The following is a 56,743-nucleotide window of genomic DNA, read 5'->3' as shown; positions in this document are numbered from 1 at the left end:
CCAAAGCGACGGCCGCCAGCAGGCAGCTGGCCATTCCTATTGCACGCAAGTTGCTCATGATTCACCCGAGCTTGAGATGGAAAAACGGCCCGAATGATATTATCGGAGATGAAATGAGTCAATTTTGTCTCATTTGATACTTTGTTAATAATTGTGAAGTGATCTGCCGTTAGCCGGCCGGTGTAGGAGCGGCCGTGTGTCGCGATCGGGCGCGCAGCGGCCGCAATTCAGGCGACGCGGTCTGCCAGGGATATTGGGGATGCAGGAATTGCGGCCGCTGCGCGCCCGATCGCGACACAAGGCCGCTCCTACACAGACAGCGTCGGGCTCTGCCAGAGGGGGTCAACGAATCTGGTGCTTGTGCAACAACCGGTAAAACGTCGGCCGCGAAATACCCAGCACCTTGGCCGCGACACTCAGGTTGTCACTGTGCCGGTTGAGCACATCGCACAGCGCCTGTCGCTCGGCGCGGTGTTTGTACTCTTCCAGCGTACCCAGTGGTTGTTGCTCCTGGTCGAGCAACTGCAAACCCAGGTCCTGCGCCTCGATCTGCCGCCCTTCGGCCAGCACCAGCCCACGCCGTACGCGGTTGGCCAGTTCGCGGACATTGCCGGGCCAGTCATGCCGGCCCATCGCCGCCAAGGCGTGGTCGCTGAATGAACGTGGCCGGCGGCCGGTTTCCAGGCTGTAGAAATGGGCAAAGTGGCTGGCCAGCATCGACAAGTCGCCATGCCGGTCGCGCAGCGGTGCAGTGACCACCTGCAACACGTTCAGGCGGTAATACAGGTCTTCACGAAAACGCCCTTGCTCGATGGCCCGCTCCAGGTCCACGTGGGTTGCCGCCAACACCCGCACATCCACCGGAATCGGCTGGCTGCCGCCCACCCGCTCGATATGCTTTTCCTGCAGGAAGCGCAGCAAGTTGGCCTGTAATTCCAGCGGCAGGTCGCCAATTTCATCAAGGAACAACGTGCCGCCATGCGCGGCTTCGATGCGCCCGGCCTTGCGTTGATGCGCCCCGGTGAAGGCGCCCTTCTCATGGCCAAACAGTTCGGACTGAATCAAATGTTCGGGGATTGCCCCACAGTTGATGGCGATGAACGGCTGCTCGCTGCGCTGCGACTGGCGGTGCAGGGTACGCGCCACCAGCTCCTTGCCGGTACCGCTTTCACCGCGGATCAGTACCGGTGACTCAGTCGGCGCCAGTTTGCCCAGCAACTTGCGCAACTCGCGGATCGGCCGGCTTTCGCCCAGCAACTCGTGGGTGGCCTCATCGACCTTGACCGCCCCTTTGCCGCGCAACCGCGCCATGCCGAACGCCCGGCCCAGCGTGACCTGCACCCGGGATACATCGAACGGCAAGGTGTGGAAGTCGAAAAACCATTCACAGACAAAATCGCCGAAAGCCGGCATGCGCAGCTGCTCGGCGCTGAGCACGGCGATCCATTCGGTGTTGCTGCGCTTGATCATGTCCTTGACCGCGTCCGGGTGGCGCAGGTGCGACGCCTGCAAGCGCAACAGGCCTACATCGCAAGGGTGATCCAGGGCAGAGGCGAGCATACAGCTGTCCACATCCCAGCCCGCGTTGTGCAGGCCAGGCAATAGACGATGGCAGTCGTCGCAGGGGTCGACGATAAGCAAACGACGTTGGGCGGCAGGCTGTTGCATGACCGATCCTTGGCGCCAGTTTTTGGTTTTTTGAAGTAAAACAGCAAGTTGTGGCGCCCGATTAACAGTAGCAATGAAGTTGACGGTTCCTAGTACCGTCTGTCTGCCGACGCATTTTTTTACAATCCTCCACGGGAATTTTCGCATTTTATCGACATCACATGGCGGCGCAGGGAACAACGGATTTGCCCCTGACAAAAAAATTTACAACCCCTGTGTGACTTACCCCTGGACAACGAGCATCAGTACACATAACCCCGCGCTGCACTTCGCGATGATTGAGGCGACTTTTAAGCAACGCGGACTTAACTTCGCTGTTTGGGACCATAGAGAGACCGAACCATGAATGCCCCGCTCCGTGTCAACGAAGCACTGCTGATTGCCGACCACGCCTTCGAACCTTTCCAGTGCGTAGCCTGGGATGCACCCAACGGTACTGGTGAACTAAGCCTGGCAGTGATCGACCGGACCAGCACCCGCATCGGCGCCAAGCAAGTGTCTTCGCGTATCTATTCCGACCCGGCCCAGTGGGCCAGTCTGATCGAAGAAGTGCGCGCCGAACTGTGCGAAAAAGGTTACGACCTGCAACCCTGGTCGATGCCAAAATAATTGCGACCGGTAAAACAAGTGCGTGCAGCGCCACGCACTTGTGCAACTTCCTTGGCGCAGCGTTGGCAACTTTTGTTATTGCGACATAATGCCGCGCAGGCACTGTTCATTCCACGACCTTGAACTGCTGCACATGCTGGTAATCCGCCCGCAATTGTTCAGCCAGCCGCTGTGCACGCCCCAGGCGCACCGGCGCCAGTTCCATATCCACCAATAACGTGGCACAGGGCATCGGCTGCACCGTGTTCCCGTTTTGCAGGCGACCGTCGGTAAATACAAGGCAGCGCACGGCTTCTTGCGGATGCGCCTGTTGCCGCGCCAGTAGCCACTGCCGGGCCTGCTCCAAGGCCGCGATCAATGGCGTCCCACCTCCAGCCCCTAAAGCCTGTAACCAGGGCTGCAACGCGGCCGAAGCCTTCAAGCCGTGGCGCTGCCATTGCGGCGTGCGCCCACTGGCGGTCAGCAAGGCCAGCCGGGCACGCTGGCGATAGGCTTGGTCGAACAGTGCCGCCAGCAACCCTTTGGTTTGAGACAGGGCCTGATGCCGACGCGTCGAGGCCGACGCATCGACAATCACCAGCCACAACTCTGCGGGTTTGCCTTGGCGCTGTTGCCAACACAAGTCCTGCCGCTGGCGTGGTCGCCCCTTCAGCAAGGTCGGCAGCCAGGCTACCCGGCCGGCCGCCGCATTACGCACGCGGCCACGGCTGACACCGTACTGCTTGCCTGCACCCGCTTTGGCATCCGCCCCTGTGGCAGGTGGCTGGGGGATGCTCAGGGCTTTTTTGCCCAGTTCGGCACCTCACGGCGGGCGCCGCTGACTACCGGCTGTGCCGGCAATGCCCCCCAGTCGCCCTGCCCGCCCTGTCCGCCAGCGTTTGCGCCCCCCTGCTGACCGGCCTGCTGTTCCGGCGGCGACGGCGGGTTGGCCTGGGGCCTGACACGGCGGCGATGGCGCAAGGCGAACTCGGCCACGGCCTCGACATCCGCTTCGGTGATGGCGGCAGCACCGCGCCAGGCGCAGTGGGCACGCGCTGCACGCAGCCACACCAGGTCGGCTCGCAGGCCATCGACGCCAGCGGCGTAGCAGCGCTCGGTAATCCAGGCCAGCGCCTGGTCGTCCAGGGCAATACCGGCCAGCGCGTGACGTGCCGCTTGGCAACGCTCACGCAGTTGCGCCTGGGCCGTAACCCATTGCGCGCAGAACGCTTGCGGGTCGCTGTCAAACGCCAGGCGCCGGCGAATGATCTGCTGCCGTGCCTCGGGCTCGGGCAACCCCTCCAGCACCACGTTCAGGCCGAAACGGTCGAGCAGTTGCGGGCGCAGCTCGCCTTCTTCCGGGTTCATGGTGCCGATCAGCACGAAACGGGCACTGTGCCGGTGTGAAATACCGTCGCGCTCGATGCGGTTAGTACCGCTGGCGGCCACGTCGAGCAACAGGTCGACCAGGGTATCGGGCAGCAGGTTGACTTCATCGACATACAGCACGCCACCGTCAGCCTGGGCCAACACGCCCGGCGAGAACTGTGCCTTGCCCTGCCCCAAGGCGGCATCCAGGTCGAGGGTGCCGACCAGCCGCTCTTCACTGGCGCCCAGCGGCAAGGTGACGAATGGGCCTTCGCCAAGCAGGTCGGCCAGGCCACGGGCCAAGGTGCTCTTGGCCATGCCGCGCGGCCCTTCAATCAGCACGCCGCCGATTTTCGGGTCGATGGCGGTCAGGCACAGCGCCAGCTTCAGGTCGTCGGCACCGACCACGGCGGCCAGTGGAAATTGCACGGGTTCACTCATTTCAAGCCTGTTCCTCGCCGTCGAGCAGTTGTTCCTCAAGGGCTTCGCGGTAGTCGCCCGGCGCTTGCCACAGGCCACGCTGCTGGGCCTCCAGCAAGCGCTCGGTGAGGTCGCGCAGGGCCTCGGGGTTGTGCTCGCGCATGAAATCGCGGGTTGCCGGGTCGAGCACATAGGCATCGGCCAGCCCCTGGTAATGATGGTCGTCGATCAGGTGGGTGGTGGCGTCGAAGGCAAACAGGTTGTCGACCGTCGCCGCCATCTCGAAGGCGCCCTTGTAGCCGTGGCGCTTGACCCCGTCGAGCCACTTAGGGTTGAGCGCACGGGCGCGGATCACCCGGTTCAGTTCTTCCTTCAAGGTACGGATGCGCGGCCGGTCGGCCTGGCTATGGTCACCGTGGTAGCTGGCCACGCCAGCCCCGCTCAAGGTTTCCGACGCGGCCAGCATGCCGCCCTGGAACTGGTAATAGTCATTGGAATCGAGCAGGTCGTGCTCGTGGTTGTCCTGGTTCTGCAGCACCGCCTGTACCTTGGCCAGGCGCTGGGCGAACTGGGCGCGGGCCGGGGTGCCGTCGTCGCTGGCGCCGTAGGCGTAGCCGCCGTGGTTGAGGTACACCTCGGCCAGGTCGTCGCGGCTGTGCCACAGCCGCCCGTCGATGGCGTTCTGCACCCCGGCACCGTAGGCCCCGGGTTTGGCACCGAACACCCGCCAGCCGGCCTGGCGCGCAGCTTGCTCGGCGTCCACGCCTTGTGCCTGCAACACGGCGCGCTCGCTGCGCACGCGGGCAGCCAAGGGGTTGAGGTCGTCGGGCTCGTCCAGTGCGGCCACCGCCTGCACCGCCGCGTCGAACAGGCGGATGAGGTTGCCGAAGGCATCACGAAAGAACCCGGAGACACGCAGGGTCACGTCCACCCGCGGGCGGTCAAGCAGGCTCAGCGGCAGGATTTCAAAGTCGTCAACGCGCTGGCTGCCCGTGGCCCATACCGGCCGCACGCCCATCAGCGCCATCGCCTGGGCGATATCGTCGCCACCGGTGCGCATGGTCGCCGTGCCCCACACCGACAAGCCCAGCTGACGCAGGTGATCGCCGTGGTCCTGCAGGTGGCGCTCAAGAATCAGGTTGGCCGAGGCAAAGCCCAGGCGCCAGGCCGTGGTGGTGGGCAGGTTGCGCACGTCCACGGTATAGAAGTTACGGCCAGTGGGCAGCACGTCGAGGCGGCCACGGCTGGGCGCCCCACTGGGGCCAGCGGGCACGAAGCGCCCGGCCAGCGCCGCCAGCAGGCCATTCATTTCGGCAGCGCCGCAGGCATCCAGGCCGGGTGCCACCGCTTCGCGCAGGGCCTGCACCACATCCTGTACCGGCTGCCATGGGGCAAGGGCCGGCAATACTGCCGTGTCGCCCAACGCCTGCTCGATCACCTGCAGCGCCAACAGTTCGAGGCGCTCGCGGGTATCGCCACAGGTTCGCCATGGCTCGCTGCTCACCGCCTGTAACTGCTCGGGGTGGGCGCCCCGCCACGGCTGGCCGAGTTCGCAATCGAGCGGGTCGAAGCCCGGTACCAACGCCTTGGCCAAGGCCCGCAGCAGGCTGGCATTGCCGCCGCGACCGTCGCCACGCTCGACCCTGAGCAACGCCAACAAGGTATCCAGGCGCAGCCGGCCCGTGGGCGACTCGCCGAACACATGCAGACCATCGCGTATCTGCGACTCCTTGAGGTCGCACAGGTAGGTGTCCAGCCGTGGCAGCCACACGGCGGCATCGTCCAGCTGGCCTTCCAGTTGCAGCTCACGGTCGATGTGGTTGGCCTTGACCAGCTCGAGGATGTCGCGTTGCAACTCGCGGGCACGCCGCGGGTCAAGCAGTTGCGCTTCGTAGAACTCGTCGGCCAGTTGCTCCAGGTGGCGCAACGGGCCGTAGGTTTCGGCGCGGGTCAGCGGCGGCATCAGGTGGTCGATGATTACTGCCTGGGTGCGGCGCTTGGCCTGGGCACCCTCGCCCGGGTCGTTGACGATGAACGGGTAGATGTTCGGCAGCGGGCCGAGCAAGGCGTCCGGCCAGCACTGCGCCGACAGCCCGACGCCCTTGCCGGGCAGCCACTCGAGGTTGCCGTGCTTGCCAACGTGAATCACCGCGTCGGCGGCAAAGGCATGGCGCAGCCAGAAATGGAACGCCAGGTAACCGTGCGGCGGCACCAGGTCGGGGTCGTGGTACACCGCGCTGGGGTCCACCTGGTAGCCGCGTGCCGGCTGGATACCGACGAAAGTCAGGCCAAAGCGCAGGCCGGCGACCATCAGCCGGCCACTGCGGTACATCGGGTCCTGTTCGGGCGCCCCCCAGCGTTCCAGTACTGCCTGGCGGTTAGCCTCGGGCAAGCGCTCGAACGCGGCATGGTAGTCGGCCAGGCTCAGGCTCTGGGCACAGGGGCGCTGGTCGAGGTGGTCGAGGTCGTTGGTCACGCCGCCCAGCAACTGATGAATCAGTTGTGTGCCGCTGCCCGGCAACTCGGCCAGCGGGTAGCCTGCGGCCTGCAACGCCTTGAGGATGTTCAGCGCGGCTGCCGGTGTGTCCAGGCCCACGCCATTGCCAATGCGGCCATCGCGGGTCGGGTAGTTGGCCAGCACCAGGGCCACGCGCTTCTGTGCATTGGGCAGGCGCGCCAATTCGACCCAGCGCCGCGCCAGTTCGGCAACGAAGTCCATGCGCTCGGGGTGGGCGCGGTAGCACACCACGTCGGACTGGCTGCGCTCGCTGCGCCAGGCCATGTCCTTGAAACTGACCGGGCGGGTGATGATGCGCCCGTCCAGCTCTGGCAAGGCAATGTGCATGGCCAGGTCACGCGCGCCAAGGCCCTGCTCGCTGGCTTCCCAGCCGGGCTGGTTGTCCTGCGCGCAAATGGCCTGCAACACCGGGATATCGCGGCGGAACGGGCGCAGGTTGGAGCGTTCGGGGCTGGACAGGGCGAAACCGGTGGTATTGACCAGCACCTCGGCCCCGACCTCGTCCAGCCAGGCTTCGACCTGCTCCAGGCAGGCGCTTTCCTTGAGGCTGGCCACAGCGATCGGCAGCGGATTCAACCCGGCCGCCTGCAAGCGCTGGCAGAACACGTCGATGAACGCGGTGTTGGCAGCTTGTAGGTGCGAACGGTAGAACAGCAGCGGCGCCACCGGCTGTTCGGGGTGCCACTGCGGGTACCAGTCCTCCAGCGCCGCGCTGCCCTTCTGCGGGTGGTACACCGCCGTGCGCGGCAACGGCTGGGGCTCGTCCCAGGCATAGTCGCGGCCCAGCCACTGGCTGGCCAGGCAGTTGAACAGGTTGATGGCGTTGGCCTTGCCGCCCTGGCGCAGGTAGTGCCAGAGGCGTTCGGCCTGCGCGCCGGTGACGCTGCCCAGGCGGGTAAGCTCCGGGTCCGGGCGGTCGTCGCCCGGCACCAGGATCAGCTGCACGCCACGGGCAGCCAGTTCGACCAGTTGCTCGACGCCATAGCGCCAGTAGCCGACGCCACCGTGCAGCGACACCAGGATGACCTTGGCATGGCGCAGCACCTCGTCGACATACAAGTCCACCGAGGCATGGTTCTGCACCTGCATCGGGTTGGCCAGGCGCAGGCTGGGGAAGTCTTCGGGCAATTGCTCGGCGGTGTCGGCGAGCAATGCCAGGTGTGAATCGCCGCTGCAGAGAATCACCAGTTCGGCGGGTGTCTGACCGAGGTCGGCAATGCTGTCATCCGGCACGAAGCCGCCGGGCTGGGTCCGCAGCAGGTGCATGGGTCAGGCGCCCAGGGCCTGGCGCAGGCGCGCTTCCAGCTGGGCTGCATCGAGGTCCTGGCCGATCAGCACCAAGCGGGTGATGCGCGGCTCGTCGGCGCGCCAGGCACGGTCGAAGTGCTTGTCGAAACGGGTGCCCACGCCTTGCACCAGCAGGCGCATGGGCTTGCCCGGGATGGCAGCGAAGCCTTTGGCACGCAAGATGCCGAACTCCACCACCAGCTGGGTCAGGGCGTCGAGCAGCAGGCTTTCGTCGGCTTCCGGCAGGTCGATGGAGATGGAATCAAAGGCGTCGTGGTCATGATCGTCATGGTCGTCACCGTCGTGGTGCGAGTCGTGGTGGGTACGGCGGCCATCGATGTGCGCCTCGGATTCGGCGCCCACGCCCAGCAGCACTTCCAATGGCAGCTTACCGCTGCTGGCCTCGACCACCTTCACCGCTGGCGGCAGTTCTTCGGCGACTTCGGCGCGGACCTTGGCCAGGCCTTCGGCGTCGATCAGGTCGGCCTTGTTCAATACCACCAGGTCGGCACTGGCCAGTTGGTCGGCGAACAGCTCGTGCAGTGGCGATTCGTGGTCCAGGTTCGGGTCGAGCTTGCGCTGCGCATCAACCTGGTCCGGGTAGGCGGCAAAGGTGCCGGCGGCCACGGCCGGGCTGTCGACGACGGTAATGACCGCGTCGACGGTGCAGGCGTTACGGATTTCCGGCCACTGGAAGGCTTGCACCAATGGCTTGGGCAGGGCCAGGCCGCTGGTTTCGATCAGAATGTGGTCGAGGTCGCCACGGCGTGCCACCAGTTCGCGCATCACCGGGAAGAATTCTTCCTGCACGGTGCAGCACAGGCAGCCGTTGGCCAGCTCGTAGACGCGGCCAGTGGCCTCTTCTTCCGTGCAACCGATGCTGCATTGCTTGAGGATTTCGCCATCGATACCCAGTTCGCCGAACTCGTTGACGATGACCGCAATGCGGCGGCCCTGGGCGTTGTCGAGCATGTGGCGCAGCAAGGTGGTCTTGCCCGAGCCGAGGAAGCCAGTAACGATGGTGACGGGGAGCTTGGCCAGTGTTTTCATGTCGCATTGCCCTTGGCAGTATGGCGCGGGCATGCAGGACGACAGCCACGGGCCAGGCCGGCCGGGCTTGTTCGCCACCGGATCACCCCGCCCGGTTGAAAGTCGAAAACGTCACGAGGCAGGTCTCCTGGCTCGCACCGTTCCAGTTGCCCATGCTGTTAAACAGTGGGCTGGCGGGATGACGCCTTCCCGCGCGCTGGCGCAGTGGCTGTGTCGATCCGTTGTCGGTGCTTACAGTTGCGGGGGCAGCCGCGGCTTGTACCGCGTTCCCGTCTTAGCTTCGGCCTGGCCGAAGAACCTCGAAGTGGCAAGGCTACGCAGTGGTTGGCGGGTGGTCAACCATTGCTGCCGGGCTGAGCGCCCCTGACAGGGCAACTGGGTTACAGTGGCGCCTTTCCCCACGGTCAAGGACGCCCTCATGCACCTCGCCCCCGCCATACCGGTACTGCGCATTTTCTCGGTCGACAAGGCCCGCGAGTTCTACCTCGACTTCCTGGGCTTCAGCGTCGACTGGGAGCACCGCTTCAGCCCGGACCTGCCGTTGTACCTGCAGATTCACCGCGACGGCCTGATCTTGCACCTGTCCGAGCACCATGGCGATGCTTGCCCAGGCTCTACCGTGTTCGCCCGCATCGACGATTTGCGCGCGCTGGAGCGTGAGCTGCAGGCCAAACAGTACGGCTATGCCCGGCCTGAGGCTGAGCGCCTGGACTGGGGCTTGCAGATGCAGGTGTATGACCCGTTCGGCAACCGCCTGCGCTTTTGCCAGCAAATAGATGACGAGACCAACCCGTGAAGGCTATGGGCAAACGCGAAATGGCCCGGCTGGAGCGGGAACTGGTGGTGTGCCTGACAGAGGCCTGCGAAACCGCCAAGGGGGAAATCGTCGGGTTCAGTTGGCTTACCCATCGCCTTGATCCCGACCATTTTCCGGCCAGCCTGCGTATTACCTGGGTGTTCGAGCACGAGGCCGACAAGGCCGTTGCCGTGGCGGGTGACGCGAAGGGGCGCATGCTGGCGCTGACCGGCCTGGCGCTGGAGCAGGCCGGCATTGCGCTGGACCATCCGGCCTGGCATGTAAGGTTTGACAGTGAAGAAGCCTGCAAGAAGAGCCACGGCGGCGATTGGGCCAAGCGCTTGATGGGGCGCTGAGCCCGGGGGCCTGGCGGCCGCCAGGTGTTCACCGCAACATTTTCAGCGCCTACGAGATCGAGCGCCGCCCGCGCGGCGCTTCGCGGCACAAGGCCGCTCCCACATCTGTTTCGGGCCAGTCACTCCTGTGAGGCCTCCTCTGTCCGCCTTGATTGTCCCGTTCAACATTGAAGGTGACGCCTCTGCTTTTCATCGATGTCCTGCCATGCACCAAGGGTGCGCGCGCCTGTGGCACAGGAGTAACTGGCCCGAAACAGATGTGGGAGCGGCCTTGTGCCGCGAAGCGCCGCGCGGGCGGCGCTCGATCTCACAGGCGCTGAAAATGTTGCGGCGAACCCCTTGCAGCCCTCACCCAACCACACAGCCGGCAAGACTTTACCCTCCCCGGTCAGTCCGCTACGCTCCTCACTCCCCCACAAAGAGGTATTCGTCCAATGCGCCATTAATGCCGCCGTCCCTTCGACGGCCAGTCTTCAGCCTCCGGTTCGCTCCGGAGATGTCGCGGCATTTGTGGAGTTGCACATGACGAACACGTCGATCCTGGCGCTGGACAGCGTCGCCCTGGCCCTGCCTGATGGCAGGCTGCTATTTACCGACCTCAACGAAACTTTCGACCACCGCCGCACCGGCCTGGTCGGGCGCAATGGCGTGGGCAAGAGCCTGCTCGGGCAGATACTCGCCGGCCAGCGCGAACCGAGCAGCGGCCAGTGCCGGCGGCTTGGGCCTGTCCACCTGCTGAACCAGCAAGTGATCGAGCAAAGCGCCACACTTGCCGACCTGGCTCAAGTAAGCAGCGTGATTGCGGCGCTTGAGCGCATCGAGCAAGGCAGCGTCGAACCGGGCGATTTCGACGCCGTTGGCGAACGCTGGGATATCCGCGAGCAACTGCAAGCGCAACTGCAACGCCATGGCCTGGGCCAACTCGACTGGCGCCAGCCCGCCCATAGCCTCAGCGGCGGCCAGGCCATGCGCGTGGCGCTGATCGGCGCCTGGCTCAGCGATGCCGACTACCTGATTCTCGACGAACCCAGCAATCACCTGGACAGCGACGCCCGCGCCCAGTTGCTGGGTACGATCCAGGCCTGGGACCGCGGCCTGCTGGTGATCAGCCACGACCGCAGCCTGCTGGCGCACATGGAGCGCATCGTCGAGTTGTCCAGCCTGGGTTTGCAGGCTTTCGGCGGCAACTACAGCTTTTATTCGGCACTGAAGGCCAGCCAGACGGAGCAGGCCCAACAGCACCTTGCCCGGCTGAAACAGGAGCAACAACGCCAGGCCCATGAACGCCAGCGTCAGCGCGAAGACCTGGAGCGGCATCAAGCGCGAGCCGGGCGCCAGGCCAGGCACGCCAATCAGGCCAGGATCCTGCTCGACCGCCAGCAGCAGCGCAGCCAGGCCACGGCAGGCAAGCAACGCCGCGACCACCGCGACGCCCAGCAGGCGCTGCAGGGCAAAGTGCGTGACGCCAGCCGCGAAGTGGAGCAGGACATTGCCATTACCCTGCATGCACCTACGCCGCAGCGCCATGCGGGGCGCGAAGTATTGGCCCTGCAGGCACTGCGCCTGCCCCATGGCACCCGCAAGCCACTTGACCTGCGCGTGTGCCTGGGCCAGCGGGTGGGCCTGGTCGGTGCCAATGGCAGTGGCAAGTCCACGTTGCTCAAACTGGTGAACGGCGAGTTGCCGGCACCCGCCGAGTGCCTGCGCCTGAGCGGCGAAACCGCCCTGCTCGACCAGCATTGCAGCAGCTTGCCGGGCGACACCAGCGTGCTCGAGCACCTGCGCCAGGCCAACCCGTCACTGGCCCAGGGCGAATTACGCAGCCGCCTGGCGCAATTGGGCCTGGATGCGGCGCGTATCGAGCTGCCCAGCAGCCTGCTCAGCGGCGGTGAGCGGATGAAAGCAGCGCTGGCCGCTGTTCTGTACCGCGAGCGGCCGCTCGACCTGTTGCTGCTGGACGAACCCGGCAACCACCTGGACTTGCCATCGCTGGCAGCACTGGAGCGCATGCTCGGGCAGTTTCGCGGGGCGCTGGTGGTGGCCTCGCACGACACGGTACTGCTGCAAAACCTTGCGCTTGACGCCTACCTGCAGCTGTAGGAAATGAAAAAAATGCATCGCAGGCTATCAATTCGTGACTGGCCGTTCCCGATCCGCCAAGGATGTATTAAGGTGGCATGGTGCGCATATAACAGCAGCCCGAGCGATCGGGCACTTGCAAGACAATGAGGGTGTCATGAGCAACGAAAGCATTAACTGGGACAAGCTGGGTTTCGACTACATCAAGACCGACAAACGCTACCTGTCCGTATGGCGCAATAGCGAGTGGGACAAGGGCACCCTGACCGAAGACAACGTGCTGCACATCAGTGAAGGCTCCACGGCCCTGCACTACGGCCAGCAGTGCTTCGAAGGCCTGAAGGCCTACCGTTGCAAGGACGGCTCGATCAACCTGTTCCGCCCAGACCAGAACGCCGCCCGCATGCAGCGCAGCTGCGCCCGCCTGCTGATGCCGCACGTGCCGACCGATGTGTTCATTGAGGCGTGCAAGCAAGTGGTCAAGGCCAACGAAAAGTTCGTGCCACCGCACGGCAAAGGCGCCCTGTACCTGCGCCCGTTCGTGATCGGCACCGGTGACAACATTGGCGTGCGCACCGCCCCCGAGTTCATCTTCTCGGTATTCGCCATCCCGGTTGGCTCGTACTTCAAGGGCGGCATGAAGCCGCACAACTTCCAGATTTCCAGCTTCGACCGCGCCGCCCCACAAGGCACCGGCGCGGCCAAGGTCGGTGGCAACTACGCCGCCAGCCTGCAGCCGGGCGCTGAAGCGAAGAAAGCCAACTTCGCCGACGCCATCTACCTCGACCCGCTGACCCACACCAAGATCGAAGAAGTCGGTTCGGCCAACTTCTTCGGCATCACCGCCAACCATGAATTCGTCACCCCGAAATCGGCGTCGGTGCTGCCAGGCATTACCCGCCTGTCGCTGATGGAACTGGCACAATCGCGCCTGGGCCTGACCGTGGTCGAAGGCGACGTGGAAATCAGCAAGCTGGACCGCTTCATCGAAGCCGGCGCTTGCGGTACCGCTGCGGTGATCACCCCGATCGGCGGCATCGAGTACAACGGCAAGCTGCACGTGTTCCACGACCTGGAAAAAGTCGGCCCGGTTACCCAGAAGCTCTACAACGAGCTGACCGGCATCCAGAGCGGTGATGTCGAAGCACCGGCAGGCTGGATCGTCAAAGTCGCCTGAGGCGCTTTGGCGGTATGAAAACGGGGCATGCCAGCGAAGGCATGCCCCGTTTTTCATGGGCCTACACGGTCCCTTGTAGGAGCGGGTTTACTCGCGAATGCGGTGGCGCCGACTCCGGTGAACCCTCAGGAGTTACTGGCTGGCAGGTCTGGCCTATTCGCGGGTAAACCCGCTCCTACAAGGGACCGCGTCGGACGGGAGGGTTACGCCAGGCGGCGCTGCATTAGCAGGCCCGGGCTTTGTCGAACGCCCAGTTGTACAACACGGTGTAGGGCAAAATGATCACGAAGAAGCCCAGTTCCACCATAAGCGCTTGCAGCAGTGAAATTTCCAGCATCCACGCCGCCACCGGCAAGCACCACACCACCAGCCCTGCCTCAAAGCCCAGACCGTGCACAAAACGCGCGCGGGCCTTCCAGTGGATACGCTCAGTCTGCACATACCGATCGACCAGCGCGTTGTAGACCATGTTCCAGAGCATGGCGATTACCGACAGGGTCACCGCCAGCGCCCCTGCCGTCGCTAGCGACTTGCCCATGATCCAGGACAACAGTGGCGCACACAGAAGCACGGCAGCACGGCAGCACGGCAGCACGGCAAACACTTTGGGTTTAAGAGATCCGCGACCACATCCCATGCTTCATCCGAAATGAAGTAGAGCTTTGCCATCACCAGATTCCTTTCTACAGATGGCTGCAAACCTTACAAAATGTTAGCGCTCGCGACACTGGAGTTAGGTTTTTCTATCACCTGCTTCTCCTAATACTTGCTAGCGAAGACCTCACGCCCCTCTGAATATCATCAATTTCTTTCATTTGAATGTCTGGACGGGCCTCTCGAAGCGCTGCGCTTACATCAAGCCCATTAGCATGACTAACGATTGTAATCAGGCGCAGTCTCTGAGTCTCATTTAGATCAAATCTTGAAAATGTGCGCGCATTGACGGCATTTTTCATTAGAAGTAGCTTATATTCGAAGTCTGTTATAGGGTTGTGTTTATTATTGCCCGACCTCACCAATATCGCTTCCAACACAGATGGCGTTACCTGACCAGCACCTTCACCAAGCAACCGCAGCGCTTCAGCAGGACTTAAAGCCTGGCCACTCTGCCGACCGGTTTGTGTAGGAGCGCCAAAGGCTATCCAGCCCGGCTGAGTATTTAAAGCATCCTGCACTATGCGATCCACAGTCGCTGGCGACATACTTCGCTTACTTCCACCAGCGGCGTCCCAACCAGGCTGGGAGTTCAATACGTCCAATACTATTTGGTCCTCAGTCGTCGACGACAGTCTTCTCCCTCTTGGACTGCGTGACCTCGCACGCATCATGTGCCCACTGGGATCACTGAAATTGACCGAATCCCCCTCACAGTAGACGTAACAGTTCAAACCACCTACGCTAAAGGGGGTGAGGCTGTCGGGACTTTGGAAACGCATCAAAACAGGATTATAGCCGCGATAGCCATTACCCAGTAGATACAGAAAGCCCGCCAGCAAATGCCCATTGAATGCTGGCCGCTGCGCAGGAATATCATTAGGATTATGAAAGCCATAAACATTGTAAGTAACCGACTCAGCCTGCGCCTGAGACTTGACGCCTACCACCGAATCACCGCCGTCTGTGGCCAATAATGCTGTACGACTTGATGCTTGCTCCAGCCTGGTTTCTGCCAGTACGCCTGACTGCGCCCTAACGCATACCACGGTAGAAGTAACGCTCAAGGCTATATGAAATCTATCCTGCTGCATGAAAAAGCGCGTGGTAGTCATGGATCTGCTCGCACTCTGGTTCAAGTCTGTGGGGAGCTAATCCTTTCGCGCTGCAGCGGGTTAAGCAACTGTCAAAAATGATGGGGGCTGCTATGAAGCCCACCCGACCGGTCCGGCGCCCCGGCAAGGCCGCGCCTACAGGGACCACGCTGCCTGCGGAGTCACGCGGTCCTGTGGGGTTTACCCGCGAACACGGGCGAAGCCCGTGCCATCCACCGCGGTGCCTGCTTCGCGGGTGAACCCGCTCCCACAGGGACCGCACAATGCTTGAGGTCATCGCGACATTTCAGCACTGCGGCGCTGCATCAGCAGGTGCCGGGCTTTGTCGAACGCCCAGTTGTACAGCACGGTGTAGGGCAAAATGATCACGAAGAAGCCCAGTTCCACCATAAACGCTTGCAGCAGCGAAATATCCAGCATCCACGCCGCCACCGGCAAGCACCACACCACCAGCCCTGCCTCAAAGCCCAGACCGTGCACAAAACGCGCGCGGGCCTTCCAGTGGATACGCTCAGTCTGCACATACCGGTCGATCAGCGCGTTGTAGACCATGTTCCACAGCATGGCGATCACCGACAGGGTCACCGCCAGCGCGCCGGCCGTCGCCAGCGACTTGCCCATGATCCAGGACAACAGCGGTGCACACAGCAGCACGGCGAACACTTCGTAACCGACGGCGTGTACCAGGCGTTCGGTGAAAGACACGTTTTTCATTGCAAATTCCATCCATTGCGGGAGTCGTGCTTCCTATTTTCTTTGACAGAACTGATACTCGCGACATAGCTACCATCGGTTTTATCAATACCATGCGCTACTCCCCTGAAGCTCTGGTTGCCTTTGTCGAAGCCGCATCGCTGGGTTCGTTCTCTGCCGCGGCGCGCAAACTGCGCAAAAGCCAGTCCACCATCAGCATCGCGATCGCCAATTTCGAAGCCGATATCGGCTGCCCGCTGTTCGACCGTGGCGGCCGCCACCCCACGCTGAATGAGGCTGGGCGGCAAGTGCTGAGCCATGTCGAGGCGATACTCGACGCCAGCGCCCAGCTCGATGCGCTAGCGGTGCGGCTGGCGGAGAATGTCGAGGCGCTGGTGTCGGTAGTGATGTCCGACAGCTACAGCGTCACCTTTCAGGGCGCGGTCATGGCCCGCTTTGCCGAGCATTACCCGCATACCGAGCTGCGCTGCGGCCCGTCGGAAGATGCCGATGTGATCGAGCTGATCCAGCAGGGTCTGGTGCATATCGGCATTCTGGCCACTCAGCCCAGCTACCCCGCCGATGTGGCCGTGGCGCGCCTGCCCGAGCAGGCGGAGTTTGCTGTGTACGTGGCCAGCGGGCATCCGTTGGCGGGCCTTGAACACGTGCAGGCGCAGCATCTGGAAAGCTCCCGGCAGCTGTATATCAAGACCTACGCCCCCAGCCTGCACCACGGCCGCGGCCAGGCCTGGTCGGCACCGGATTACCTCACCCTGCTGGAGTTTGCCGTGCGCGGATTTGGCTGGGCCGAACTGCCCAGGGCGCTGGTGGCGCGGTTTGGCAGTGGGTTGGCTGAGCTGCAGGTGGCGGGTTATCCGCGCCGGGTAGATATGGATGTGGTCTGGTCCAGCCGGCGCGCGCTGGGGCCGGCGGGGCAGTGGTTGGTGCGGCAGATGTTGGGGCAGTAGGCCAATCTCATCTGCCAGATCCGGGGGCTGCTTTGCAGCGCATCGCGACACAAGGCCGCTCCTACAGGGACCGCGCTGCCTGCTGAATCACGCGGTCCTGTAGGAGCGGCCTTGTGTCGCGAAAGGGGCGCAACGCGCCCCCGGACTCTCCAGCCGAGCGCAGCAGTGCGCCCAGACGCAACAATCAGTACACCCAGCGACAAGCCTTGCCCCCGCCCTGCCCCGTAGCCTGTCACCACGCGCCGCCCTGTCGCGGCACGCAGCCAAAGCACAAGAACAAACCTTGGTGACCTATGCAGACAGTAGATCCGATCACACTTGCGGTGGTGCGGGGTGCGCTGGAGACAGCGCAACGCGAAATGACCCTGACCCTGGAAAAAACCGGGCGCTCCAGTGTGTTCAACCTGGCCCACGACTATTCCAACTCGCTGTTCGACCACTTGCCGGAGATGATCCTGCAAGGCCAGGACATCCCCATCCACCTGGGCTCGCTGATCCCGGCCATGAAGTGCGTGGCCGAATTCTTCGGCGACGACATCGCCGAAGGTGATGTGATCTACCACAACGACCCGGCCTACAAGGGCAGCCATATTCTCGACTGCTGCATGTACAAGCCGGTGTACTACCAGGGCGAGCTGGTGTTCTGGACCGTGTGCAAGGGCCACCTGACCGACATAGGCGGCCCGGTGCCAGCCGGTTACAACCCCGATGCCAAGGAGATCTACGCCGAGGGCCTGCGCATCCCGCCGGTCAAGCTGTGGGAAAAGGGCAAGCGCCGCGAAGACGTAATCAACTTCATGCTCACCAACATGCGCGCCCGACCCTATCAGGAGGGCGACCTCAACGCCCAGTACGGCGCGTGCAAGGTCGGTGAGCGGCACTTGCTGGAGCTGCTGGACAAATACGGCGTGGCGCAGGTGCGGGCCTGCATCGCCGAGCTGAAGAACATGGCCGACCGCCACATGCGTGCACTACTGCGAGATGTGCCGGATGGTGACTACAGCGGCACCGCCGTGCTGGAGGATTCCGGCCATGGCCTGGGCGAGCTGGCCATTACCGCGCATGTGCGGATCCGTGGCGACCAGGCCCACGTGTGCATCGACAGCCCGCCGCAGGTGCCCTATTTCATCAACTCCTACGAGGGCAATTCGGTGTCTGGCGTGTACCTGGGGTTGATGATGTTCGCCCAGGTGGCGCCGCCCTATAACGAAGGGCTGTACCGCTGCGTCACGGTCGATGTCGGGCCCAAAGGCACGTTGTGCAACGCCGAGGAACCGGCGCCCCACGTCAACTGCACCACCACACCGATGGAAACCCTGGCCGATGCCGTGCGCACGGCACTGGAGCAGGCCTCGCCACAGCGGGTAACGGCCTCGTGGGGGCACACCAGCGGGATCAATATCGCCGGCCACGACCCGCGCAACGGTAACAGCGAATACGTGACCATGGTATTGGCTTCGATCATTTCCGGTGCCGGCGCCAACAAGGTGATGGACGGTTGGCACGCCTGCGGCCCGCTGTGCTGTTTCGGCGCACTGATGAGCGGCGACATCGAACTGCTGGAGCACGCCTACCCCGTGCTGATCCACCGCTACAGCCTGATGGCCGATAGCGGCGGTGCTGGCGAGTTTCGCGGTGGCTCGGGCACCCGCCTGGAAATCGAACCGCTGGCGCACGCCATGACCGTGGTCGGCTTCGGCGAAGGTCGCCAGTTACCCACGGCCGGGGCCGCCGGGGCGCGCAATGCCTTGCTCGAACCCAAGCTGGGCCGGCTGATCCACCGCCACGCCGACGGCAGCGAAGACCATTACACGCAAAACCCGATGCTGACCCTGCAGCCCGGCGAGCGGATCATCAACATCAACCCCGGTGGCGGTGGCTACGGCGACCCGCTGCGGCGGCCGATTGCCGCCGTGCTGCAAGACCTGCGCAACGGCCTGGTATCGCCCCAGGGCGCGGCCCTGGAGTACGGTGTGGTCGTCGATGCCGACGGCCAGCTGGATGAACCCGCCACCCGCCTTGCCCGCGCCCCGCGCTGACCGGAGAACCATCATGCGTAACCAATATCGCCTGGGCATCGATGCCGGCGGCACCTTCACCGACTTTATCCTGGCCGACCGCGACGGCGGCGTGCAGCTGTTCAAGGCGCCTTCCACCCCACAGGATGGTACCCTGGCCATTCGCGCCGGCCTGGCACAGATCGCCGACGCCACCGGGCGCAGCCCGGCCGAGCTGATCGCCAACTGCGACTTGTGCATCAACGGCACCACCGTAGCCCTTAATGCGCTGATCGAGCGCACCGGGGTCAAGGTGGGCCTGCTGTGTACCGAGGGCCACGAGGACAGCCTGGAGATCCGCCTGGGCCACAAGGAAGAAGGCCACCGCTACGACGCCCATTACCCGCCAGCACACATGCTCGCCCCACGCCACCTGCGCCGCCCGATCGCTGGGCGTATCCTCGGCGATGGCCGTGAGCACAGCCCGCTGGATGAGCGCGCCATCCATGCGGCCATCGACTACTTCCGGGCCGAAGGCGTGCAAGCCGTGGCCATTTCCTTCCTGTGGTCGGTGCGCAACCCCCGCCACGAGCAGCGTGCCGCCGAACTGGTACGGGCGGCCCTGCCCGGGGTGTTCGTCTGCACCGGCTGTGAGGTGTTCCCGCAGATTCGCGAATACACCCGCACCTCCACCACGGTGGTCAACGCCTACCTCAGCCCGGTGATGGCGCGCTATGTAGCGCGCATCGACAGCCTGTTCCAGGAGCTGGGCGCGCAACAGCCGGTGCGTTACTTCCAGTCCAACGGCGGCCTGGCCCCCGGGCACCTGATGCGCGAGCGTGCGGTCAACGCGATCAACTCCGGCCCGGCCTCGGCACCGCAGGCCGGGTTGGCGGTGGCGCGGCCGTTCGGTATCGACAACGTGATCACCGTGGACATGGGCGGCACCTCGTTCGACATCACCTTGACCAACGCCGGGCGCACCAATTTCAGCAAGGACGTGGACTTCCTGCGCCAGCGCATCGGCGTGCCGATGATCCAGGTGGAAACCCTCGGTGCCGGCGGCGGCTCCATTGCCCACCTGGACGAGTTCGGCATGCTCCAGGTTGGCCCGCGCAGCGCCGGAGCCATGCCAGGGCCGGTGTGCTACGGCAAAGGCGGCAGCGAGCCCACCGTGACCGACGCCAACCTGGCCTTGGGCTACCTGCCCGACGGTGCGCTGCTGGGGGGCAGCATCCGCCTGAACCGCCAGGCGGCGCTGGACGCTATTCGCAGCAATATCGCCGAACCGCTGGGCATCAGCGTGGAGCGCGCCGCCTTCGGCATCACCACCCTGGTCAACCTGAACATGGTCAACGGCATCCGCCGGGTGTCGATCGAGCGCGGCCATGACCCGCGCGACTTCGCGCTGATCGGCGCGGGCGGAGCCGCAGGCATGCACGTGGTGCGCCTGGCCGAGGAAATCGGCATGCACACGGTGCTGATCCCCAAGGTGGCCTCGGGCTTGTGCGCCTTCGGCCAGATTCTCTCCGACGTGCGCTACGACCAGCTCACCAGCCTGTCGATGCGGTTGGACAGCGGCCACGTGGACCTGGCGCAACTCAACCAGGCCCTCGCCGAAGTGCGTCAGCAAGGCTTGGCCAACCTGCGCGAAGACGGCTTTGGCGACCAGGCCAGCAGTTGCCACTACACCCTGGAAATGCGCTACCTGGGGCAAATTCACGAGTGCAGCGTGGAACTGCAGCAGCACACCCTGGATGACGCCGGCCTGGCCGCACTGATCAGCCGCTTCCACAGCCGCCACCAGACCCTGTACTCGTACAGCGAGCCCGGTAGCCCGATCGAGCTGGTGAACCTGGAATGCTCGGTAATCGGCCACCTGCCGCGCCCGCCGCAACCCGAACTGCAAGGCCCGGCAGAGCCGCAGGCGCCCACCCCGCAAAGCGTGCGACCGATGCTGTTCAGCGCCGACGGTGCGTGGCAGCCCACGCCTGTGTTCAAGGGCAACCGCCTGCTGCCCAGGCAAGTCGTGCACGGCCCATGCGTGATCGAAGAAGACACCACCAACATCGTCCTGCCGCCCGGCTGGCAGGCATGCCTTGAGCCCTCGGCCACGTACAGGGTGACACGCGGGGCTTGATCAAAAGGTCGGCGTGCGCCGATCATGGGCCTGACAACCGCCTGGTAGTTTGTGCTACCGGGCGGTTTGCACAATAACAAGAGCTGCTTGAGTAGCTTGCCTGCAGTTCCTTTTTTCAATGCTGCCCTCTTTGAAAAAGGACACCCCATGCCCACAGAACTCTCGACCCACGGCTGGCCACAGCCGGAGCGCCAGGCGCGCTGGGCCGAAGCCATCAGTGATACCTATTTCCCGCTCAGCCTGGAATTTGCCAGCGGCCAGCCATTCGATGGCCACCTGCAACGCTGGAGCACGCCCAGCACCCCGCTTAGCCTGTCACGCCTGCGCTCCAGCCAGCTGGGTTATTCGCGCAGCAAGGCGCACATTGGCCAGGACCATGAAGCGTTCTACCTGGTGACCGTGCCGCGCAGCAGCGAGGTGCACTTCGAGCAGGACGGCCACCCGCTCAATTGCAGCCCAGGCGGTTTCATTGTCGAACGCGGCGATGCGCCGTACCGCTTCCATTACGGCGCGCAGAACGACTTGTGGGTGCTCAAATTGCCCGAGCGCGCGCTCAAGGCCAACCTGCTGGGGCACAAGCGCTACACCCGGCATTGCTTCGATGCCAGCCAGGGCCTGGGGCGAATCTTCGTCGAGCAGCTAGACCTGTGTGCCCGCCACTTCGACGCCAGCCCTGCGGCCGCCCGCCATTTGCTGCTGGAACAAGCGTCAGCCACCCTGCTGCTGGCCCTGCAGCAGGACGAACGGGTGCTGGGCAGCGAAGGCAGCAACCTCAGTACCCTGCACCTGACACGGGTCGAGCAGTATGTGCAGCAACACCTGGGTGACCCCGAGCTGTCGCCCCAGGCCATTGCCAACGCCTGTGGGCTGTCGTTGCGCTACTTGCACAAGTTGTTTGCGATCACCTCCTATACCCTGAATGAGTGGGTACGCCAGCAGCGCCTGGAGGCCGTGCACCGGCAATTGCGCGACCCGCATTGCCACCAGGCGATTGGCGAACTCGCGTTCCGCTGGGGTTTTGCCGACCAGGCGCAATTTGCCCGGGCTTTTCGTCAGCACTATGGATGCACGGCGCGGGAAGTGCGGGCGGCGCGTATCCACTGAGGGTGTGGATGGCACCGGCTGCGCCGGTGTTCGCGGCTAAAGCCGCTCCCACAGAAACATGCACAGCCAATGTAGGAGCGGGTTTACCCGCGAAGCAGGCGACGCGTTGGATGGCACGGGCGTCGCCCGTGTTCGCGGGTGAACCCGCTCCTACAAGGATCGCGGGAGCCCTTCACAGGTGATTGCAATTCAATCTCCCGCCGTCACGTCCACCACCTTCCAACTGTCATCCGGGTCGAAGCGTTTCATTTCCTTGGCCAGCCTGTCGCCGTGCGGGCCGAGGTCTTTCTCGAATATCTGGCCGTCATGGCTGATCATGAAGCTCATCACCCCGGTGTCGTCGTACCTGGCCGGCCAGGCGACCATGGCGAAGCCGCGGCTCATCTGGTTGCCGATCAGGTAGCTGTAGGCACCGCCAGGGGCGGAGGGGCCTTGGGCGTCGAGGATGCGGAAGTGGTAGCCGTACCAGGCATCGCCGAGCTGTTCCTGGCCGAACAGCGGGCCGAGTGGGCTGATCGCTTTGTCGCCGTCGCCGTCGCCGTCATCGTCCCAGTACAACCCGTCATGCTTGCCGGGTTCGCTGAAGATTTTCTGTGCATATTCCAGCGCGCCATTGCCGTTGTGGTCCTGGGTGGCGTAGTCCATTTGCGCATCGTGATAGGCCAACAACGACTGCAGCACGCCCAGCTCGTTGCGGCCGATGCGCCTGGCACGGATTTCGGCACTGCCGGCCTTGAGGTCGAAGCGCCAGCCCTGGCTGCTTTTGGTCAGCGGTATGGGCAACGTCCAGTGATCACTGCCGACCGCCAGAATGGCCTTGCCCTCGCTTGCCATGTCGATGCTGTGCTGCGCAGCATAGGCCTGCAGGAAAGCGTCCACATCGCTGCGTTGCACACCACCGCGCGGTATGTAGGTACGCCAGTCATCGCCCAGTAACTGTGCCAGGCGGGCTTCATCTGGTTTGTCCTGGCCCAGTGCCGCTACCAATGCTTCCACTGCCTTGTCCGGCGCCGGGAAGGCTTCCTGCGCAGCGGCCAGGGAGGGCCAGGCCAGGCCAGCAGCCAGTAGCAATGCCGCTATTGTTGAACGGTTCATCGACGGCCACCTCCGCCGCGACGTGCCGGTGCACTGGGCCGGGAAATCTGGTGACCGGTGGCACGTGATGCATTGGGCCGCTGGGCAAACGACTGGCTGGTGCGGCCGCGGGAGGCCTGAGCGCTGGTACGCGACGGCGAGCGCACGCCATCGAACGCATTATTGCGAGCCCGGCCTGCGGTATTCGCCGGGCGGTTCTGCGCCACCTGGCGCGCCTGGCCTTCGCCTTGCCGACGTTGGTTCAACTGGCTGTTCTGCTGCCGCTCCTGGCCGTGGCGTGCTGGCTGTTGGCGGTCCGCAACCCTTGGGTTGTCGCCACGGGGCTGCGTGCGGTTGCCCACCGTGCTGTCTGCCCTCGCTTCGCGCATTTGCTGGCGTGCCTGATTGTTGCTGGTCGCCGGCCGCTCGATACCGGCGCGGTCCATCGACGCCCGCGCCTTGTCCCGCGCCTGGGCACGTTGAGCGTCATCGCCACGGAACGCGGTGCGCTGCGAGGCACCGTCCAGCTGGCGGCCATATTGCTGGCGGCTGCGGGCGTCACGATAAGGCACGCCGTCGCGGTTTGCGGCGTTGTGCTGCCATTTGTTGTTGGTGATACGGTTGTTACCGTTGATATTGTTGTAGCGGTTGACGTCGATGTCGATGTCATTGTTGCCCCAGTCACAGTCCCCCCATAGCGAGGCAACGATTGCCACACCGGTGCCGAAGGCCAAGCCGGCTACCAGCGCGGAACCGGGGTAATACATCGGCGGTGGCGGGTAATAGGCCGGCGGCGAGGCCGGGTAAGCCCAGGTGCCATAAGTGGTGGTCGGATTGTAGGTGGGCACGTACACCACTTGCGGGTTGGCCGGCTCGATGACAATGGTGGTGGGTGGCGCGCTGGCGGTGATCACCTGAGTGCTACCGCCGCTGGGTGCCGGTGCAGGTGCCGTGGCAGGGGCGATGGAGTTCTGCACGGTCACGTTCTGGTACTGGTTGCTTTGCAGGTTTCCGGCGGCCTGGGCCTGGTGGCGCAAGCGCTGCACGCTGCCCATGACATCGTCGGGCTGGGCGAGGAAGGCATCACCCAGGCGCTGTACCCAGACCGGGTCCTGGCCAAGGGTTGCCAGCACCTGCGGAAAGGCCACCAGTGCCTGCACACTTGGGTCCCAAGGCTGCTTGGCCACCAGCTTGACCGCGTCGTCACCGGTGGCCTTGGGGTTGGCCTTGGACCAGGTCACGGCTTCGCTCACCTGCCCCGGATAGGTCGATGCCATCAACACCTGGGCCAGCAACGGGTCTGGATACAGGGCGATGGGCGCAGTCATCTGGTCCAGTTGTTCCTGGGTGAAGACCGGGTCCTTGCTGGCGGCCGGTGGCGCCGGATCTGGCGCGGGTACGTCTTCGGCCAGCGCCAGGCCAGGCGCAGCGCTCAGGCACAGGAGTGCTGACAGGACAGCAAACAATGGCATGCGCATCGCTTATCCCCATGAGGTCAGACGGCGTGGAATAAGGGTAGCAACGGCGGTAGGTTTGGCCACCTGCGGGGGCGCAATCTTTTCGCGCTCCAAGGGGGCAAGGGTTCTAGCGCCTTGAAACCGAATAGAAGACTGGCAGGCCAACTCATTTCATGTGGGAGCGGTAATGGCCCTGCAGGAACCATCGATAGTCACTATCGAGAATGGCAATTTCTACCGAATGACGCAGCCTAATAACCTAGCTCCATCGACTCGCCGCCTACGACCCCGGCCCCTGGAGCTACCTGATGAATACCCTGGCCCGCTTGCTGTCCGCCACCCTCGCCGTACTTGCCATCACCATCAGCAGCGGCTGTGCCAGCCACCCGGAGCTGCGCCCGTACAGCGCCGACGAAACCCGCCAGCTGCAGCTGGAAGCCTTGCAGCGCCGTGGCCTGTCGCTGGACGACTACGAACTGCAACGGCGGGTGATCCAGCGTGCCGGCAACCTGCCGGTGGTAACCGAAGCCGCTGACACCGACCGTTCGACCAAAGGCTGAACGGGCTGATCCAAGGTTCCCTCGCGCCACCTGCACAGGTATCCTTTAGCGCTCTACCGCAAGCCTTCCAGGACGGAGACCATGATCAGGCCCCTTCTGTTGCTGAGTGCTGCCCTGCTGTTCAGCCCCATGTTGCTGGCCCAGCAAATGAAACGCCAACTGGGCGATTTCGACTTCACACTTGGCACCACACCCTCGCGCAGCATGGCCCAAGGGCTGATATCACCCACTGCAGTGGGTGCGTTCCATGGTGGACTGGACCTTAGTCACTCCAGCGGCTGGTACCTCGGCCAGTACGCCCCGAGCATGGGCGTGACCCACAATTCGACCCTGCGCCTGGACAGCTACCTGGGCTACAAGCAGCATTTCGACAGCAGCTTGGGCTATGAGGTGGGGTTGATCCACTATAGCCAGCCCAACATCGCAGGCCCCGACAGTTTTGCCCTGTACGGTGGTATCTCTGTGCTCGGCAGCCGCTTCGGCGGGGCGCTGCGTGACAACCCCGATAACCGCACCGGTACGCTGTTCGCCGACTTCGGCCAACTTCCGCTGTTCGACGTCGACTTCACCGTCAAGCTCGCCCACCACCGCCTGGGCACGCCGTTCACCATTGGCGATGGCAGCCAGGTCAGTGGCTTTTCAGATTGGTCGCTGGAACTGTCGCGGCCTTGGCTGGGCATCGACCTGAACCTGATCTACAGCAACTCCAGCCTCAGTGGCGGTGGCTGCGATGCGTACTCGGGCATCAACACCTATTGCGACAGCGTCGTCACGCTCAAGGCGCAGCGCAGTTTCTTTTAACGACGCGGTAGCAGCGCCAGGGCGATACCGCGATGTTCGCGGCTTAAACCGCACACAACGGCTGCAATTGCGTTATTGCACGGCGGCTATGGCGTCGATTTCCACCAGCATGCCGTCCAGCGCCAGCCGTGGAACCGGAATCAGCGTGCAGGCCGGTTTCATGTGTGGGCCCCAGGCCCTGTCGGCTTCCGCTACCCACTGGCGTAGGCGCATTTCGCTATGGTCGACAATCAGCAGGGTCAGCTTGAACACCTGGGCCAGGCTGGCGCCTTTCGATGCCAGTGCCAGCTCAAGGTTGGCCAGCGCCTGGCGGGCCTGTTCGGCGAACAACGGCGACAACGCCCCGTTGCTGTCCTCGCCGCCTTGGCCGGCAACGTACAGCAGGCGGCTGCCGGCGCGTACTTCGGCGACATGGGAATAAGCGTTACCACTGGGGTCGTACAAGCCTTCGGGGTTGCTTAGCTGAAATGCGCTTGGTTGGGTCACGACAAGCCCTCGTTCTGATGGAAGAGCGGCGCAGTATCGGACCTGAAGTTAACTCGAGGTCAAGCGCAATGTAGGGCACTTCCCACAAGACCCCGTCATGCTTGAACCAAGCGTCTGTTTGCGCGGCCGCCGTGAACCAGTAGATTGCAAGGCCCGGCATGGAGGCCTGTTCGCAACAAGGAAAAACCCATGAGCAACTTTGAATTTCAGCTGGCCTACACCGTCAAGCCGCACAAACCGGAACGCGATGAAACGGATGCGGCACTAACGCGCCAGCACCTGCGTGAAAAGCTTGGCCTGGACACCGTCGAGCATATAGAAACTACCCTGCTTGGCAGCATCACGCTCAACAACAGCACCCTTGCAGACCGCAAGCGGGAGGCTGAAAAGCTGGTTCACGATTACATTCATGACGCGCTCAAGGAGCTGCGCGTACTGTCTACCGTGAAGTTCTACGGCTGCCTGATGGTGGATGGCCTGGGCCCGGCCATACGCTTCGACATCCTGCCCAAATGATCTTCGACAGCCTCAGGTGCCCCCGCACCTGAGGCTGTACACCGTCATTTTTCCTGTAGAACCGCCCTGCCCTTCACCGCCCGCGGCCCACGCCATGCCCAAAACAGCAAGCCGGGAATTGGCGCGTAGACCACGAAGACGATCCACAGCATCTTGCGCTCTGCGCGCCGCTCGCTGCCGATGATGTGCCAGATGGCCCAGATTTCCATGAGGATGACCAAGGCCGCGATGATGATCCAGATCGTACCGATTTCCATGAACGCTCTCCCATTGGCATGTAATGGCTTGGGTTGCAGCGGGCGCTGAGGGTTCAGATTGATTTGGCAAGCAGCACCCGGTTGCCTGAACACGACCTGCTATACGACACGGCCACCCGGGAGATTGTCTTTCCCACTGCCACCGGCCACACTCTGCAGGCCAGCCAGGAAGCGGAGTCCAGAGTGCCCACGCCACGCCAGTTCAGCAAGAAGACTAGCACCAGCAACATGCTGCGGCTCAAAACCAGCAGCGCCACTGCCCAGGCCCCTTACCGGGTCGATTTCGTTTTGCTGGAACATTTCTCGATGGCCAGTTTCACCGTGGCCATGGACGTGCTGGTCACGGCCAACCTGCTGCGTGCCGACAGTTTCCAGTTCACCCCGTTGTCGCTGGATGGCGATCGGGTGCTCAGTGACCTGGGGCTGGAGCTGGTGGCCACCGAGCTGTCGGCCGAAGCCTTGAAGGAACTGGACCTGCTGGTGGTCTGCGGTGGTTTGCGTACCCCCCTGAAGTACCCGGAACTCGACCGCCTGCTGGGCGACTGCAGCGCCCACGGCATGGCCTTGGGTGGCCTGTGGAACGGTGCCTGGTTCCTGGGCCGCGCCGGGGTGCTGGACGACTACGGCTGCAGCATCCACCCCGAGCAACGCGCCAGCTTGTCCGAGCGTAGCCCGCAAACCCGCATTACCCCGGCCAGTTTCACCCTCGACCGCGACCGGCTCAGCGCGGCCAGCCCCAACGGTGCGATGGAGCTGATGCTGGGCCTGGTGCGCCGGCTGTATGGCGATGGCCTGGCCGAGGGCGTGGAAGAAATCCTGTCGTTCTCCGGCGCGCGTTATCGCCAGGTAGGCCCCGGGGCGAAGAAGTCCATGAGCCTGCACCTGCGCACCATTGTCGAACTGATGGAGAACAACCTTGAGGAAACCCTTAGCCTCGACCAGCTGGCAGCCTACAGCGGGCGCTCGCGACGGCAGATAGACCGGTTGTTCCAGGCCCAGCTGGGTACTTCGCCACGGCGTTACTACATGGAACTGCGCATCACCAAAAGCCGCAGGCTGCTGCAGTATTCCGACCTGTCAGTGATGGAAGTGGCGGTGGCCTGCGGGTTTGTTTCGGTGTCGCACTTCAGCAAGTGCTATGCGGCGTACTTTGGTTACCCGCCGTCGCGAGAGCAGCGGTTGGGGGAGTAGTTTGGTTTTGCATTGATGTTGTCTGGGCGGGCCTCTTCGCGGGTAAACCCGCTCCTACATGGGACTGCGTCTGTTGTAGGAGCGGGTTTACCCGCGAAGAGGCCGGCCCAAGCGCCAGAGATTGGTCAGGTGCGACGCTCAACCTGGATATACCGCAACACCGCATCACAGATCATCGCCTTATGCCGCAGCTTGACCTCGTCATCCGACAGGTCGATCTGGAAAATCTCGCCAAACGTGTGCCGGTTGGATACCCGATAGAAGCAGAACGCACTCATCAGCATGTGCAGGTCGATAACCTCGATCCCGGCTCGGAACACCCCTTCCTCGACACCGCGGCGCAGGGTGTTGCCCAAGGCCTCAAGCACCAGGCTGCTCATTTCACGAATGGCCGGCGACTGCTTGACGTACTCGCCATAGTGGATGTTCTCAGTGCAGATGATCCGTACAAAATCGACGTTGCGGTCGTGGTGGTCGAAGGTGAACTCCACCAGCCGGCGAATCGCCTGCTCGGCCGGCAGCGACTCCAGATCCAGGCTCTGCTCGGTCTTGCGGATGTCGCCGTACAGCTTGATCAGGCACTCGCAGTAGAGCTGCTCCTTGCTGCCGAAGTAGTAGTAGATCATGCGCTTGGAGGTGGCGGTACGTTCGGCAATGGCGTCGACGCGGGCGCCGGCCAGCCCTTGCTGGACGAACTCGTTGATGGCGGCCTGGAGGATGTCCTCGCGGGTTTTCTCGGGGTTGTTCTTGCGCGTTCTGCGCACCCCTTCGGTTTCAGGCTGGCCAAGGCCGACTACGGAATCACTCATACCCACTCACAGGCTGTTTATTGGAATGCGGGGATTATCCGTTAGCACGGCTGTGCAGGGAAGCACGCTGTTGGTCGGGTAGCCATGTTGCCGTGCGGCCTCAGTCACGCTGGGCGGTAACCGGCTCCGGCGGTGGCGTCAGGTGCAGTACACGGTTGCGCCCGCCTTCGGCCAGCAGGTAGCCGCCTTTGCCATCGGCGATGATCGACTGGGGCGCCTTGAGGAAGGTCAGCACGGTGTGCTGGCTGCCATCGGCAGCGATGCGTAGCAGGCGCGCGCGGTGTGTGTTGTCCTCGCTGATCCACAGGCCACGCTGGTCGCAGTACAGGAAAGTGGGGTTGCGCAGGCCGTCGACGACCACCGGGTCGCTGCCATCGTCAGCCAGTGCGCGGACCTTGCCGTTGGCCTTTTCGGTGTACAGCAAACGGCCTTCGCAACGGGTGAGACCTTCGGTTTCGGTCAGGCCGGAACGCAGCACCTCGAGCTGACCGCTGTTCCAGTCATAGCGCATCAGGCGGCCATTGCCCTTGCGGTCTTCGATGGCATACAGGTGGTCGCCCTCGTTCCACAGGCCTTGCACGCTTTCACCGTCGAACAGCCGGGTCACCTGGCCATCGCGGGACAGGCTGACCGGGGCCGAACCGCCTTCCTGGCTGAACACCCAGCCACCTTGCGCCGCGACCATGCCGTCGGGCTTGGACAGGTTGTCGATGACCACCACGCGGTCGCCGCTGGCAGTGATCTTGAGGATGCTGCCTCGGCCATCGTCCAGCTCGCGGCTGACCAGCAGGCTGCCATCGGCTTGGGGCAACAGCGAAGCGGCCTTGGCCACGTCGCGGTGCAGCACCTCAACGTCCCAACCGGAGGCTGCCTGGACCGGGTAGAAACTTTGCCAGGCAAAGAAGCTCAAGGCAGCTGCAAGCAGGCCGGTGGTGGCAGTCAACGCGAGGCGGGTGCGGCGCTGGCGCAGGATGTGCGGCATGTAGGGGCTCCTGAGGAATGCCGGGGATCCTAACAAGCGAATGTGAAAAAAATGTCGAAACGGACAGCATCGTTACAAAACAAAAGGATATAAAAATAACAAAACAATCTAACAAACAGGAATATAAAAATTGAAAGCCATACGCCATCTCATTAGGCTGGGTGCATCGTCTCTTACCCGGTTCAAGGAACAATACCCATGCCCGCCAGTGCCTTTTCCCCCTTGCGTCGCCTACTGATCGGCGGCCTGCTGGCCAGTCTCGCCAGTGCCCTGCTGCCCGGGTCCGCAGCGCTTGCCGATGACGGCAAAACCCTGCGTATCGGTTACCAGAAATTCAACAGCATCAACATCCTCAAAGGCAGCGGCGCGCTGGAAAAGGCATTGGCGCCACAAGGTGTGAAAGTCAGCTGGCATGAGTTCGCTGCCGGCCCGCAGCTGCTCGAGGCGCTGAGCACGGGCGCCATCGACCTGGGGCATGCCGCCGATGCCCCGTCGGTGTTCGCCCAGGCCGCTGGCAAACCGGTGGTATACCTGGCCGCCGAACAACCCTACCCGCGTGGTATCGGCCTGGTAGTCCGTGAACAGGACCACCTGGCCAACGTGCAGGACCTCAAAGGCAAGCGCGTGGCGACCGGCCGCGGCTGGAATGCCCAGTACCTGCTGGCCGTCGCCTTGGAGCAGGCTGGCCTGAGCTATCAGGACATTACCCCCGCCTACGTCAACAATGCCGCCGATGCCGTGGCCGCGCTGCAATCAGGCAGCGTCCAGGCCGTGACCTTGTGGGACCCGTTCCTTGCCGCCGCGGAAAGCCAGCCAGGGCTGAAGAACCTGCGTGACGGCAGCGGCCTGTCCAACAACCGCACCTTCTACCTGTCCACTGCCAGCTATGCCGACCAGCACCGTGCACTGCTGAAAACCTTCTTCACCGAACTGGGCAAGGTCAGCCAGTGGGCCAACGCTCAGCCGGCCGAAGTGGCCGCATTGCTGGCCCCGCAGCTGGGGATCAGCGCCAACGTGCTGGAGGTGGCCAGCGAGCGGCGCAACTACAACGCCGTGGCCATCACCCCACAAATCGTTGCCGAGCAACAGAAGCTGGCCGACACCTTCCAGGGCCTGGGCCTGATTCCACACAAGCTGCAGGTGGCCGACGCGGTCTACCCGGCTTCCGTGTTGCCTTGAGCGGAGCGTGACGACCATGCCACGCCCGATCCGCTTCAACGCCTTCAGCATGAACGCCGCCAGCCACCAGTCCCCTGGGCTGTGGCGCCACCCGCGCAACACCAGCGTGGCGTTCAACCGCCTGGACTACTGGACCGACCTGGCCCGCCTGCTTGAGCGTGGCCTGTTCGACGCCCTGTTCATCGCCGATGTGCTGGGTATCTACGATGTCTACCAGGGCGGCCCCGAAGCCGCCTTGCGTGGCGGTGTGCAGGTGCCGGTGAACGACCCGCTGCTGCTGGTGCCGGCGATGGCCGGGGTCACCCGGCACCTGGGCTTCGGCGTGACCTTCTCGCTGACCTACGAACACCCCTACCCCTTTGCCCGGCGCATGTCCACGCTCGACCACCTGAGCAATGGCCGGGTCGGCTGGAACATCGTCACCGGTTACCTCGACAGCGCGGCGCGCAACCTGGGCCTGGCGCGTCAGCTGGGCCACGACCAACGCTACGACCTGGCCGAGGAATACCTGCAGGTGCTGTACAAGCTGTGGGAAAAAAGCTGGGAAGACGATGCCGTGCTGCTGGAGCGTAACAGCGGGCGCTACATCGAGCCTTCGCGGGTGCACCCGATCAACCATGTGGGTGAGCACTTCCAGGTGCCCGGCATGCACCTGTGCCAACCCTCGCCGCAACGCACCCCGGTGCTGTTCCAGGCCGGCGCTTCGGCACGCGGCCAGCAGTTTGCCGCGCGACACGCCGAATGTGTGTTCATCAGTGGGCCAACGCCAACGGTGCTGCGCCGCTACGCCGACGGTATCCGCCAGGCCAGCGAAGCCGCCGGGCGCGGCCGTGACGAAGTGCTGATCTATGCCCAGGCGCTGCTGATCGTCGCACCCACGCAGGCAGAGGCCGAAGCGCGCTTTGCCGAATACCGCCGCTATGTCGACCTGGATGCCGCACTGGCACTGCTGTCGGGCTGGACCGGCATCGACTTTGCCGGCCTCGACCCCGATGCGCCCATTGAATACGTCGAAAACGATGCTGGCCGCGCTGCCCTGGCGGCCTTTACCGCCGCCGACCCAAACCGTCGCTGGACCGTGCGTGAGGCCGCCGAGTTTGTTGGTCTGGGCGGCCGCGGCCCGGTGCTGGTGGGTGATGCCAGCACCATCGCCGACCAGCTGGAACGCTGGCTGGACCAGACCGGCATCGACGGTTTCAACCTGACCTACGCGGTGCAACCGGACGACCTGACCCATGTGGTCGAGCTGCTGGTCCCCGAGTTGCAACGCCGTGGCCGCTATCCATCGAGCTACGCCGAGGGCAGCTTGCGCCACAAGCTGTTCGGCCAAGGTGACCGGCTGCCGGAACAACATGCTGGACGCCTGGTCGACATTCAGCAGGCAAATACCGGGTATTCCAACATTTAATTTGTGGATGGCACGCACTCGACCCTATTCTGTCGCCACATCCCCTGCGCCGCACCGGCCGGTGCGGTTCACGGCATGGGGAGAGAACAACAAGTCGAGATTGTCCATGTCGAACCCTTCGTACTTCGCCCCCCACGGTGGGCACCCGGCTCAAACCGAGCTGCTGACTGACCGTGCCATGTTCACCGAAGCCTATGCCGTCATCCCGAAAGGCGTGATGCGTGACATCGTCACCAGCCACCTGCCGTTCTGGGACAAGATGCGCATGTGGGTCATTGCCCGCCCGCTGACCGGCTTTGCCGAAACCTTCTCCCAGTACATCGTCGAGCTGGCCCCGGAAGGCGGCAGCGAGCGCCCTGAACTGGACCCTAACGCCGAAGCCGTGGTGTTCATCGTCGAAGGCGAGCTGGACATCACCGTCGAAGGCAAGCACCACACCCTGGTACCGGGCGGCTATGCCTTCCTGGCCCCGGGCGCCGAGTGGAGCCTGCGCAACAATAGCAAGTCCAACGTCACCTTCCACTGGCTGCGCAAGCACTACCAGAAGGTTGAAGGCCTGGACATCCCTGAGTCCTTCGTTACCCACCGCGACAACGCCACCGTTATCGAAATGCCGGGCACCGAAGGCCGCTGGAAAACCACCCGCTTCGTCGACATGGCCGACATGCGCCACGACATGCATGTGAATATCGTCACCTTCCAGCCAGGCGGCGTCATCCCGTTCGCCGAAACCCACGTCATGGAGCACGGCCTGTACGTGCTGGAAGGCAAGGCTGTCTATCGCCTGAACCAGGACTGGGTCGAAGTGGAAGCCGGCGACTTCATGTGGCTGCGCGCCTTCTGCCCGCAAGCCTGCTACGCGGGCGGCCCAGGCAACTTCAGCTACCTGCTGTACAAGGACGTGAACCGTCACGTGCACCTGACGCTGAACCCTCAGCGCTAAGCGCTGGCAATACCCGCAAGCCCGCCAACCTGGCGGGCTTTCTGTTTGCGGCACATACTGAAACACTCCTCCCCCGCGCGGTACCAGCCATGAACCGCTGCCTGCTGCTCGCCGCCCTGCTGCTGTGCACTCCTGCCCCGGCCGCCGATGACTGGAACCTGGCCTATGACCGCGAGGGCATCCGCGTGTACCTGAGCGCTTCAACCGGCTCACCCTACCAGCAGTTCCGTGGTGTCAGCACCATGAAAGCCAGCGTGCGCACGCTCACCGACCTGCAGGAAAACCTGCGGGTGGCCTGCAAGTGGCTGTATGCCTGCGAACAGATGCGTTTGCTGGAAGTAGACGGTGACAGCACCTGGGTTTACCTGACCACCAACCTGCCGTGGCCGACCCTGCCGCGGGACATCGTGCTGAAGGTGACCAGTGAGCGGCTGGAGGATGGCACCCTGCTGCGGCACTTGAGCGCCGCACCGGACAGGATCCCCAAGGTGGACGGGCTGATCCGCGTGCAGCACCTGAATGGTGAGTGGCGGATGAAGCCGCTGGGTGAGCGTAAAACCGAGGTGACGTATCAGTTGCAAGCCGACCCGGCCGGGGATGTGCCGGGCTGGCTTGCCAATCGTTTTGTGGTAGATGCGCCGGTGGTGACCCTCAGAACCTTAAGGGCCGTAGCCGAGCGTCAGCCCTGAGGGGGTATCCATCAGAGCGCCTTGGTATCACCCAAAATCAAAGTCCGGCTGGCAGTCGCCGATTGGAGTCGGGACGTAACCGTCCTCGCAATCGACGGGAGGTACGCCAATGCCAGTGATTATCCCGCGATCAGCGTGTTGCAGTTTATTGAAGACGGCACCGTCACCATGAGCGACCTGAGCCAGACCTGCGGCGGCCAGCAGCGTAATAAAGGCAATCTTTTTCATATCGGTTTCCTGAAGCTAAGTTAATGGACTTGCACGACAGATCCTATGCCCCGCCCTACCAAGTGGCTTTAGCCAATAGCTCGCGGGCTGGTCGGAAACCCATGTCTGCCTTGTGGGAAACATCAAGGCAGCAGAGCCTCGGCTGATCGAGCGCTGGCCCTATCCCCTTGGGCAGTTTTCTGCCACTGTGCCCCCGCGGCGCGGACCTGCGCGCCTTGCCAGGACAGCGCATGAAAAAACAAGAAAACAGCAACACGCACAAAGGCTATCGACGCATCATCCCGTCGATGACTGCCCTGCTCGAATTCGAAGCGGTAGCCCGTCACAACAGTTTCACCTTGGCGGCCCAGGAACTGGGCGTGACTCAGGCAGCCGTCAGCAAACAGATCCGACAGCTTGAAGAAAACCTCGCTTGCCAGCTGTTTCAGCGCCTGCATCGCGGCGTGCGCCTGACCAGCGAGGGCCAGGCGCTGTACGCGGTGCTATCCGACTCCATGCAAAAAATTGCCTCGGTGTTCGATCGCCTCAGCGAAGGCGACAGCGAGCAGGAACTGGTGCTCAGCAGCACCGCCACCTTTTCCCAGTTACGGGTGATGCCGCGCCTGGGCAGCCTGCGCAGCGCCCTGCCCCAGGTACGCCTGCGCCTGGCCACGCAGATGTTCACCGGCGACTTGCGCAACCACGACGTCGACTTGCTGGTGCGTTATGGCAATGGTCGTTGGGAAGACGGCATCGCCTTGCACCTTTTCGATGAAGAGATTTTCCCGGTCTGCTCACCAGCGTGGCTGGCCCGCAACCCGCTGCCGGAGTCACTGGAGGCGCTGTACCGCGCCGACCTGCTGGATGCCGACGCCACCACCGAAGGCTGGATGACCTGGCCCACCTGGTTCCGCGAACTGGGGGGCAACCCGCCGAAACTGAGTTACAACCTGCGGTGCCAGCTGTACACCGACACCATTCAGGGCGCATTGCATGGGCATGGGGTGGCATTGGGTTGGGGGCGCATGCTCGACCACCTGCTGGCTTCCGGCGAGCTGGTGCGCCTGACCGACCTGGTGGTGCGCCCGCGTGAGGCGTATTACCTGGTGGTGCCCCATGGGCGGACTACCACCCCGACCATTCTGGGACTGGTGGACTGGTTGCGCGACACTTTTCCCGCCACATGATCGGTTAGCGCGATCAATTGTGGGAGCGGCCTTGTGTCGCGATAGGGCAGTGCAGGCCAAACGATTCAGGCAGCGGTAACTATCTGTGGCTGGACACAGGCCTTGGCCCTGCGCCGATAGGCCAGCAGCAGGCCCGCATACCACAACGGCATCACGTACAACGCGGTACGGGTGTCCGGCTCCAGCGCCAGCAGGCACAACACGAAGACCAGGAACAACTGCGCCAGCGCCGCAGTGACCTTGCCACCCGGCAGCTTGAACTTGGACTGTTGATGCGCCAGCGGATTCTGCCGTCGGTAAGCGAAGTACGACAGCAGGATCAGCGACCAGGTCACGATGATCATCACTGCCGAAATGGTCGATACCAAGGTGAACACGGTCATCACCTCGGGGATCACGAACAGCAGCGTCAGTGCAATCGCCATGCACACCCCCGAGAACACCAGCGCCCGCACCGGTGTACCTGAACCGGACAGCCGCCCGAACGCCACCGGCGCCTGCTGCTGGTGCGACAGGCCATAGAGCATGCGCGAACCCGAGTACACGCCACTGTTGGCCGACGACGCCGCCGAGGTCAGTACCACGAAGTTGATGATGCCCGCGGCAGCCGGTAGCCCGCCCAGCAGGAACAGCTCGACGAACGGGCTGCGGTTGGCGGGCACATTGGCCCAGGAAGTGACGCTGATGATGCACACCAGCGAACAGATATAGAACAACAGGATGCGCACCGGAATGGTGTTGATGGCCTTGGGCAAGGTCTTCTCCGGGTCTTTGGCTTCAGCCGCAGCGGTACCGATCAGTTCGGTGCCGACAAAAGAGAAGATGGCGATCTGGAACCCGGCCAGGAAGCCGAGGATGCCATGCGGCATCACCACCCCAGGCGCTACCAGATGACTGAACGAAGCAGTTACCCCGCCTGGTGATGTATACGAAGTGGCAACCATCACCAGGCCGGTCACCACCAGCAGCACGATGGCGACGATCTTGATCAGGCCAAACCAGAACTCCACTTCACCAAACGCCTTCACCGCCAGCATGTTCAGCCCCAGCAGCAGGAACGTGGTGGCAAACGCCGGTAGCCAGGTGGGCACATCGGGGTACCAGTACTGCACGAACCCTGCCACCACCACTACGTCACCCACCGCCGCCACCACCCAGCTGAGCCAGTATGACCAACTGAGAATATAGCCGGCCCGTGGCCCCAGGTAGTTGTGGACCAGCTCGGCGAACGACTCCATCTGCAAGTTGGCTAGCAGCATCTCACCCATGGCGCGCATGATGCAGAACACGAAAAAGCCGATGATGGCGTAGACCAGAATGATCGAGGTGCCGGACAGCGCAATGATCTTGCCCGAGCCCATGAACAGCCCGGTACCGATCGCGCCACTGATCGAAATAAGCTGAATGTGCCGGTTTTCCAACCGTCGCTTGAGCACGCGGCCTTCTTCCGGAACTGCGCTTTGCGCATTGCACGTTTGCTGCATAGTTGACCTCTTATTCTTTTTTGGTAAAACCCCGGCGCCCCGCGCCGCACCATTAAGTTGGTACTGAAGTGCAGGTTGCAGTCAGGCATGACCGTCGAAGCGTGGGTATTAACACAGATGAAAAAACAGTGCCCGGCGCAACTTCGCAGCGGGCTTGGTTATTCTTTTGATACGCACCCGAATGGCGCGCCCGATACAGTCCCGCGAAAGCCGTTTCATTCTGACAGCGGCCCGGCTCAAGCGGAACGCTACAGAATGCACAGGGCCAAACGGATTTTGTGCAGTGTGAAAAGCCCAAGTGGCAGTTTGCGCAATGCACCTGACAGAAGGCTTGACCCAGCGGTCACATCTTGTAGGTCGAGAGCAGGATACTGGTCTCGGTGTTTTCGATGTGCGGTATCGAGCGAATGGCGTTCAACGCCCGGTCGAAGGCCTCGAGGGTGTCGGCGCGCAGCTCGGCCATGAGGTCCCAGCGGCCGTTGGTGGTATGGATGGCCACCACGTTGGGGTGCCCGCGTAGCGCGTGCTTGACCTCGGCGGCGTGGTGGCCGCTGATGCCGATGCTGGTGATGGCGCGCACGCCCTGGTCCAGTGCATCGGAGCGCAGGCGCACCGTGTAGCCGATGATCACGCCCTGCTCTTCTAACCGGGTAATGCGGTTTTGCACGGTGGCGCGGGCCACCTTGAGCTTCTTCGCCAGGGTCAGCACGGGAGTACGCGCATTGTCCCGCAACAGCGCAATCAGTTCCCGATCGATAGTATCCATGGATGCCTGCCAAATAATCAGATTGCTATTTTGGGGTGGCAGATTGTCTAGAAAGTTGATGAAACTGGCAACCTGCTCTCTTCATCTTGACGCAACCTTTAAGCAAACTGTTCACGCCACTTCAACAATCACGAGCGTGCAGCCTGCAGTAGCGGGGGCGACAACGCAATAACAAGGTGCAAGAGCATGACGTATTTCATTGATGTTCCAACCATGTCGGACTTGGTGCATGACATTGGCGTAGCGCCGTTCATTGGCGAACTGGCAGCGGCCATTCGCGAAGACTTCACGCGCTGGCAGGAGTTTGATAAATCTGCACGCGTGGCCAGCCATTCGGAAGTCGGCGTGATTGAACTGATGCCGGTCGCCGACAACAGCCGCTATGCCTTCAAATACGTCAACGGCCACCCGGCCAACACCGCCCGCGACTTGCACACGGTCATGGCCTTCGGCGTGCTGGCCGATGTCGACACCGGTTACCCGGTGCTGCTGTCTGAACTGACCATTGCCACTGCCCTGCGCACTGCCGCCACCTCGCTGATGGCGGCCCAGGCACTGGCCCGGCCAAATGCGCGCAAGATGGCGCTGATCGGCAACGGCGCGCAAAGCGAATTCCAGGCACTCGCCTTCCACAAGCACCTGGGTATCGAAGAGATCGTCGCCTACGACACCGACCCGCTGGCCACCGCCAAGCTGATCGCCAACCTCAAGGAATACAGCGGCCTGACCATCCGCCGGGCCGGCTCGGTGGCCGAAGCGGTGAAAGGCGTGGACATCATCACCACGGTAACCGCCGACAAGGCCTACGCCACCATCATCACCCCCGACATGCTCGAACCCGGCATGCATTTGAACGCCGTGGGCGGTGACTGCCCAGGCAAGACCGAGTTGCATGCCGATGTACTGCGCAACGCCCGGGTATTTGTCGAGTACGAGCCGCAAACCCGCATTGAGGGTGACATCCAGCAACTGCCGGCGGACTTCCCGGTGGTCGACCTGTGGCGTGTGCTGCGCGGCGAAAGCGAAGGCCGTCAGAGCGACAGCCAGGTCACCGTGTTCGACTCGGTGGGCTTCGCCCTGGAAGACTACACCGTACTACGGTATGTACTACAGCAAGCAGAGAAACGCGGCTTGGGCAGCAAGATCGACCTGGTTCCCTGGGTGGAAGACGACCCGAAAGACCTGTTCAGCCACACCCGCGGCCGCGCTGCCAAAAACCGCATCCGACGTGTTGCCTGACCCGCTGCCAACCCGAGTATTTGCACATGGCATTTCCAACGCGTTCGATTCAAGCACCGGCAGCCGTGGTCATGGTCCGGCCACACGCCTTCACCCCCAACCCGGAAACCGCAGCCGACAACTCGTTCCAGCGCAGCCACCCGGCGCTTGCCGCCCAGACCGTGGCCGAGGTGGCCCGGGATGAGGTCACCCAGGCCGCCGGCAGGCTGGAAGCCGAAGGTGTACGCGTGCACCTGTTCGACGACTTCGGCGAGCACAACACCCCGGATTCGGTATTCCCCAACAACTGGTTCTCCACCCACCCCGGCGGGCATATCGCGATCTACTCGATGTACTCGCGCAACCGCCGCCGCGAACGCCGCGCCGATGTGATCGAGATGCTCAAGCATGAGTACCGCGTGCAGGATGTGATCGACTATTCGGGGCTGGAGCAGGACGAACTGTTCCTTGAAGGCACCGGCGCCATGGTCTTCGACCACCTGTCGCGGGTGGCCTATACCGCACGCTCCAACCGCGCCGACCCGATTGCCCTGGAGCGCTTCAGCACGCACTTCAACTTCGAGCCGATGGTGTTTGACACTGCCGATGAGCAAGGCACGCCGATCTACCACACCAACGTGCTGATGTGCGTGGCGACCGAGTTTGCCCTGGTGGGTTTCGACACCTTCACCAACCGGGCGCGGGCCGAGGAAGTGCGCATGCGCCTGATGGAGTCGGGGCGCGATGTGATCGACCTGAGCAACCAGCAGATCAGCCAGTTTGCCGGCAATGCGATCGAACTGTCGGGGCGTGACGGGCGCATCCTGGCGTTGTCACGCAAGGCTTTCGACAGCCTGAGTGCGGAGCAGCGCCAGCGTATCGAACGCTCGGCGCGGCTGGTGCCGCTGGATGTGCCGACCATCGAGATGGCCGGGGGCTCGGTGCGCTGCATGATTGCCGGGATTCACCTGTCGCCGCGCATGGCTGCGGCCTGACTGGCTAGCGCGGTTGATGTAGGAGCGGCCTTGTGTCGCGATCGGGCCGCAAGGCGGCCCCGGCATTTTTTGCTGCGAAGCTGAAAATCTGGGTCCGTTGCGCGACCCGATCGCGACGCAAGGCCGCTCCTACATCGACCGCGTCAAGTCTTAAGGCGCACTATATCCCGCCACCCGCCAGCAATTGCGTCATCACCTCGGCCAACGCCTTGACCATCACATCCGCCGTGGGCCGATGGACGATGACAATTTCATAGCTGTCGACCTCCGGCAGCCCTTGCCCTCCCCCCAACACCCGGTGCTCGCCCGTTGCCGCCCTTGGCGGCAGCAGGCTGATGCCCATGCCATCGGCCACCGCGGCCTGGATACCGCTGAGGCTGGAACTGGTGAAGCTGATGCGCCAGCGCCGGCCCATACCTTCGATGGCGTTGATCATGTCTTCACGGTACAACCCGCGCGGCGGGAAGGTTACCAGCGGGATCGGGTCGAGTTCGAAGGCGGGCGTGCGCGCGCTGTCGATCCACTGCAGGCGTTCTGGCCAGCACGCCACGCCTTCGCGGGTATTGCGCCGCTGCTTGAGCAGCACCAGGTCGAGTTCGCCATTGTCGTAGGCCTGGCTGAGGTCTCGGCACAGGCCGCTGGTTACTTCCAGTTTCACCTGCGGGTGCAGCCGGCTGAATGCCGACAGCGCATTGGTGGTACGCCCGCCAACAAAGTCTTCGGGCACACCAAGGCGCACGGTGGTGCCCACCATGGCCCCAGCCAGGGCTTCGAGCATCTGGTCGTTCAGCGCCAGCATGTGCCGGGCATAGCCGAGCAGGGTCTGCCCGGCATCGGTCGGTAGCACGTCGCGGTTACCGCGTACCAGCAAGCGGTGGCCGACCATGTCCTCCAGGCGGCGCACCTTCTGGCTGATGGTCGACTGAGTGGAATGCAGGCGCGCGGCAGCGGTGGTGAAGCTGCCGCAATCGGCCACCACGACAATGGCGCGCAACAGGTCAAGGTCGAACAGAGCTCTATTCGATTTCACGCTGACAGTCATCTTGGTATTCAACTACTGAATGGCAAGATAGGTTTCTATCACGCCACCCCCTGCAGCGCTAGTCGCCGAGGGCGACGCCTTCGCGTCGGGGGTCGGCGCCCCCTGACCAGCCCTCGCCAATGCGCTGGATAATCTGCATGCCGCTGGTCATGGTCATGGGCGTTATCTCATGGCCCCAGGCTGCCAGTTGGCGGATCAGCGCCGGGCTGGCCAACCCCGCCTCCACTTCCGTTCCGGCATTGCGGCTGCCAAAGTTAGGCAGGCCGGCGGCCTGCTGCGGGTCGAGCTGCCAATCCAGCAGGCCGACTAATGCCTTGCTCACGTAACCGATGATCTGTGAACCACCCGGCGAGCCGAGGCTGGCCACCAGTTCGCCAGACGCACGCGAAAACACCAGCGTCGGCGCCATGGCCGACAATGGTCGCTTGCCTGGCTGTACCCGGTTGGCCACGGGTTTGCCGTGCGCCTGGGGAATGAACGAGAAATCGGTCAGGGTGTTGTTGAGCAAGAAACCCTTGACCATAAGGTGCGAGCCGAACGCGGCCTCCACCGACGTGGTCATGGCCAGCGCCTGGCCACTGTCATCCACCGCACTGAGGTGTGAGGTGGAAATACGCAGCGGTGAGCGATCAGGTGCCAGGGCCAGGTTTGCACCTTGCGGCTGGCCCGGGCGGGCGCGCTTCATGCTGTACTCGCCCACTTGCTTTGCGCGGCTGGCCAGGTAGCCGGTGTCGGTCAGCGCCTTCAGTGGCACCGGCACAAAGTCGCTATCTGCCAGGTACTGGGCGCGGTCGGCAAAGGCCAGGCGCTCGGCTTCGGCAACCAGGTGTACGGCCAGCGGCGGCGCCTCCAGGCCGGCCGGCGATGCATGGGTCACTTGCCGTAGTGCTGCCAGGTCGCGCTGCGGCGAAGCGCGCTGAACGGCTTCGAGAATGCCCAAGGTCTGCAGCACTGCTACGCCACCCGACGACGGCGGCGGCATGCCGCAAATTTGCCAGGCTTTGTAAGGGCCGCACACCGGCTCGCGCTGCTTGGCCTGGTACTGCTGCAAATCCTGCAGCGACAGGTAGCCGGCATTGGCATGGCTGCGCACCTCGGCCACGATGGCTTCGCCGATTTCGCCGCGGTAGAACACCTCAGGGCCTTGTGCAGCGATCTGCTCGAAGGTGTGTGCAAGCGCCGGGTTGCGTAGCAGCGTCCCGACCGCCATGGGCCGGCCCTGCTCATCCAGGAAATAGCGCGCCATGGCCGGCGAGCGGGCAATGAAGGGGTCACCAGCAATCAAGGTGTGAAGGCGTGCCGAAACCGGGAAACCGTTGCGCGCCAGCTCGATCGCCGGGGCGAACAGGTCGCCCCAGGGCAGCTTGCCGTGTTGTTCGTGAGCCAGCTTCAAGGCCCGCAGCACACCCGGCACGCCGACCGAGCGCCCACCCATCTGCGCCGCCCGGAACGGCATCGGGGAGCCATCGGCTTGCAGGAACAGTTTTTCCGTCACCGCTGCCGGTGCTGCTTCGCGGCCATCGAATGCCTGCACGCGCTTGCCATCCCAATACAGGATGAACGCCCCGCCACCAATGCCACTGGACTGCGGTTCGACCAGGGTCAGCACCATCTGCATGGCAATGGCAGCATCGATGGCGCTGCCACCCGCGCGCAACATCGCCCGCCCCGCTTCGCTGGCCAGCGGGTTGGCGGCAGCGGCCATGTGCCTGCTGGCATGCACCGGGTGCAGGCCACTGCGGTAACCGGAGGCCAGCTCTGGCGGCGCGGGCAGCACCTGATCGGCGCAGGCCCAGCCACTGCCCAGCAGGCACAGGGCGCTCATCAGCGGGGTGGAGAGTTTCATCGTTTGCTTCCGGCCTCATACCTATTAACCGGGGCACTGTGGGTCATGCGCAAACTTAACTTCAAGCCTTGGTGCGTTTTTTCTAGGATGCAGGCAAGTTACCGAGGAGCCCGCACCATGCGTTTATCACTCACGGCCATGCTGTTTGCCCTGTCCGCCAGCCTTGCCGCCCACGCCGAGACCCGCACCATGGACAACCGCCTGCACACCGCCGCCCGCCAGGATGACGTTCGCACCTTGCAACAATTGCTGGCACAGGGTGCACAGCTGGACAGCCGGGATGAACAGGGGCGCACTGCCCTGCTGGTGGCCACCCACGACAACAGGGTGGCCGCAGCAAAAGCACTGATCGAAGCCGGTGCCGATGTGAATGCCAAGGACAACATTGCTGACAGCCCGTACCTGTATGCCGGTGCCCGGGGGCTGAATGACATCCTGCGGCTAACCCTGAGCCACGGGGCAGACCTCAAGAGTACCAACCGTTATGGCGGCACTGCATTGATCCCTGCCGCCGAGCGCGGGCATGTCGAGACCGTACAGATGCTGATTGATGCCGGGGTGGACGTGAACCACCTGAACCGGCTGCATTGGACTGCGCTGATGGAGGCAGTGGTGCTGGGTGATGGCGGGCCGGGACATGTGGACATTGTGCGCCGGCTGCTGGCGGCCGGGGCGGATCGGCAGATTGCCGACAAGGACGGGGTAACGGCGTTGCAGCATGCGCGGCAGCGGGGGTACAGGGAGATGGAAGCGTTGCTGTCTCACTAATTCCGGGCTACACGCGAACCTTGTGTAGGAGCGGCCTTGTGTCGCGATCGGGCCGCAAAGCGGCCCCAGGGTTTTCAGCTTCGCAGCAGACATTGCCGGGGCCGCTTTGCGGCCCGATCGCGACACAAGGCCGCTCCTACAAATGTTCCGTGGCTGACCCTCAGACCACTTCTTCGTACGGCAGGCCCACATAGTTCTCGGCAATGTTCACCAGCCCCGCCGGCGACGTCAGGTAGTACTCGCGGTCGGCCTCTTGCATCTTCTGGTCCCAGGCATCCTTGTGGCTGCCAAAGTCATGCAGCAACTGGGTCATGAACCAGCTGAAACGCTCCCCTTTCCACACCCGGCGCAGGGCCAGCGGCGAGTATTGCTGCAGCAGGTCGATACGCCCTTCGCGGTATACCTTGACCAGGATCCGGTACAGGTAATTGACATCCGAGGCCGCCAGGTTCAGGCCCTTGGCGCCGGTCGGCGGGACGATGTGCGCGGCGTCGCCCACCAGGAACAAGTGGCCATACTGCATGGGCTCCACCACCAGGCTGCGTAGCGGCGCGATGCTTTTCTCCAGGGCCGGGCCAGTCACCAGGTCGGCTGCCACATCGGCAGGCAAACGGGCTTTCAGTTCTTCCCAGAAGCGCGCGTCGGACCATTCCTCGACGCGGTCCTGCAACGGCACCTGCAGGTAGTAGCGGCTGCGGGTTTGCGAGCGTTGGCTGCACAGCGCAAAGCCGCGCTCGTGGTGGGCGTAGATCAGCTCGTGGTTGACCGGCGGCGTATCCGACAAAAGGCCCAGCCAGCCAAACGGGTAAACCCGCTCATACTGCTTCAGCACGCCTTCGGGAATGCTCTGCCGCGAAACGCCATGAAAACCATCACAACCGGCAATATAGTCGCAGTCCAGGCGCTGCACCTGGCCGTCTTTCTCGAAAGTCAGGTAGGGCTTTTCGCCCTTCAGTTCATGCGGCTGAACGTTGCTGGCTGAATAGATGATCGGCGCGGCGCTGGCTTCTCGGGCCTGCATCAGATCACGGGTGACTTCGGTCTGGCCGTAGACCATGACCGTCTTGCCGCCGGTCAGGGCCTTGAGGTCCAGGCGTTGGCGGCGACCACCCACCAGCAACTCGACACCTTCGTGAACCAGGCCTTCGCGGTCCATGCGCTCGGCCACGCCGGCTTCGCGCAGCAGGTCGACCGTGCCTTGCTCAAGCACCCCGGCGCGAATGCGGCCAAGCACATACTCGACTGTCTGGCGCTCGACGATGACATTGTCGATACCGGCCTTGTGCAGCAGTTGGCCCAGCAACAGGCCAGACGGACCTGCACCAATAATTGCAACCTGAGTTTTCATTGTTGTTGTCTCTGTTCGGACGATACCGGCCCAGGACTGGCAGTGGGGCGGCATCTGCTGTTAGGGTTTGCCCTTGCATTTTTACTGGCAAAAACAGCCGCTGAGCTGTGCTATTCGATGCAAAAACTGCACTTTTATAAAAATCGTTCGATTAACGGACAGGCCAACCCAGATGAAGCCCACCCTCCCCGGCGTCCCGCTGTTCAAGCTGTATGGCGAAAACCAGGCCTGGCCCGGGACCGACCTGCTGCACTGTGAGTCGATCCCGGCCCGCAGCCGCCTGCACCACTGGGAGATCAAACCGCACCAGCATGCCGAGCTGTTCCAGTTGCTATATGTGCAGCGCGGGCAGGCCCAGGTGGAGATCGAGGGCGTGCGCAGTGCCATCGGCGAGGCGGCGATCCAGGTGGTGCCACCGATGACCGTGCATGGTTTTCGCTTCAGTGCGGATATCCAGGGCTATGTGCTCACCTTCGGCACCGCGCTGGTGGCGAACCTGGAACAGCGCCTGGGCATGCCGCTGACGGTGCTGGCGAAACCGGCGTGTTACCCGCTGGACCACGACCGCGTGCACCTGCGCAGCCTGATCGATACCCTGCAGCAGGAATACCAGGGCAATGCCCCGGCGCGCGCGCCAATGCTCGAGGCGCTGGTGACAGCGCTGATGGTGTGGATCAGCCGCCGCCAGCAACTGGGGCAGGCGCCGCGCAACCGTGATGAGCGTGACCGCCATTTGCTGGGGCAGTATTTGCGCCTGGTCGAAGCGCATTATCGCGAGCACCTGTCGGTGGATGATTTTGCTGCGCGGTTGAATGTTCCAAGCTTGCAATTGAACCAGCTATGCCGGGCCTTGAGTGGGCAGACGGCGCTGCAGGTGGTGCACCAGCGGTTGCTGCTGGAGGCGCGTCGCAGCCTGATTTATACACGGATGAGCATTGGGCAGTTGTCCGATAGCCTGGGGTTCAGCGACCCCACGTATTTTGCGCGGTGGTTCAAGCGGTTGAGTGGGCAGACGCCGAATGGGTATCGGCGGGCGGTGCAGCCTGAGTGATTTGTGCATGCCTGTGCGGGCCTCTTCGCGGGTGAACCCGCTCCTACAAGGGCCTGCGCAACCCCAAGGTCGGCGCTGTCCTTGTAGGAGCGGGTTCACCCGCGAAGAGGCCCGCACAGGCACCACACATCTTCATCCCTTGCTTGACGTAAACGTAAACCTACCCTCAGGATACCCGCATACCCACGCCGAGCCCCAGCATGAGCACCCAGACCTACAGCATCTCCGACCTGTCCCGCGAGTTGGACATCACCACCCGCGCGATCCGCTTCTACGAGGAACAGGGCCTGCTGACCCCCGAGCGCCGTGGCCTGGAACGTATCTACTCGCCGCGCGACAAGGTCAGCCTGAAGCTCATCCTGCGTGGCAAGCGCATCGGCTTCTCCCTGGCCGAGTGCCGCGAACTGATCGAGCTGTACGACCCCACCAGCGGCAACCTCAAGCAGCTCAATAGCATGCTGGCGAAAATCGCCGAGCGCCGCGCCCAGCTGGAGCAGCAGATGCTCGACATCCACCAGATGCAACTGGAACTGGACACTGCCCAGGAGCGCTGCGAACAAGCCCTGGCCGCCACACTGAACAACAAAGACAACCGCTGAACGCCACAGGAAACCCGCCATGTCCTTGCCCAAACACGTCCGCCTGGTCGAAGTCGGCCCCCGCGACGGCCTGCAGAACGAAGCCCAGCCCATCAGCGTTGCCGACAAGGTGCGCCTGGTAAACGACCTTACCGAAGCGGGCCTGGCCTATATAGAGGTGGGCAGTTTCGTTTCGCCCAAGTGGGTACCGCAGATGGCCGGCTCGGCCGAAGTGTTCGCCGGCATCCAACAGCGCCCCGGTGTTACCTATGCGGCGCTGGCACCCAACCTGCGCGGCTTCGAGGACGCGCTGGCGGCAGGTGTGAAGGAAGTGGCGGTGTTCGCTGCTGCCTCCGAAGCGTTCTCGCAGCGCAATATCAACTGCTCGATCAGTGACAGCCTCCAGCGCTTTGAGCCGATCATGGAAGCTGCACGCAGCCACGGCGTGCGGGTGCGTGGCTATGTATCGTGTGTGCTAGGTTGCCCCTACGAAGGCAAGGTCAGCGCCGAGCAGGTGGCTCCGGTGGCCCGTGCCCTGCATGACATGGGCTGCTACGAAGTCTCGTTGGGCGACACCATCGGCACCGGCACCGCTGGTGACACCCGGCGCCTGTTCGACGTGGTCGCGGCGCACGTGCCACGCGAGCAACTGGCCGGGCACTTCCACGACACCTACGGCCAGGCCCTGGCCAACGTTTATGCCAGCCTGCTCGAAGGCATCAGCGTGTTTGACGGCTCGGTCGCCGGCCTGGGCGGCTGCCCCTACGCCAAAGGTGCCACCGGCAACATCGCCAGCGAAGACGTGGTGTACCTGCTGCAAGGGTTGGGCATTGAAACCGGCATCGATCTTGATCGGCTGATTGCCGCCGGCCAGCGCATAAGCGACGTGCTGGGCCGCGACAACGGGTCGCGGGTAGCGCGGGCACGTAGCGCGCAATAAGTCATACAGGTGTCACACAGGTGTGGGTGAAGTGTTACCTCCCCCACATTTCACAGCAAAAAATCGGGTAACAGGGAAACAAATCGACAGAATTTCAGGCCAAAGGTTTTCGACGAAAACCGCTAAGCGCTTGATTTTAAAGGATTTGGAAAAGTTGGCACGCACCCTGCTATATCTTTGGTACAAGAACAAAAAAATGTGACACCCAATAAAAACAACAGGTAACGGCTCTGACATAACAAGAACAACACGGCAGAGGCGTAGCAAGCAGATCTTTTTGAAGTCGACACGCTTTTCAGGGGTACGCCCCGCGGTCTGGCACAGAACAATAAAACTACCTCCAGGTAGCAGCAGCCAGGTTCGGATCAGCAATGATGAAGGCAGGTCAGCGCTCAAAAAAATACGTTTGCTCTTGACCCCGCATGGGGGTCGCCCGCAACACCAGGACAGGCTGCCAAAAACAACAACAGGCCAGTCCCAATAATAAAAAAAGAGCAGGCAACAACGCTTTGAGGGGAGCTTCGGCTCCCCTCAGTGCTTCCTGCCCTCTTCCTCCTCCTGCTTTTCCTCGTCTTGCGCTTCCACCTTCTCTACCAGCAACGGCATCGTGCCCAGCACCAGCAGGGCCAGTACCGTACTGATCAGCGCCGTGGCTTCGCGGCCCATGCCAGCTGCCGTGCCGATGGCGGCGGTCATCCATAACCCGGCAGCGGTAGTCAGGCCTTTCACGTGGCTGGTGTCCTTGCCGTTACCCTTGAGTATGGTGCCCGCACCGAGAAAGCCGATGCCGGCGACAATACCCTGGATAACCCGGCTTAGCGCCTGTTCGTCGGCGCCGGCCATGCTGGGGGCCAGCACGAACAGCGCGGCGCCCAGCGAGACCAGCATGTGCGTGCGCACGCCGGCGGACTTGCCTTTGTGTTCGCGCTCAAAGCCCAGCACGGCACCGAGTACGGCTGCCATCAACAGGCGTACAACAACCTTGATGACCTCGCGCAGGTCTGTGATATCGGCGAATTCGGCCTGGATTGTTTGCCAGATGAGGTCCATTGCCTTGTTCCCTTGCTGGGGATTGTGTTGGCAGGTCAGGCCTCTTCGCGGGTAAACCCGCTCCTACAGGGATTGCATAAGGCTTGTAGGAGCGGGTTTACCCGCGAAGAGGCCGGCCCTGCCCTCTACAAAAACTGACCTCCACACACAACACAAGTGCCGCCCAGCCCGCCGATTGCAGCAACCCGCCCCTCGCTGCGGTCCACCCTGTACCACCTCTGGAGGATCACACCATGCCTGTTGAAATCGACGAAACCACCCGCCGCTGCACCTTGATCGGCGAAGACCTGCGCATCGAGGGCGATGGCCCGGATATCGAAATCATCACTGACGAACAGCTGCGCATGTCCGTGGCGCTGCTCGCCGGCCAACGCGTGCCGATTACAGAGGCCGAAGCCGATGCACTGACCGTGGCAGGTGCGGTCGATAGCCGCAGGCACCTGAAGGCCAGCGCGCCAGGCTCGGTAATCTGAGGCCTGGCGGGGTCAGGCGGCAAATCTGATATGGTTTTTATCGTAAAATCTGAACCTGTGCTGATAACAGCTTCGGCGCCATAGTGCTCATGCCTGATCGAGGCCTGATGAGCACCGAGCCATGAACGATAAAATTCTTTTTACAGAGATCGCCACCGCCCCAGCCAGCCCCCAACCGCGACGCATCGACAGCGGCATCCACACCCGCAGCTTTACCGGGCTGTTCCGTAACCTGCGCATCGGCTTTGCCGGCGCCCTGTTCGTGCTGTTCTTCGGCACCGCCTGGCTGAACTGGAACGGTCGCCAGGCCGTGCTGTGGGACCTGGCCAACAGCAAATTCCACATCTTCGGTGCCACCTTCTGGCCGCAGGACTTCATCCTGCTGTCGGCGCTGCTGATCATCTGCGCCTTTGGTCTGTTCGCCATCACCGTTTACGCCGGCCGTGTGTGGTGCGGCTACAGCTGCCCGCAAAGTACCTGGACCTGGCTGTTCATGTGGTGCGAGAAGGTGACCGAGGGTGACCGCAACCAGCGCATCAAGCTGGCCGCCGCGCCCTGGAGCCTGACCAAACTGGCGCGCCGCACGCTCAAGCACAGCTTGTGGGTCATCATCGGCGTGCTGACCGGGTTGACCTTCGTCGGCTACTTCACCCCGATCCGGCCACTGGCGGCAGAGCTGTTCACCTTGCAACTGGGCGGCGTGGCGCTGTTCTGGGTGCTGTTCTTCACCGCTGCCACCTACATCAATGCCGGCCTGCTGCGCGAAGCAGTGTGCCTGCACATGTGCCCCTATGCGCGCTTCCAGAGTGTGATGTTCGACAAAGACACCCTGGCCGTCGCCTATGACCCGCGCCGTGGTGAAACCCGTGGCCCGCGCAAGAAAGGCAGCGACGTTCACGCCCAGGGCCTGGGCGACTGCATCGACTGCACCCTGTGCGTGCAGGTGTGCCCTACCGGCATCGACATTCGCGACGGCCTGCAAATGGCCTGTATCGGTTGCGCTGCATGCATCGACGCCTGTGACGGGGTCATGGACAAAATGGGCTATGCCCGCGGCCTGATCGGCTACAAGTCCGAACACAGCCTGCAAGGCGGCACCACCCACTGGCTACGCCCGCGCCTGCTGGGTTATGCCGTAGCACTGGTCGTCATGATCGCGGCGCTGGGAGTGGCCCTGCAGCTGCGCCCGATGGTGTCGATGGATGTGATCAAGGACCGCGGCCTGTTCCGCGAAAATGCCTTGGGCCAGATCGAGAACATCTACCTGCTCAAGATCATCAACAAGACCGAACGCACCCAGGACTACCAACTGCGCCTGCTGGATGCCGAAGGTTTCACCTTGCAGGGCAACACCACACTGGTCATCCCCGCAGGCGAAATGACCGAACTGCCAGTGTCGGTGGCGATGCTCGCCGAGCGCCCGACCAGCAGCTCGCAAACCCTGAGCTTCGAAATCAGCGAGCTTGCCGACCCCGCCATTCGCAGCGTGGCCCACAGCCGCTTCGTCGCACCGATGAACCGTTGATCCCTTACACTGACACCACCTTGCCTGCCAGGCTTTGACAGAAGGCCAGAATGAAACGCTACGAACGCTTCGCCGACGACATTGCCGAACTGATCCGCTCCGGGGTGCTGGGCCCCGGCCAGCGCGTGCCTTCGGTGCGCTACGCCAGCCAGACCCACGGGGTGAGCCCATCCACGGTGTTCCAGGCCTACTACCTGCTGGAGCGGCGCGGGCTGATCCGTGCCCGGCCGCGCTCGGGGTATTTTGTCAACGCCCATGCCCCGCGCCAGTTCAGCGAGCCGCAGGCGCTGCAGCCGGTCAGCGAGTCGACCGACGTCGACGTCAGCGCACTGGTGTTCTCGATCCTCGACTCGATGAAGGACCCCAACACCGTACCGTTCGGTTCAGCCTTCCCCAGCCCCGAACTGTTCCCGCTGCAACGGCTGTCACGCTCGCTGGCCAGCGCCAGCCGCAGCATGGACCCGCGCATGGTGGTAACTGACCTGTCGCCCGGCAATCCGCAGCTACGCCGGCAGATTGCCCTGCGCTACATGGTCGGCGGCCTGATGCTGCCAATGGAAGAACTGCTGATCACCAACGGTGCCCTGGAGGCGCTGAACCTGTGCCTGCAGGCGGTAACCCAGCCCGGTGACCTGGTAGCCATCGAGGCCCCGGCCTTCTATGCCTGCCTGCAGGTGCTAGAGCGCCTTAAGCTGAAGGCGGTGGAGATCCCGGTGCACCCGCGGGAGGGCATGGACCTGAGCGTACTGGCTCAGACGCTGGAAAAACACCCGGTAAAAGCCGTGTGGTGCATGACCAACTTCCAGAACCCGGTGGGCGCGAGCATGCCCGAGGCGAAAAAGCAGGCCCTGGTGGAGTTGCTCGCCCGCCATCAAGTGCCGCTGATTGAAGATGACGTGTATGCCGAGCTGTACTACTCGCAGCAGGCGCCCAAGCCAGCCAAGGCCTTCGATACCCAAGGCCTGGTGATGCACTGCGGCTCGTTCGCCAAGAGCCTGGCACCGGGCTACCGCATCGGCTGGGTGGCGGCCGGGCGGTTTGCGCAGAAAATCGAGCGGCTGAAACTGATGACCTCGCTGTGCGCCTCGATGCCGGCCCAGGCGGCCATCGCCGACTACCTGCAGCACGGTGGCTACGACCGCCACCTGCGCAAGTTGCGCTACGCCCTGGAAGGCCAGCAGGCCAACATGCTGGCGGCCATTGCCCGCCACTTTCCGGCGCAGACACGGGTCAGCCAACCCTCGGGGGGTTACTTCCTGTGGCTGGAGCTGCCCGAGCAGATGGACGCCCTCAAGCTGTTCCACATGGCCCTGGCGCAAGGCATCAGCATCGCCCCCGGGCCGATCTTCTCGCCCACCCGACGCTTCGGCAACTGCATCCGCCTGAACTACGGCAGCCCCTGGCATGAGGGTGCTGAACGGGCCATGGAAACCCTGGCGCGGATAGTTCGATCTTTCTGAGTAAAGATTGCCCGGCGCCAGCTATATTTGTCGGGCCTGCAGCTCGGAAAGCCAACATGCCACCTGATGACGCACCCGTTTGCATAAAACAACTACAAGAAAAGCTGCTTGAACTGGAGGCGCAGAATAGCGCTCTGCGCCTCAAGGCGGCCTGCTACGACGTCATGGCTGCCAATATGCACGAAGGCATCTGCGTACTCGAACTGCTCGAAAACAATGCCGGCGAGCTGCACGACTACCGCTACATCATGGCCAATGACAACTGTCTGAAGCACACCGCCTGCACCAAGCAACTGGGCCAGACCGCTCGCCAAACCATTCCTGACGAAGTCGACAGCTGGCTACCGCGCTTTGCCCAGGTCGCCCGCTCCGGCCAATCGTTGCAATTCGAAGAACGCCTTGCTGTGAGCGACCGCTGGCTCAGCCTGTCGGTGCACCGCCTTGAGCCCGCCAGCGACATGCGTGTGGCGGTGATCTTTACCGGGGTGCCGGGTGAGCAAGTGACCCTCGACAGGCTGCAAGCGCTCAATCAGGAGCTGGAAGCCAGAGTTGGCAAGGAACAGGCCAGCAACAAACTGCTTGGCGAACTGGTCGACAACAGCGTGACCAACGTGTTCGCTGCCGACCGCAACTTCAGGTTGTTGGCGATCAACCGCACCGCTCAGGAGACCTTCAAGCGCCATCGCGGCTTCGTGCCCAAGGTGGGAGACTATATTCCGCAATTTCTGTCGCGCCAGCCAGACATCATGAGCCAACTCGAGCCAGTATGGCCTCGCGTGCTCGCGGGTGAGGCGTTCGTCGACACTATAGCCTTGGGCCTTGAAGGCGACTTGCGCCATTACGAGATCCGCTACAGCCCGTTGCGTGACGTCCAGCACCGAATCCAGGGTGGCTACCTGTTTGCTTACGATGTCACGGAGCGTGTCGCCGAACAGGAGCGCCTGCGCGAAATCGAAGAGTCCTTGCGCCAGTCACAGAAAATGGAAGCGGTTGGCCAGCTGACCAGTGGTATTTCACACGATTTCAACAACCTGTTGGGCAGCATCCTGGCGGCGCTGGAAATGTCTGCCCAGCGCCAGGCCGAGCAACGCTACCCGGACGCTGCCCGGCTGATTGGCATGGCCCGCCAAGAAGCCCAGCGGGCAGCCTCGCTGGTGCAACGCCTGTTGGCATTCTCTCGCCAGCAGACCCTGATGCCGCAGACGGTGGATGTGCAGCAGCTGGTAGCCGGCATGCATGAACTGATCAGGAGTTCGCTGCATCCGGGAATCGACTTCATAGACAGGACACAGGCCGGCCAATGGCTGATACAAATCGACCCGCCGCAGCTGGAAAGCGGCCTGCTCAACCTGTGCATCAATGCTCGCGACGCCATGCCAGCGGGTGGCACCCTGTGCATTCGCAGCGCCAACAAAGCGTTGGGCCTGGAGCAAGCGCGCACCCTGGATTTGCCGGCAGGCGACTACGTGCTCATCAGCGTCAGTGACAGTGGCATGGGCATGCCCGGCAACGTGCTGCAGCGAGCGATAGAGCCGTTCTACACCACCAAACCGTTGGGCCAGGGCTCGGGGCTGGGGTTATCGATCGTGTATGGCTTCATCCGTCAGTCCGGCGGGCAACTGCACATCAACAGTGTGCCAGGGCAAGGGACCTGTATCGATATCTACCTGCCAAAGGGTGAGGCAACCAGCCTTCCCCACCTTTTGACCTGAGTACCCTGAGCGACAGGGTCGCGAAAATGCTGACGCAGTTTCGATAACGGAGTGGAGTGCGATGGATGGCCAGTCATTTCATACAGAGCCCGGTTGAACAAGAACAAAGCCTGCACGATCGCATCGCCCGGCTCGAGCAGCAAAACAGCCAGCTGCAACTCCAACTGCGCGAGATGGATCAACGCGTGAAGCAGGCCGAACGTTACCGGTTCCTGTTCGAAAACATGGAAGAAGGCTTCTGCATCATCCAGTTCATCGATGGCCCCATGGGGCCATTGAGTGACTACATCCACCTGGTAGCCAACTCCGCGTACTGCCGCCATGCAGGACTGCTCAATGTGGTAGGGCGGACCTTGCGTGAAGTGCTCCCGGACGAAGCGCATGTGTGGCTGGGTTACTTTGGCACCGTTGAGCGTACCGGTGCCCCCCTGTACTTCGAGCACGAACTGCTCGCCACCGACCGGTGCCTGGGATTAGCGGCGATTCGCATCGAACCGGCTGAAGACCATCTGGTGGCAGTGATCTTCCGTGACGTAACGGCGCGTAAACGGGCCGAGAACGCACTGCGCACCCTGAACGAAGAACTCGAAGAACGTGTGAAGCAGGCCGTGGCCAAGAGCCAGGACGCCGAAGCAGCACTGCACCAGGCGCAAAAGATAGAAGCCGTTGGCCAGTTGACGGGTGGCCTTGCCCACGACTTCAACAACTTGCTTGGTGGCATTCTCGGTGCGCTCGATCTGGCCAGGCTCAGACTGGATGATGAACAGCAACAGGCCACAATTTCCCCGCTGCTGGAGAGCGCCCATGGCGCTGCGCAACGGGCCGCCGCGCTGATCCATCGCTTGCTGGCTTTCTCTCGGCAGCAGACCTTGCAGCCGTGCCCAACGGATGTTGCCGAGCTGGTCAGTAGCATGCTGGAACTCATCGCCCGCAGTATCGGCCCTCACATCACAGTTGATTACCACGGCAATGCGGCTGCCTGGGTAGTGCGCGTCGACCCACCGCAGCTAGAAAGCGCGCTGCTTAACCTGTGTATCAACGCGCGCGACGCGATGCCTGGCGGCGGGCGGATCCGCATCGTGCTGGACAACGTGGTACTCCCCGTAGAAGTTGCGCAGCCACTGCAACTGGAACCAGGCGAATACCTTTGCCTGAGTGTCGAGGACGACGGTCGCGGCATGAGCGGCGATATTCGGGCGCGTGCCGTCGACCCGTTTTTCACCACCAAACCGCTGGGGCGTGGCACCGGGCTGGGTCTGTCGATGGTTTACGGCTTCGTCCGCCAGTCCGGGGGGCAACTGCGTATCGAGTCGGTGCTGGGTGAAGGCACCCAGGTAAGCCTGTTGCTACCGCGGCACCATGCCCGCCCTGCCCCTCGACGCGTTGAGGCGCCGGGCCTACCGGCGCCACTGCCTGCACAGGGCATGCGTGACATCGTTGTGGTTGAAGACGAAAGTGCAATGCGCATGGTCATTGCAGAAGCGATGCATGACCTTGGCCATGAGGCCAGGGTGTTCGAGGACGGGCCGGGCGCACTCGCCCGGCTGGCAGGCTGCCCGCAGCCCGACTTGCTGATCAGCGACGTCGGGTTGCCGGGCGGGCTCAACGGGCGGCAGTTGGCCGACAGGTTACGTGTGACTTACCCTGGCCTGAAGGTCTTGTTTGTCACCGGCTACGATGAGCACGCGGTACTTGCCGATGGCACCTTGGATGAAGGCATGAGCGTACTGACCAAGCCGTTTACCTTGCCGGCACTGATTCAGCGCGTCAGCGAGATGCTTGAAAAGTGAAGCGGCAGGCGCCTAGGTTTGAAAACCTAGCGCCCGCCACTCAGGTCGATGAAACTGCCGGTCGAATAGGAGGCTTTGTCCGAGAGCAGCCAGAGAATGGCTTCGGCTACTTCTTCGGGGCGCCCGCCACGGCCCATGGGCAAGCCGGGCTCGAGCTTGCTGACGCGGTCGGGGTCGCCGGACAGGGCATGAAAGCCGGTATGGATGTAGCCTGGGCGTACGCCATTGACCCGCACGCCCTCGCCTGCCACTTCTTTGGCAAGGCCGATGGTGAAGGTATCGAGCGCGCCCTTGGAGGCGGCGTAGTCGACATATTCGTTGGGCGAGCCGAGGCGTGCAGCCATCGATGAGACGTTGACGATGGCCCCGCCCTGCCCGCCATGCCGATGAGCCATGCGTAGCAGGGCGTGTTTGGCGCAGAGCATGGGGCCGACGACGTTGGTCTTCATGATCTTCAGCAGGCGGAACTCGGACATGGCCTCGACACAGCTTTGCTGGCCGATGGTGCCGGCATTGTTGACCAGTGCGGTGACCGGGCCGAGTTCTTCGTCAATGCGCTGGAACAGTTGGATGATTTCATCTTCGACACTGGCGTCGGCGCGTACGGCGATGGCCTCGGCACCAAGGTCGCGGACCTGGCTGAGGACGGCTTCGGCGGCCTGGTCGTCGGCGTGGTAGTTAATGCAGATGCGATAGCCCTGGCGGGCGGCCAGCAGCGCTGTGGCGGCGCCGATGCCCCGGGTGCCGCCGGTGATGACGATGACGTTCTCCATGAATGTGCCATTCGTTTTGGGAAGGGAATATCGACAATAGGCGATATGGTGCTGTATTGGAATGACGAAGATCAGCCCAGCCCTCATCTGCTGTTGATCTGGCTATTGATCTTGATCTTGATCTTGATCTTGATCTTGATCTTGATCTTGATCTTGATCTTGATCTTGATCTTGATCTTGATCTTGATCTTGATCTTGAT

The 56,743-nt window shown here is 63.0% G+C and carries 50 protein-coding genes, 2 pseudogenes and 1 riboswitch (1 of these 53 cut by a window edge); of the genes and pseudogenes, 29 read left to right on the top strand and 23 right to left on the bottom strand.

The features are described from left to right. Together ACIP02_RS16260 and ACIP02_RS16255 are read right to left on the bottom strand one after the other, a co-directional pair. Positions 1-58, bottom strand: the 5' end (the start) of a protein-coding gene (locus ACIP02_RS16260) for a MexC family multidrug efflux RND transporter periplasmic adaptor subunit (protein WP_400617878.1). It extends 1,085 nt beyond the left edge of the window; 58 of the gene's 1,143 nt are visible here — the first part of the coding sequence; the start codon lies at positions 56-58; the stop codon falls past the left edge of the window. Positions 59-342: 284 nt separating this feature from the next. After that, complete coding sequence (locus ACIP02_RS16255; RefSeq protein ID WP_400617876.1) at positions 343-1,668, bottom strand: sigma 54-interacting transcriptional regulator; 1,326 nt, start codon at positions 1,666-1,668, stop codon at positions 343-345. Positions 1,669-2,010: 342 nt separating this feature from the next. Here ACIP02_RS16255 and ACIP02_RS16250 point away from each other — a divergent pair, with 342 nt between their 5' ends. Continuing rightward, on the top strand, positions 2,011-2,277 hold the full coding sequence (locus ACIP02_RS16250) for a hypothetical protein (RefSeq protein ID WP_003247923.1): 267 nt from the start codon (positions 2,011-2,013) through the stop codon (positions 2,275-2,277). Between the two features lie 106 nt (positions 2,278-2,383). Here ACIP02_RS16250 and ACIP02_RS16245 read toward each other — a convergent pair whose 3' ends face one another. From ACIP02_RS16245 to cobW, 4 genes are all read right to left on the bottom strand, one after another. Next, positions 2,384-2,974, bottom strand: coding sequence for a VWA domain-containing protein (locus tag ACIP02_RS16245; RefSeq protein ID WP_400617873.1), 591 nt, complete (start codon positions 2,972-2,974; stop codon positions 2,384-2,386). Positions 2,975-3,051: 77 nt separating this feature from the next. Further along, positions 3,052-4,065 (bottom strand): ATP-binding protein, encoded by a 1,014-nt coding sequence (locus tag ACIP02_RS16240; RefSeq protein ID WP_400617871.1) that lies wholly within the window; start codon positions 4,063-4,065, stop codon positions 3,052-3,054. Position 4,066: 1 nt separating this feature from the next. Beyond that, entirely contained in the window at positions 4,067-7,828 is a 3,762-nt protein-coding gene (cobN, locus tag ACIP02_RS16235) for a cobaltochelatase subunit CobN (protein WP_400617870.1), read from the bottom strand. A gap of 3 nt (positions 7,829-7,831) precedes the next feature. Beyond that, positions 7,832-8,899: a cobalamin biosynthesis protein CobW gene (gene cobW, locus ACIP02_RS16230; RefSeq protein WP_054904763.1), complete on the bottom strand. Its 1,068-nt coding sequence runs from the start codon at positions 8,897-8,899 to the stop codon at positions 7,832-7,834. Positions 8,900-8,998: 99 nt separating this feature from the next. Next, positions 8,999-9,216: riboswitch (cobalamin riboswitch) on the bottom strand. A 101-nt stretch (positions 9,217-9,317) separates the two neighbouring features. Here cobW and ACIP02_RS16225 point away from each other — a divergent pair. From ACIP02_RS16225 to ACIP02_RS16210, 4 genes are all read left to right on the top strand, one after another. After that, positions 9,318-9,695 (top strand): glyoxalase superfamily protein, encoded by a 378-nt coding sequence (locus tag ACIP02_RS16225; protein WP_400617867.1) that lies wholly within the window; start codon positions 9,318-9,320, stop codon positions 9,693-9,695. Continuing rightward, on the top strand, positions 9,692-10,051 hold the full coding sequence (locus tag ACIP02_RS16220) for a hypothetical protein (protein WP_400617866.1): 360 nt from the start codon (positions 9,692-9,694) through the stop codon (positions 10,049-10,051). Before ACIP02_RS16225 ends, ACIP02_RS16220 begins: the two co-directional genes overlap by 4 nt. 522 nt (positions 10,052-10,573) lie before the next feature. Next, positions 10,574-12,151, top strand: a complete 1,578-nt coding sequence (locus ACIP02_RS16215) for an ATP-binding cassette domain-containing protein (RefSeq protein WP_400617864.1) — start codon at positions 10,574-10,576, stop codon at positions 12,149-12,151. Positions 12,152-12,287: 136 nt separating this feature from the next. Next, positions 12,288-13,307 carry a branched-chain amino acid aminotransferase gene (locus tag ACIP02_RS16210; protein ID WP_400617862.1) on the top strand — a complete coding sequence of 340 codons (1,020 nt, stop codon included), beginning with the start codon at positions 12,288-12,290 and terminating at the stop codon, positions 13,305-13,307. Positions 13,308-13,510: 203 nt separating this feature from the next. On the opposite strand, the pseudogene ACIP02_RS16205 reads toward ACIP02_RS16210, so the two are convergent. From ACIP02_RS16205 to ACIP02_RS16195, 3 genes and pseudogenes are all read right to left on the bottom strand, one after another. After that, positions 13,511-13,911: pseudogene (locus ACIP02_RS16205) on the bottom strand (PACE efflux transporter). A 142-nt stretch (positions 13,912-14,053) separates the two neighbouring features. After that, complete coding sequence (locus tag ACIP02_RS16200) at positions 14,054-15,076, bottom strand: RHS repeat-associated core domain-containing protein (RefSeq protein WP_400617860.1); 1,023 nt, start codon at positions 15,074-15,076, stop codon at positions 14,054-14,056. 273 nt (positions 15,077-15,349) lie between these two features. Then, entirely contained in the window at positions 15,350-15,790 is a 441-nt protein-coding gene (locus ACIP02_RS16195; protein WP_400617858.1) for a multidrug/biocide efflux PACE transporter, read from the bottom strand. 92 nt (positions 15,791-15,882) lie between these two features. Here ACIP02_RS16195 and ACIP02_RS16190 point away from each other — a divergent pair, with 92 nt between their 5' ends. From ACIP02_RS16190 to ACIP02_RS16175, 4 genes are all read left to right on the top strand, one after another. Beyond that, on the top strand, positions 15,883-16,737 hold the full coding sequence (locus ACIP02_RS16190; RefSeq protein WP_400617856.1) for a LysR family transcriptional regulator: 855 nt from the start codon (positions 15,883-15,885) through the stop codon (positions 16,735-16,737). A 293-nt stretch (positions 16,738-17,030) separates the two neighbouring features. Then, positions 17,031-18,776: a hydantoinase B/oxoprolinase family protein gene (locus tag ACIP02_RS16185; protein WP_400617854.1), complete on the top strand. Its 1,746-nt coding sequence runs from the start codon at positions 17,031-17,033 to the stop codon at positions 18,774-18,776. Between the two features lie 13 nt (positions 18,777-18,789). Further along, positions 18,790-20,874: a hydantoinase/oxoprolinase family protein gene (locus ACIP02_RS16180; protein WP_400617852.1), complete on the top strand. Its 2,085-nt coding sequence runs from the start codon at positions 18,790-18,792 to the stop codon at positions 20,872-20,874. Positions 20,875-21,021: 147 nt separating this feature from the next. Next, a complete protein-coding gene (locus ACIP02_RS16175; protein WP_400617850.1) occupies positions 21,022-21,978 on the top strand; it encodes a helix-turn-helix domain-containing protein in 957 nt (318 codons plus the stop codon). A 189-nt stretch (positions 21,979-22,167) separates the two neighbouring features. On the opposite strand, the gene ACIP02_RS16170 is transcribed toward ACIP02_RS16175, so the two are convergent. Together ACIP02_RS16170 and ACIP02_RS16165 are read right to left on the bottom strand one after the other, a co-directional pair. Next, the gene (locus ACIP02_RS16170; protein ID WP_400617848.1) at positions 22,168-23,073 is read right to left on the bottom strand and encodes a DUF2950 domain-containing protein; all 906 of its coding nucleotides are present in this window, start codon (positions 23,071-23,073) and stop codon (positions 22,168-22,170) included. Further along, positions 23,070-24,530 carry a DUF3300 domain-containing protein gene (locus tag ACIP02_RS16165; RefSeq protein WP_400617846.1) on the bottom strand — a complete coding sequence of 487 codons (1,461 nt, stop codon included), beginning with the start codon at positions 24,528-24,530 and terminating at the stop codon, positions 23,070-23,072. Before ACIP02_RS16165 ends, ACIP02_RS16170 begins: the two co-directional genes overlap by 4 nt. A gap of 287 nt (positions 24,531-24,817) precedes the next feature. On the opposite strand from ACIP02_RS16165, the gene ACIP02_RS16160 reads away from it, so the two are divergent. Both ACIP02_RS16160 and ACIP02_RS16155 read left to right on the top strand, forming a co-directional pair. Then, positions 24,818-25,069: a hypothetical protein gene (locus ACIP02_RS16160; protein ID WP_400617844.1), complete on the top strand. Its 252-nt coding sequence runs from the start codon at positions 24,818-24,820 to the stop codon at positions 25,067-25,069. A gap of 81 nt (positions 25,070-25,150) precedes the next feature. After that, on the top strand, positions 25,151-25,870 hold the full coding sequence (locus ACIP02_RS16155; RefSeq protein ID WP_400617842.1) for a TorF family putative porin: 720 nt from the start codon (positions 25,151-25,153) through the stop codon (positions 25,868-25,870). Positions 25,871-25,942: 72 nt separating this feature from the next. Here the strand turns inward: ACIP02_RS16155 and ACIP02_RS16150 are convergent, their stop codons facing one another. Next, the gene (locus tag ACIP02_RS16150; RefSeq protein WP_400617840.1) at positions 25,943-26,356 is read right to left on the bottom strand and encodes a RidA family protein; all 414 of its coding nucleotides are present in this window, start codon (positions 26,354-26,356) and stop codon (positions 25,943-25,945) included. Between the two features lie 189 nt (positions 26,357-26,545). Here ACIP02_RS16150 and ACIP02_RS16145 point away from each other — a divergent pair, with 189 nt between their 5' ends. Beyond that, positions 26,546-26,872, top strand: coding sequence for a hypothetical protein (locus ACIP02_RS16145; RefSeq protein ID WP_400617838.1), 327 nt, complete (start codon positions 26,546-26,548; stop codon positions 26,870-26,872). Between the two features lie 44 nt (positions 26,873-26,916). Here ACIP02_RS16145 and ACIP02_RS16140 read toward each other — a convergent pair whose 3' ends face one another. After that, positions 26,917-27,129 carry a PLDc N-terminal domain-containing protein gene (locus ACIP02_RS16140; RefSeq protein ID WP_400617836.1) on the bottom strand — a complete coding sequence of 71 codons (213 nt, stop codon included), beginning with the start codon at positions 27,127-27,129 and terminating at the stop codon, positions 26,917-26,919. Between the two features lie 183 nt (positions 27,130-27,312). On the opposite strand from ACIP02_RS16140, the gene ACIP02_RS16135 reads away from it, so the two are divergent. Next, complete coding sequence (locus tag ACIP02_RS16135; protein WP_400618128.1) at positions 27,313-28,320, top strand: GlxA family transcriptional regulator; 1,008 nt, start codon at positions 27,313-27,315, stop codon at positions 28,318-28,320. 125 nt (positions 28,321-28,445) lie between these two features. Here the strand turns inward: ACIP02_RS16135 and ACIP02_RS16130 are convergent, their stop codons facing one another. Both ACIP02_RS16130 and ACIP02_RS16125 read right to left on the bottom strand, forming a co-directional pair. Next, positions 28,446-29,129, bottom strand: coding sequence for a TetR/AcrR family transcriptional regulator (locus ACIP02_RS16130; RefSeq protein ID WP_400617834.1), 684 nt, complete (start codon positions 29,127-29,129; stop codon positions 28,446-28,448). Between the two features lie 100 nt (positions 29,130-29,229). After that, positions 29,230-30,111, bottom strand: a complete 882-nt coding sequence (locus tag ACIP02_RS16125; protein ID WP_400617832.1) for a hypothetical protein — start codon at positions 30,109-30,111, stop codon at positions 29,230-29,232. Positions 30,112-30,309: 198 nt separating this feature from the next. Between ACIP02_RS16125 and ACIP02_RS16120 the strand changes: the two genes are divergently transcribed. The 4 genes from ACIP02_RS16120 (at position 30,310) to ACIP02_RS16105 (ending at position 34,330) form a co-directional block, all read left to right on the top strand. Beyond that, positions 30,310-31,290, top strand: coding sequence for an aliphatic sulfonate ABC transporter substrate-binding protein (locus tag ACIP02_RS16120; RefSeq protein ID WP_400617830.1), 981 nt, complete (start codon positions 30,310-30,312; stop codon positions 31,288-31,290). Between the two features lie 16 nt (positions 31,291-31,306). Continuing rightward, on the top strand, positions 31,307-32,698 hold the full coding sequence (locus tag ACIP02_RS16115; protein WP_400617828.1) for an LLM class flavin-dependent oxidoreductase: 1,392 nt from the start codon (positions 31,307-31,309) through the stop codon (positions 32,696-32,698). Positions 32,699-32,804: 106 nt separating this feature from the next. Further along, entirely contained in the window at positions 32,805-33,641 is an 837-nt protein-coding gene (locus tag ACIP02_RS16110) for a bifunctional allantoicase/(S)-ureidoglycine aminohydrolase (protein ID WP_400617826.1), read from the top strand. A gap of 89 nt (positions 33,642-33,730) precedes the next feature. Then, positions 33,731-34,330, top strand: a complete 600-nt coding sequence (locus ACIP02_RS16105) for an START domain-containing protein (RefSeq protein WP_400617824.1) — start codon at positions 33,731-33,733, stop codon at positions 34,328-34,330. 27 nt (positions 34,331-34,357) lie between these two features. Here ACIP02_RS16105 and ACIP02_RS16100 read toward each other — a convergent pair whose 3' ends face one another. Continuing rightward, a complete protein-coding gene (locus tag ACIP02_RS16100) occupies positions 34,358-34,558 on the bottom strand; it encodes a hypothetical protein (RefSeq protein WP_400617822.1) in 201 nt (66 codons plus the stop codon). Between the two features lie 230 nt (positions 34,559-34,788). Between ACIP02_RS16100 and ACIP02_RS16095 the strand changes: the two genes are divergently transcribed. Next, positions 34,789-35,724: a LysR substrate-binding domain-containing protein gene (locus ACIP02_RS16095; RefSeq protein WP_400617820.1), complete on the top strand. Its 936-nt coding sequence runs from the start codon at positions 34,789-34,791 to the stop codon at positions 35,722-35,724. 65 nt (positions 35,725-35,789) lie between these two features. Here ACIP02_RS16095 and ACIP02_RS16090 read toward each other — a convergent pair whose 3' ends face one another. Then, the gene (locus ACIP02_RS16090) at positions 35,790-37,208 is read right to left on the bottom strand and encodes an amino acid permease (RefSeq protein WP_400617818.1); all 1,419 of its coding nucleotides are present in this window, start codon (positions 37,206-37,208) and stop codon (positions 35,790-35,792) included. Between the two features lie 343 nt (positions 37,209-37,551). Beyond that, the gene (locus tag ACIP02_RS16085; protein ID WP_400617816.1) at positions 37,552-37,974 is read right to left on the bottom strand and encodes an Lrp/AsnC family transcriptional regulator; all 423 of its coding nucleotides are present in this window, start codon (positions 37,972-37,974) and stop codon (positions 37,552-37,554) included. 186 nt (positions 37,975-38,160) lie between these two features. Here ACIP02_RS16085 and ACIP02_RS16080 point away from each other — a divergent pair, with 186 nt between their 5' ends. Next, on the top strand, positions 38,161-39,213 hold the full coding sequence (locus tag ACIP02_RS16080) for an ornithine cyclodeaminase (protein ID WP_400617814.1): 1,053 nt from the start codon (positions 38,161-38,163) through the stop codon (positions 39,211-39,213). 26 nt (positions 39,214-39,239) lie between these two features. Further along, positions 39,240-40,187 carry a citrulline utilization hydrolase CtlX gene (ctlX, locus tag ACIP02_RS16075; RefSeq protein WP_400617812.1) on the top strand — a complete coding sequence of 316 codons (948 nt, stop codon included), beginning with the start codon at positions 39,240-39,242 and terminating at the stop codon, positions 40,185-40,187. A 160-nt stretch (positions 40,188-40,347) separates the two neighbouring features. Here ctlX and ACIP02_RS16070 read toward each other — a convergent pair whose 3' ends face one another. Together ACIP02_RS16070 and ggt are read right to left on the bottom strand one after the other, a co-directional pair. Further along, positions 40,348-41,229: a LysR substrate-binding domain-containing protein gene (locus ACIP02_RS16070; protein ID WP_400617810.1), complete on the bottom strand. Its 882-nt coding sequence runs from the start codon at positions 41,227-41,229 to the stop codon at positions 40,348-40,350. 58 nt (positions 41,230-41,287) lie between these two features. Further along, positions 41,288-43,075, bottom strand: a complete 1,788-nt coding sequence (gene ggt, locus ACIP02_RS16065) for a gamma-glutamyltransferase (protein WP_400617808.1) — start codon at positions 43,073-43,075, stop codon at positions 41,288-41,290. 117 nt (positions 43,076-43,192) lie between these two features. Between ggt and ACIP02_RS16060 the strand changes: the two genes are divergently transcribed. Next, the gene (locus ACIP02_RS16060; RefSeq protein ID WP_400617806.1) at positions 43,193-43,843 is read left to right on the top strand and encodes an ankyrin repeat domain-containing protein; all 651 of its coding nucleotides are present in this window, start codon (positions 43,193-43,195) and stop codon (positions 43,841-43,843) included. Positions 43,844-44,003: 160 nt separating this feature from the next. On the opposite strand, the gene pobA is transcribed toward ACIP02_RS16060, so the two are convergent. Further along, the gene (gene pobA / locus ACIP02_RS16055; protein ID WP_400617804.1) at positions 44,004-45,191 is read right to left on the bottom strand and encodes a 4-hydroxybenzoate 3-monooxygenase; all 1,188 of its coding nucleotides are present in this window, start codon (positions 45,189-45,191) and stop codon (positions 44,004-44,006) included. 172 nt (positions 45,192-45,363) lie between these two features. Between pobA and ACIP02_RS16050 the strand changes: the two genes are divergently transcribed. From ACIP02_RS16050 to ACIP02_RS16040, 3 genes are all read left to right on the top strand, one after another. Further along, on the top strand, positions 45,364-46,242 hold the full coding sequence (locus ACIP02_RS16050) for a helix-turn-helix domain-containing protein (RefSeq protein WP_400617802.1): 879 nt from the start codon (positions 45,364-45,366) through the stop codon (positions 46,240-46,242). 200 nt (positions 46,243-46,442) lie between these two features. Continuing rightward, positions 46,443-46,841 carry a MerR family DNA-binding transcriptional regulator gene (locus ACIP02_RS16045; RefSeq protein ID WP_201206764.1) on the top strand — a complete coding sequence of 133 codons (399 nt, stop codon included), beginning with the start codon at positions 46,443-46,445 and terminating at the stop codon, positions 46,839-46,841. 19 nt (positions 46,842-46,860) lie between these two features. Then, entirely contained in the window at positions 46,861-47,760 is a 900-nt protein-coding gene (locus ACIP02_RS16040; protein WP_400617800.1) for a hydroxymethylglutaryl-CoA lyase, read from the top strand. 531 nt (positions 47,761-48,291) lie between these two features. Here ACIP02_RS16040 and ACIP02_RS16035 read toward each other — a convergent pair. Further along, positions 48,292-48,810 (bottom strand): MgtC/SapB family protein, encoded by a 519-nt coding sequence (locus ACIP02_RS16035; protein WP_400617798.1) that lies wholly within the window; start codon positions 48,808-48,810, stop codon positions 48,292-48,294. Positions 48,811-49,043: 233 nt separating this feature from the next. On the opposite strand from ACIP02_RS16035, the gene ACIP02_RS16030 reads away from it, so the two are divergent. From ACIP02_RS16030 to ACIP02_RS16010, 5 genes and pseudogenes are all read left to right on the top strand, one after another. Beyond that, entirely contained in the window at positions 49,044-49,283 is a 240-nt protein-coding gene (locus ACIP02_RS16030; protein WP_400617796.1) for a DUF3203 family protein, read from the top strand. 121 nt (positions 49,284-49,404) lie between these two features. Next, positions 49,405-50,808 (top strand): cytochrome c oxidase accessory protein CcoG, encoded by a 1,404-nt coding sequence (ccoG, locus tag ACIP02_RS16025; RefSeq protein ID WP_400617794.1) that lies wholly within the window; start codon positions 49,405-49,407, stop codon positions 50,806-50,808. Positions 50,809-50,858: 50 nt separating this feature from the next. Next, the gene (gene mapR, locus ACIP02_RS16020) at positions 50,859-52,268 is read left to right on the top strand and encodes a GntR family transcriptional regulator MpaR (RefSeq protein WP_400617792.1); all 1,410 of its coding nucleotides are present in this window, start codon (positions 50,859-50,861) and stop codon (positions 52,266-52,268) included. Positions 52,269-52,726: 458 nt separating this feature from the next. Then, positions 52,727-53,953, top strand: a pseudogene (locus tag ACIP02_RS16015) (ATP-binding protein); the annotation flags it as partial. Positions 53,954-54,153: 200 nt separating this feature from the next. Beyond that, entirely contained in the window at positions 54,154-55,770 is a 1,617-nt protein-coding gene (locus ACIP02_RS16010; RefSeq protein WP_400618126.1) for an ATP-binding protein, read from the top strand. A 26-nt stretch (positions 55,771-55,796) separates the two neighbouring features. On the opposite strand, the gene ACIP02_RS16005 is transcribed toward ACIP02_RS16010, so the two are convergent. Next, on the bottom strand, positions 55,797-56,543 hold the full coding sequence (locus ACIP02_RS16005) for an SDR family oxidoreductase (RefSeq protein WP_400617791.1): 747 nt from the start codon (positions 56,541-56,543) through the stop codon (positions 55,797-55,799). Positions 56,544-56,743 lie beyond the last annotated feature (200 nt).

Origin of the sequence: Pseudomonas sp. NPDC089408 (assembly GCF_044749445.1) — a bacterium.
In the GTDB taxonomy this organism is placed as follows: domain Bacteria; phylum Pseudomonadota; class Gammaproteobacteria; order Pseudomonadales; family Pseudomonadaceae; genus Aquipseudomonas.
This window is presented reverse-complemented; position numbering and strand designations above follow the sequence as displayed.

Excerpts from the sequence above, each read along its gene's own strand:
- ACIP02_RS16240 (WP_400617871.1), bottom strand. The coding sequence starts at position 4,065 with ATGAGTGAACCCGTGCAATTTCCACTGGCCGCCGTGGTCGGTGCCGAC.
- ACIP02_RS16225 (WP_400617867.1), top strand. The coding sequence starts at position 9,318 with ATGCACCTCGCCCCCGCCATACCGGTACTGCGCATTTTCTCGGTCGAC.
- ACIP02_RS16160 (WP_400617844.1), top strand. The coding sequence starts at position 24,818 with ATGAATACCCTGGCCCGCTTGCTGTCCGCCACCCTCGCCGTACTTGCC.
- ACIP02_RS16185 (WP_400617854.1), top strand. The coding sequence starts at position 17,031 with ATGCAGACAGTAGATCCGATCACACTTGCGGTGGTGCGGGGTGCGCTG.
- ACIP02_RS16170 (WP_400617848.1), bottom strand. The coding sequence starts at position 23,073 with ATGAACCGTTCAACAATAGCGGCATTGCTACTGGCTGCTGGCCTGGCC.
- cobW (WP_054904763.1), bottom strand. The coding sequence starts at position 8,899 with ATGAAAACACTGGCCAAGCTCCCCGTCACCATCGTTACTGGCTTCCTC.
- ACIP02_RS16130 (WP_400617834.1), bottom strand. The coding sequence starts at position 29,129 with ATGAGTGATTCCGTAGTCGGCCTTGGCCAGCCTGAAACCGAAGGGGTG.
- ACIP02_RS16100 (WP_400617822.1), bottom strand. The coding sequence starts at position 34,558 with ATGAAAAAGATTGCCTTTATTACGCTGCTGGCCGCCGCAGGTCTGGCT.
- cobN (WP_400617870.1), bottom strand. The coding sequence starts at position 7,828 with ATGCACCTGCTGCGGACCCAGCCCGGCGGCTTCGTGCCGGATGACAGC.
- ACIP02_RS16085 (WP_400617816.1), bottom strand. The coding sequence starts at position 37,974 with ATGGATACTATCGATCGGGAACTGATTGCGCTGTTGCGGGACAATGCG.
- ACIP02_RS16125 (WP_400617832.1), bottom strand. The coding sequence starts at position 30,111 with ATGCCGCACATCCTGCGCCAGCGCCGCACCCGCCTCGCGTTGACTGCC.
- ACIP02_RS16200 (WP_400617860.1), bottom strand. The coding sequence starts at position 15,076 with ATGACTACCACGCGCTTTTTCATGCAGCAGGATAGATTTCATATAGCC.
- ACIP02_RS16045 (WP_201206764.1), top strand. The coding sequence starts at position 46,443 with ATGAGCACCCAGACCTACAGCATCTCCGACCTGTCCCGCGAGTTGGAC.
- mapR (WP_400617792.1), top strand. The coding sequence starts at position 50,859 with ATGAAACGCTACGAACGCTTCGCCGACGACATTGCCGAACTGATCCGC.
- ACIP02_RS16145 (WP_400617838.1), top strand. The coding sequence starts at position 26,546 with ATGAGCAACTTTGAATTTCAGCTGGCCTACACCGTCAAGCCGCACAAA.
- ACIP02_RS16175 (WP_400617850.1), top strand. The coding sequence starts at position 21,022 with ATGCCCACAGAACTCTCGACCCACGGCTGGCCACAGCCGGAGCGCCAG.
- ACIP02_RS16215 (WP_400617864.1), top strand. The coding sequence starts at position 10,574 with ATGACGAACACGTCGATCCTGGCGCTGGACAGCGTCGCCCTGGCCCTG.
- ACIP02_RS16255 (WP_400617876.1), bottom strand. The coding sequence starts at position 1,668 with ATGCAACAGCCTGCCGCCCAACGTCGTTTGCTTATCGTCGACCCCTGC.
- ACIP02_RS16070 (WP_400617810.1), bottom strand. The coding sequence starts at position 41,229 with ATGACTGTCAGCGTGAAATCGAATAGAGCTCTGTTCGACCTTGACCTG.
- ctlX (WP_400617812.1), top strand. The coding sequence starts at position 39,240 with ATGGCATTTCCAACGCGTTCGATTCAAGCACCGGCAGCCGTGGTCATG.
- ACIP02_RS16005 (WP_400617791.1), bottom strand. The coding sequence starts at position 56,543 with ATGGAGAACGTCATCGTCATCACCGGCGGCACCCGGGGCATCGGCGCC.
- ACIP02_RS16140 (WP_400617836.1), bottom strand. The coding sequence starts at position 27,129 with ATGGAAATCGGTACGATCTGGATCATCATCGCGGCCTTGGTCATCCTC.
- ACIP02_RS16040 (WP_400617800.1), top strand. The coding sequence starts at position 46,861 with ATGTCCTTGCCCAAACACGTCCGCCTGGTCGAAGTCGGCCCCCGCGAC.
- ACIP02_RS16180 (WP_400617852.1), top strand. The coding sequence starts at position 18,790 with ATGCGTAACCAATATCGCCTGGGCATCGATGCCGGCGGCACCTTCACC.
- pobA (WP_400617804.1), bottom strand. The coding sequence starts at position 45,191 with ATGAAAACTCAGGTTGCAATTATTGGTGCAGGTCCGTCTGGCCTGTTG.
- ACIP02_RS16250 (WP_003247923.1), top strand. The coding sequence starts at position 2,011 with ATGAATGCCCCGCTCCGTGTCAACGAAGCACTGCTGATTGCCGACCAC.
- ACIP02_RS16090 (WP_400617818.1), bottom strand. The coding sequence starts at position 37,208 with ATGCAGCAAACGTGCAATGCGCAAAGCGCAGTTCCGGAAGAAGGCCGC.
- ACIP02_RS16190 (WP_400617856.1), top strand. The coding sequence starts at position 15,883 with ATGCGCTACTCCCCTGAAGCTCTGGTTGCCTTTGTCGAAGCCGCATCG.
- ccoG (WP_400617794.1), top strand. The coding sequence starts at position 49,405 with ATGAACGATAAAATTCTTTTTACAGAGATCGCCACCGCCCCAGCCAGC.
- ACIP02_RS16105 (WP_400617824.1), top strand. The coding sequence starts at position 33,731 with ATGAACCGCTGCCTGCTGCTCGCCGCCCTGCTGCTGTGCACTCCTGCC.
- ACIP02_RS16165 (WP_400617846.1), bottom strand. The coding sequence starts at position 24,530 with ATGCGCATGCCATTGTTTGCTGTCCTGTCAGCACTCCTGTGCCTGAGC.
- ggt (WP_400617808.1), bottom strand. The coding sequence starts at position 43,075 with ATGAAACTCTCCACCCCGCTGATGAGCGCCCTGTGCCTGCTGGGCAGT.
- ACIP02_RS16115 (WP_400617828.1), top strand. The coding sequence starts at position 31,307 with ATGCCACGCCCGATCCGCTTCAACGCCTTCAGCATGAACGCCGCCAGC.
- ACIP02_RS16010 (WP_400618126.1), top strand. The coding sequence starts at position 54,154 with ATGGATCAACGCGTGAAGCAGGCCGAACGTTACCGGTTCCTGTTCGAA.
- ACIP02_RS16030 (WP_400617796.1), top strand. The coding sequence starts at position 49,044 with ATGCCTGTTGAAATCGACGAAACCACCCGCCGCTGCACCTTGATCGGC.
- ACIP02_RS16195 (WP_400617858.1), bottom strand. The coding sequence starts at position 15,790 with ATGAAAAACGTGTCTTTCACCGAACGCCTGGTACACGCCGTCGGTTAC.
- ACIP02_RS16110 (WP_400617826.1), top strand. The coding sequence starts at position 32,805 with ATGTCGAACCCTTCGTACTTCGCCCCCCACGGTGGGCACCCGGCTCAA.
- ACIP02_RS16080 (WP_400617814.1), top strand. The coding sequence starts at position 38,161 with ATGACGTATTTCATTGATGTTCCAACCATGTCGGACTTGGTGCATGAC.
- ACIP02_RS16155 (WP_400617842.1), top strand. The coding sequence starts at position 25,151 with ATGATCAGGCCCCTTCTGTTGCTGAGTGCTGCCCTGCTGTTCAGCCCC.
- ACIP02_RS16035 (WP_400617798.1), bottom strand. The coding sequence starts at position 48,810 with ATGGACCTCATCTGGCAAACAATCCAGGCCGAATTCGCCGATATCACA.
- ACIP02_RS16210 (WP_400617862.1), top strand. The coding sequence starts at position 12,288 with ATGAGCAACGAAAGCATTAACTGGGACAAGCTGGGTTTCGACTACATC.
- ACIP02_RS16120 (WP_400617830.1), top strand. The coding sequence starts at position 30,310 with ATGCCCGCCAGTGCCTTTTCCCCCTTGCGTCGCCTACTGATCGGCGGC.
- ACIP02_RS16050 (WP_400617802.1), top strand. The coding sequence starts at position 45,364 with ATGAAGCCCACCCTCCCCGGCGTCCCGCTGTTCAAGCTGTATGGCGAA.
- ACIP02_RS16095 (WP_400617820.1), top strand. The coding sequence starts at position 34,789 with ATGAAAAAACAAGAAAACAGCAACACGCACAAAGGCTATCGACGCATC.
- ACIP02_RS16060 (WP_400617806.1), top strand. The coding sequence starts at position 43,193 with ATGCGTTTATCACTCACGGCCATGCTGTTTGCCCTGTCCGCCAGCCTT.